At 72.2% G+C, this 55,721-nt stretch carries 59 protein-coding genes (2 of these 59 running past the window's edge); 24 read left to right on the plus strand and 35 right to left on the minus strand.

Features of this window, described 5'->3' with window-relative positions:
• The 5 genes from ABEA42_RS08545 to ABEA42_RS08565 all read left to right on the plus strand — a co-directional run.
• Nucleotides 1-322: the 3' portion of a MaoC family dehydratase gene (locus tag ABEA42_RS08545; protein WP_345502498.1), read on the plus strand. 197 nt of this gene lie to the left of the window's left edge; only the last 322 of its 519 coding nucleotides appear in the window; its start codon lies beyond the left edge, outside the window; it ends in the stop codon at nt 320-322.
• A gap of 78 nt (nt 323-400) precedes the next feature.
• Nucleotides 401-1,930, plus strand: coding sequence for a glycerol kinase GlpK (glpK, locus tag ABEA42_RS08550; protein WP_345502499.1), 1,530 nt, complete (start codon nt 401-403; stop codon nt 1,928-1,930).
• Nucleotides 1,927-3,642, plus strand: a complete 1,716-nt coding sequence (locus ABEA42_RS08555) for a glycerol-3-phosphate dehydrogenase/oxidase (RefSeq protein ID WP_345502500.1) — start codon at nt 1,927-1,929, stop codon at nt 3,640-3,642. Before glpK ends, ABEA42_RS08555 begins: the two co-directional genes overlap by 4 nt.
• Before the next feature lie 52 nt (nt 3,643-3,694).
• Entirely contained in the window at nt 3,695-4,696 is a 1,002-nt protein-coding gene (locus tag ABEA42_RS08560) for a DNA topoisomerase IB (protein WP_345502501.1), read from the plus strand.
• A gap of 107 nt (nt 4,697-4,803) precedes the next feature.
• On the plus strand, nt 4,804-6,297 hold the full coding sequence (locus ABEA42_RS08565; protein ID WP_345502502.1) for an aminopeptidase P family protein: 1,494 nt from the start codon (nt 4,804-4,806) through the stop codon (nt 6,295-6,297).
• 126 nt (nt 6,298-6,423) lie between these two features.
• Here the strand turns inward: ABEA42_RS08565 and ABEA42_RS08570 are convergent, their stop codons facing one another.
• Both ABEA42_RS08570 and ABEA42_RS08575 read right to left on the minus strand, forming a co-directional pair.
• Nucleotides 6,424-7,029 (minus strand): YflT domain-containing protein, encoded by a 606-nt coding sequence (locus ABEA42_RS08570; protein ID WP_345502503.1) that lies wholly within the window; start codon nt 7,027-7,029, stop codon nt 6,424-6,426.
• Between the two features lie 73 nt (nt 7,030-7,102).
• Nucleotides 7,103-8,314: an acyl-CoA dehydrogenase family protein gene (locus ABEA42_RS08575; RefSeq protein ID WP_345502505.1), complete on the minus strand. Its 1,212-nt coding sequence runs from the start codon at nt 8,312-8,314 to the stop codon at nt 7,103-7,105.
• Nucleotides 8,315-8,577: 263 nt separating this feature from the next.
• On the opposite strand from ABEA42_RS08575, the gene ABEA42_RS08580 reads away from it, so the two are divergent.
• Both ABEA42_RS08580 and ABEA42_RS08585 read left to right on the plus strand, forming a co-directional pair.
• Nucleotides 8,578-9,417, plus strand: a complete 840-nt coding sequence (locus tag ABEA42_RS08580) for a serine protein kinase RIO (RefSeq protein ID WP_345502506.1) — start codon at nt 8,578-8,580, stop codon at nt 9,415-9,417.
• A 19-nt stretch (nt 9,418-9,436) separates the two neighbouring features.
• The gene (locus ABEA42_RS08585; protein ID WP_345502507.1) at nt 9,437-10,225 is read left to right on the plus strand and encodes an alpha/beta hydrolase; all 789 of its coding nucleotides are present in this window, start codon (nt 9,437-9,439) and stop codon (nt 10,223-10,225) included.
• 44 nt (nt 10,226-10,269) lie between these two features.
• Here the strand turns inward: ABEA42_RS08585 and ABEA42_RS08590 are convergent, their stop codons facing one another.
• The 3 genes from ABEA42_RS08590 to ABEA42_RS08600 all read right to left on the minus strand — a co-directional run bounded on the left by ABEA42_RS08590 (nt 10,270) and on the right by ABEA42_RS08600 (nt 13,452).
• Nucleotides 10,270-11,202 carry a L,D-transpeptidase family protein gene (locus ABEA42_RS08590; RefSeq protein ID WP_345502508.1) on the minus strand — a complete coding sequence of 311 codons (933 nt, stop codon included), beginning with the start codon at nt 11,200-11,202 and terminating at the stop codon, nt 10,270-10,272.
• 259 nt (nt 11,203-11,461) lie between these two features.
• The gene (locus ABEA42_RS08595; protein ID WP_345502627.1) at nt 11,462-12,361 is read right to left on the minus strand and encodes an HpcH/HpaI aldolase/citrate lyase family protein; all 900 of its coding nucleotides are present in this window, start codon (nt 12,359-12,361) and stop codon (nt 11,462-11,464) included.
• A complete protein-coding gene (locus tag ABEA42_RS08600) occupies nt 12,361-13,452 on the minus strand; it encodes an HpcH/HpaI aldolase/citrate lyase family protein (RefSeq protein WP_345502509.1) in 1,092 nt (363 codons plus the stop codon). The genes ABEA42_RS08595 and ABEA42_RS08600 overlap by 1 nt, the downstream gene beginning before the upstream one ends.
• Before the next feature lie 51 nt (nt 13,453-13,503).
• Here ABEA42_RS08600 and ABEA42_RS08605 point away from each other — a divergent pair, with 51 nt between their 5' ends.
• The 4 genes from ABEA42_RS08605 to ABEA42_RS08620 are packed head-to-tail and all read left to right on the plus strand — an operon-like array spanning nt 13,504 to nt 17,134.
• Nucleotides 13,504-14,115: a hypothetical protein gene (locus ABEA42_RS08605; protein ID WP_345502511.1), complete on the plus strand. Its 612-nt coding sequence runs from the start codon at nt 13,504-13,506 to the stop codon at nt 14,113-14,115.
• A gap of 21 nt (nt 14,116-14,136) precedes the next feature.
• Complete coding sequence (locus tag ABEA42_RS08610; RefSeq protein WP_345502513.1) at nt 14,137-15,414, plus strand: magnesium transporter MgtE N-terminal domain-containing protein; 1,278 nt, start codon at nt 14,137-14,139, stop codon at nt 15,412-15,414.
• Nucleotides 15,407-15,979: a DUF1003 domain-containing protein gene (locus ABEA42_RS08615; RefSeq protein ID WP_345502515.1), complete on the plus strand. Its 573-nt coding sequence runs from the start codon at nt 15,407-15,409 to the stop codon at nt 15,977-15,979. The genes ABEA42_RS08610 and ABEA42_RS08615 overlap by 8 nt, the downstream gene beginning before the upstream one ends.
• Before the next feature lie 9 nt (nt 15,980-15,988).
• Nucleotides 15,989-17,134 carry an Mrp/NBP35 family ATP-binding protein gene (locus ABEA42_RS08620; protein WP_345502516.1) on the plus strand — a complete coding sequence of 382 codons (1,146 nt, stop codon included), beginning with the start codon at nt 15,989-15,991 and terminating at the stop codon, nt 17,132-17,134.
• A 27-nt stretch (nt 17,135-17,161) separates the two neighbouring features.
• Here ABEA42_RS08620 and ABEA42_RS08625 read toward each other — a convergent pair whose 3' ends face one another.
• From ABEA42_RS08625 to sigE, 4 genes are read right to left on the minus strand one after another with little or no spacing between them, the layout of a single operon-like run.
• Nucleotides 17,162-17,506: a Sec-independent protein translocase family protein gene (locus ABEA42_RS08625; protein ID WP_345502517.1), complete on the minus strand. Its 345-nt coding sequence runs from the start codon at nt 17,504-17,506 to the stop codon at nt 17,162-17,164.
• Nucleotides 17,507-17,517: 11 nt separating this feature from the next.
• Nucleotides 17,518-19,269, minus strand: coding sequence for a trypsin-like peptidase domain-containing protein (locus tag ABEA42_RS08630; RefSeq protein WP_345502518.1), 1,752 nt, complete (start codon nt 19,267-19,269; stop codon nt 17,518-17,520).
• Complete coding sequence (locus ABEA42_RS08635; protein ID WP_345502520.1) at nt 19,266-19,898, minus strand: anti-sigma factor; 633 nt, start codon at nt 19,896-19,898, stop codon at nt 19,266-19,268. Before ABEA42_RS08635 ends, ABEA42_RS08630 begins: the two co-directional genes overlap by 4 nt.
• Complete coding sequence (sigE, locus tag ABEA42_RS08640; protein WP_425572020.1) at nt 19,895-20,566, minus strand: RNA polymerase sigma factor SigE; 672 nt, start codon at nt 20,564-20,566, stop codon at nt 19,895-19,897. The genes ABEA42_RS08635 and sigE overlap by 4 nt, the downstream gene beginning before the upstream one ends.
• Nucleotides 20,567-20,715: 149 nt before the next feature.
• On the opposite strand from sigE, the gene ABEA42_RS08645 reads away from it, so the two are divergent.
• Nucleotides 20,716-21,348 carry an O-methyltransferase gene (locus ABEA42_RS08645; protein WP_056883380.1) on the plus strand — a complete coding sequence of 211 codons (633 nt, stop codon included), beginning with the start codon at nt 20,716-20,718 and terminating at the stop codon, nt 21,346-21,348.
• A gap of 32 nt (nt 21,349-21,380) precedes the next feature.
• On the opposite strand, the gene ABEA42_RS08650 is transcribed toward ABEA42_RS08645, so the two are convergent.
• From ABEA42_RS08650 to ABEA42_RS08660, 3 genes are all read right to left on the minus strand, one after another.
• On the minus strand, nt 21,381-21,737 hold the full coding sequence (locus ABEA42_RS08650; protein ID WP_345502523.1) for a hypothetical protein: 357 nt from the start codon (nt 21,735-21,737) through the stop codon (nt 21,381-21,383).
• On the minus strand, nt 21,734-23,254 hold the full coding sequence (locus tag ABEA42_RS08655; protein WP_345502525.1) for a leucyl aminopeptidase family protein: 1,521 nt from the start codon (nt 23,252-23,254) through the stop codon (nt 21,734-21,736). Before ABEA42_RS08655 ends, ABEA42_RS08650 begins: the two co-directional genes overlap by 4 nt.
• Before the next feature lie 114 nt (nt 23,255-23,368).
• The gene (locus tag ABEA42_RS08660) at nt 23,369-23,542 is read right to left on the minus strand and encodes a DUF3117 domain-containing protein (protein ID WP_082590346.1); all 174 of its coding nucleotides are present in this window, start codon (nt 23,540-23,542) and stop codon (nt 23,369-23,371) included.
• A gap of 165 nt (nt 23,543-23,707) precedes the next feature.
• On the opposite strand from ABEA42_RS08660, the gene ABEA42_RS08665 reads away from it, so the two are divergent.
• Entirely contained in the window at nt 23,708-24,541 is an 834-nt protein-coding gene (locus ABEA42_RS08665) for an enoyl-CoA hydratase/isomerase family protein (protein WP_345502526.1), read from the plus strand.
• A 10-nt stretch (nt 24,542-24,551) separates the two neighbouring features.
• Here ABEA42_RS08665 and ABEA42_RS08670 read toward each other — a convergent pair whose 3' ends face one another.
• The 8 genes from ABEA42_RS08670 to dapE form a co-directional block, all read right to left on the minus strand.
• Nucleotides 24,552-25,847 (minus strand): hypothetical protein, encoded by a 1,296-nt coding sequence (locus ABEA42_RS08670; RefSeq protein WP_345502528.1) that lies wholly within the window; start codon nt 25,845-25,847, stop codon nt 24,552-24,554.
• Nucleotides 25,844-27,037 carry a hypothetical protein gene (locus ABEA42_RS08675; RefSeq protein ID WP_345502529.1) on the minus strand — a complete coding sequence of 398 codons (1,194 nt, stop codon included), beginning with the start codon at nt 27,035-27,037 and terminating at the stop codon, nt 25,844-25,846. Before ABEA42_RS08675 ends, ABEA42_RS08670 begins: the two co-directional genes overlap by 4 nt.
• On the minus strand, nt 27,034-27,681 hold the full coding sequence (locus ABEA42_RS08680; RefSeq protein ID WP_345502530.1) for a DNA-3-methyladenine glycosylase I: 648 nt from the start codon (nt 27,679-27,681) through the stop codon (nt 27,034-27,036). Before ABEA42_RS08680 ends, ABEA42_RS08675 begins: the two co-directional genes overlap by 4 nt.
• Nucleotides 27,678-28,142 (minus strand): SRPBCC family protein, encoded by a 465-nt coding sequence (locus tag ABEA42_RS08685; RefSeq protein WP_345502532.1) that lies wholly within the window; start codon nt 28,140-28,142, stop codon nt 27,678-27,680. The genes ABEA42_RS08680 and ABEA42_RS08685 overlap by 4 nt, the downstream gene beginning before the upstream one ends.
• A gap of 4 nt (nt 28,143-28,146) precedes the next feature.
• Nucleotides 28,147-28,419, minus strand: coding sequence for a DivIVA domain-containing protein (locus ABEA42_RS08690; RefSeq protein ID WP_345502533.1), 273 nt, complete (start codon nt 28,417-28,419; stop codon nt 28,147-28,149).
• Between the two features lie 38 nt (nt 28,420-28,457).
• Nucleotides 28,458-28,712: a hypothetical protein gene (locus ABEA42_RS08695; protein ID WP_345502534.1), complete on the minus strand. Its 255-nt coding sequence runs from the start codon at nt 28,710-28,712 to the stop codon at nt 28,458-28,460.
• A 49-nt stretch (nt 28,713-28,761) separates the two neighbouring features.
• Complete coding sequence (locus ABEA42_RS08700; protein WP_345502630.1) at nt 28,762-29,475, minus strand: LOG family protein; 714 nt, start codon at nt 29,473-29,475, stop codon at nt 28,762-28,764.
• Nucleotides 29,476-29,587: 112 nt separating this feature from the next.
• The gene (gene dapE, locus ABEA42_RS08705) at nt 29,588-30,676 is read right to left on the minus strand and encodes a succinyl-diaminopimelate desuccinylase (RefSeq protein WP_345502535.1); all 1,089 of its coding nucleotides are present in this window, start codon (nt 30,674-30,676) and stop codon (nt 29,588-29,590) included.
• A 56-nt stretch (nt 30,677-30,732) separates the two neighbouring features.
• On the opposite strand from dapE, the gene dapD reads away from it, so the two are divergent.
• Nucleotides 30,733-31,665: a 2,3,4,5-tetrahydropyridine-2,6-dicarboxylate N-succinyltransferase gene (gene dapD, locus ABEA42_RS08710; RefSeq protein WP_345502537.1), complete on the plus strand. Its 933-nt coding sequence runs from the start codon at nt 30,733-30,735 to the stop codon at nt 31,663-31,665.
• A 2-nt stretch (nt 31,666-31,667) separates the two neighbouring features.
• On the plus strand, nt 31,668-32,555 hold the full coding sequence (locus ABEA42_RS08715; RefSeq protein ID WP_345502538.1) for a hypothetical protein: 888 nt from the start codon (nt 31,668-31,670) through the stop codon (nt 32,553-32,555).
• Between the two features lie 121 nt (nt 32,556-32,676).
• On the opposite strand, the gene ABEA42_RS08720 is transcribed toward ABEA42_RS08715, so the two are convergent.
• The 3 genes from ABEA42_RS08720 to fdxA form a co-directional block, all read right to left on the minus strand.
• Nucleotides 32,677-33,975 carry a citrate synthase gene (locus tag ABEA42_RS08720; RefSeq protein WP_345502539.1) on the minus strand — a complete coding sequence of 433 codons (1,299 nt, stop codon included), beginning with the start codon at nt 33,973-33,975 and terminating at the stop codon, nt 32,677-32,679.
• Nucleotides 33,976-34,077: 102 nt separating this feature from the next.
• Nucleotides 34,078-35,196, minus strand: coding sequence for a succinyldiaminopimelate transaminase (gene dapC / locus ABEA42_RS08725; RefSeq protein ID WP_345502540.1), 1,119 nt, complete (start codon nt 35,194-35,196; stop codon nt 34,078-34,080).
• Nucleotides 35,193-35,519: a ferredoxin gene (fdxA, locus tag ABEA42_RS08730; protein ID WP_345502542.1), complete on the minus strand. Its 327-nt coding sequence runs from the start codon at nt 35,517-35,519 to the stop codon at nt 35,193-35,195. Before fdxA ends, dapC begins: the two co-directional genes overlap by 4 nt.
• Nucleotides 35,520-35,540: 21 nt before the next feature.
• Here fdxA and ABEA42_RS08735 point away from each other — a divergent pair, with 21 nt between their 5' ends.
• Both ABEA42_RS08735 and ABEA42_RS08740 read left to right on the plus strand, forming a co-directional pair.
• The gene (locus ABEA42_RS08735; protein ID WP_345502543.1) at nt 35,541-36,593 is read left to right on the plus strand and encodes a GNAT family N-acetyltransferase; all 1,053 of its coding nucleotides are present in this window, start codon (nt 35,541-35,543) and stop codon (nt 36,591-36,593) included.
• A gap of 41 nt (nt 36,594-36,634) precedes the next feature.
• A complete protein-coding gene (locus tag ABEA42_RS08740) occupies nt 36,635-37,048 on the plus strand; it encodes a VOC family protein (protein ID WP_345502544.1) in 414 nt (137 codons plus the stop codon).
• 3 nt (nt 37,049-37,051) lie between these two features.
• Here ABEA42_RS08740 and ABEA42_RS08745 read toward each other — a convergent pair whose 3' ends face one another.
• The 6 genes from ABEA42_RS08745 to ABEA42_RS08770 form a co-directional block, all read right to left on the minus strand.
• Nucleotides 37,052-38,728, minus strand: coding sequence for a VanW family protein (locus tag ABEA42_RS08745; RefSeq protein WP_345502545.1), 1,677 nt, complete (start codon nt 38,726-38,728; stop codon nt 37,052-37,054).
• 5 nt (nt 38,729-38,733) lie between these two features.
• Complete coding sequence (locus tag ABEA42_RS08750) at nt 38,734-39,228, minus strand: flavin reductase family protein (RefSeq protein WP_345502547.1); 495 nt, start codon at nt 39,226-39,228, stop codon at nt 38,734-38,736.
• A complete protein-coding gene (gene mshB / locus ABEA42_RS08755; RefSeq protein WP_345502548.1) occupies nt 39,225-40,142 on the minus strand; it encodes an N-acetyl-1-D-myo-inositol-2-amino-2-deoxy-alpha-D-glucopyranoside deacetylase in 918 nt (305 codons plus the stop codon). The genes ABEA42_RS08750 and mshB overlap by 4 nt, the downstream gene beginning before the upstream one ends.
• A gap of 4 nt (nt 40,143-40,146) precedes the next feature.
• Complete coding sequence (locus ABEA42_RS08760) at nt 40,147-41,877, minus strand: ABC transporter substrate-binding protein (RefSeq protein WP_345502550.1); 1,731 nt, start codon at nt 41,875-41,877, stop codon at nt 40,147-40,149.
• 10 nt (nt 41,878-41,887) lie between these two features.
• A complete protein-coding gene (gene typA, locus ABEA42_RS08765; protein ID WP_345502551.1) occupies nt 41,888-43,771 on the minus strand; it encodes a translational GTPase TypA in 1,884 nt (627 codons plus the stop codon).
• Between the two features lie 86 nt (nt 43,772-43,857).
• Complete coding sequence (locus tag ABEA42_RS08770) at nt 43,858-44,295, minus strand: (deoxy)nucleoside triphosphate pyrophosphohydrolase (protein ID WP_345502553.1); 438 nt, start codon at nt 44,293-44,295, stop codon at nt 43,858-43,860.
• Between the two features lie 178 nt (nt 44,296-44,473).
• Here ABEA42_RS08770 and ABEA42_RS08775 point away from each other — a divergent pair, with 178 nt between their 5' ends.
• From ABEA42_RS08775 to ABEA42_RS08805, 7 genes are all read left to right on the plus strand, one after another.
• A complete protein-coding gene (locus tag ABEA42_RS08775; RefSeq protein ID WP_345502554.1) occupies nt 44,474-46,150 on the plus strand; it encodes an ABC transporter substrate-binding protein in 1,677 nt (558 codons plus the stop codon).
• 98 nt (nt 46,151-46,248) lie between these two features.
• On the plus strand, nt 46,249-47,259 hold the full coding sequence (locus ABEA42_RS08780; protein WP_345502555.1) for an ABC transporter permease: 1,011 nt from the start codon (nt 46,249-46,251) through the stop codon (nt 47,257-47,259).
• 5 nt (nt 47,260-47,264) lie between these two features.
• Nucleotides 47,265-48,266 carry an ABC transporter permease gene (locus tag ABEA42_RS08785; RefSeq protein WP_425572023.1) on the plus strand — a complete coding sequence of 334 codons (1,002 nt, stop codon included), beginning with the start codon at nt 47,265-47,267 and terminating at the stop codon, nt 48,264-48,266.
• 88 nt (nt 48,267-48,354) lie between these two features.
• Complete coding sequence (locus ABEA42_RS08790) at nt 48,355-49,389, plus strand: ABC transporter ATP-binding protein (RefSeq protein WP_345502559.1); 1,035 nt, start codon at nt 48,355-48,357, stop codon at nt 49,387-49,389.
• Complete coding sequence (locus ABEA42_RS08795; RefSeq protein WP_345502560.1) at nt 49,386-50,543, plus strand: ABC transporter ATP-binding protein; 1,158 nt, start codon at nt 49,386-49,388, stop codon at nt 50,541-50,543. The genes ABEA42_RS08790 and ABEA42_RS08795 overlap by 4 nt, the downstream gene beginning before the upstream one ends.
• A 197-nt stretch (nt 50,544-50,740) precedes the next feature.
• Nucleotides 50,741-51,049: a 4a-hydroxytetrahydrobiopterin dehydratase gene (locus tag ABEA42_RS08800; RefSeq protein ID WP_345502562.1), complete on the plus strand. Its 309-nt coding sequence runs from the start codon at nt 50,741-50,743 to the stop codon at nt 51,047-51,049.
• Nucleotides 51,042-51,770: a VIT1/CCC1 transporter family protein gene (locus ABEA42_RS08805; RefSeq protein ID WP_345502563.1), complete on the plus strand. Its 729-nt coding sequence runs from the start codon at nt 51,042-51,044 to the stop codon at nt 51,768-51,770. Before ABEA42_RS08800 ends, ABEA42_RS08805 begins: the two co-directional genes overlap by 8 nt.
• Before the next feature lie 36 nt (nt 51,771-51,806).
• Here the strand turns inward: ABEA42_RS08805 and ABEA42_RS08810 are convergent, their stop codons facing one another.
• The 6 genes from ABEA42_RS08810 to ABEA42_RS08835 form a co-directional block, all read right to left on the minus strand.
• On the minus strand, nt 51,807-52,607 hold the full coding sequence (locus tag ABEA42_RS08810) for an ABC transporter permease subunit (RefSeq protein WP_345502564.1): 801 nt from the start codon (nt 52,605-52,607) through the stop codon (nt 51,807-51,809).
• Nucleotides 52,597-53,541 (minus strand): ABC transporter ATP-binding protein, encoded by a 945-nt coding sequence (locus ABEA42_RS08815; protein WP_345502565.1) that lies wholly within the window; start codon nt 53,539-53,541, stop codon nt 52,597-52,599. The genes ABEA42_RS08810 and ABEA42_RS08815 overlap by 11 nt, the downstream gene beginning before the upstream one ends.
• Nucleotides 53,542-53,545: 4 nt before the next feature.
• Nucleotides 53,546-53,782 (minus strand): PLDc N-terminal domain-containing protein, encoded by a 237-nt coding sequence (locus ABEA42_RS08820; RefSeq protein ID WP_345502566.1) that lies wholly within the window; start codon nt 53,780-53,782, stop codon nt 53,546-53,548.
• Between the two features lie 179 nt (nt 53,783-53,961).
• On the minus strand, nt 53,962-54,216 hold the full coding sequence (locus ABEA42_RS08825; RefSeq protein ID WP_345502567.1) for a hypothetical protein: 255 nt from the start codon (nt 54,214-54,216) through the stop codon (nt 53,962-53,964).
• A gap of 63 nt (nt 54,217-54,279) precedes the next feature.
• Complete coding sequence (locus ABEA42_RS08830; RefSeq protein WP_345502568.1) at nt 54,280-55,350, minus strand: GmrSD restriction endonuclease domain-containing protein; 1,071 nt, start codon at nt 55,348-55,350, stop codon at nt 54,280-54,282.
• 105 nt (nt 55,351-55,455) lie between these two features.
• Nucleotides 55,456-55,721: the 3' end of a VOC family protein gene (locus ABEA42_RS08835; protein WP_345502569.1), read on the minus strand. The gene runs 523 nt beyond the window's last position; only the last 266 of its 789 coding nucleotides appear in the window; its start codon lies beyond the right edge, outside the window; the stop codon is at nt 55,456-55,458.

The following is a 55,721-nucleotide window of genomic DNA, read 5'->3' on the forward strand; positions in this document are numbered from 1 at the left end:
CTCGCTGCTGCTCGGCATGTCCGTCCCCGACGTCTCGGGCAAGGCCATCGCCAACCTCGAGGTCGAGTCGCTGCGCCACGTCGCCCCGACGTTCCACGGCGACACGATCTACGGCCAGACCGAGGTGCTCGACAAGTGGGAGTCCACCTCCAAGGACGACCGCGGGGTGGTCCACGTCGAGACCAAGGGCTACAACCAGGACGGCACGCTGGTTTGCGTGTTCCGCCGCAAGGTGATGGTCCCCAAGGAGAGCTACCTCACGGCCCGTGGTGGGGAGCAGCCCGGCCGCCCCGAGCTGGTCGAGCCCGCCCCCAAGGACTGACCCGACCGGGTACGACGTCGCAGCCTGCCCGCAGGGACGCCCCGGTGGGGGTCTTGTCGGCGCCACTAGGGTCGGGGCATGGCCGATTTCGTCGGAGCGGTTGACCAGGGCACGACGAGCACGCGCTTCATGGTGTTCGACCATGACGGCGCCGAGGTCGGCCGACGACAGCTCGAGCACGAGCAGATCCTGCCCCGGGCGGGCTGGGTCGAGCACAGCCCGCTGGAGATCTGGGAACGCACCCAGACCGTGATCGCCTCCACGCTGGCGCGCCTCGACCTGCAGCCCACCGACCTGGCCGCCCTGGGCATCACCAACCAGCGCGAGACCACGGTGGTGTGGAACCGCAGGACCGGCCGCCCGCTGCACAACGCCATCGTCTGGCAGGACACCCGCACCGACCGGATCGCGCGGGCACTGGAGCAGTCCGGGCGTGGCGAGGTCATCCGCGAGCGCGCCGGCATCCCGCCGGCGGCCTACTTCGCCGCCGGCAAGGTCCAGTGGATCCTCGAGAACGTCGACGGTGCCCGCGCCGCCGCCGAGAAGGGCGACGCGGTCTTCGGCACGATCGACACCTGGCTGCTGTGGAACCTGACCGGCGGCACGGACGGCGGTGTGCACGTCACCGACGTCACCAACGCCAGCCGCACCATGCTCATGGACCTGCGCACCCTGGACTGGGACGACGAGCTGCTGTCCTTCTTCGACATCCCGCGCTCGATGCTCCCCGAGATCCGCCCGAGCTCCGACCCGGCGCTGTACGGCACGACCCGCCCGGGTGGTCCGCTCGGCGGCGAGGTGGCGCTGGCGGGCGACCTCGGCGACCAGCACGCCGCCACGGTCGGGCAGGTCTGCTTCAGCCCAGGCGAGGCCAAGAACACCTACGGCACGGGCAACTTCATGCTCCTCAACACCGGCGAGGAGATCGTCCGCAGCAAGTCGGGCCTGCTCACGACGGTCGCCTACCAGCTCGGCGACGCGAAGCCCGTCTACGCGCTCGAGGGCTCGATCGCCGTCACGGGTTCGGCGGTGCAGTGGCTGCGCGACCAGCTCGGCATCATCTCCGGCGCCGGCGACGTGGAGCCCCTGGCCCGCTCCGTCGACGACACGGGCGGCATGTACTTCGTGCCCGCGTTCTCGGGCCTGTTCGCCCCCTACTGGCGCCCGGACGCACGCGGCGCGATCGTCGGCATGAGCCGGTTCAACACCGGCGCGCACCTGGCCAGGGCCACGCTGGAGGCCATCTGCTACCAGAGCCGCGACGTCGCCGACGCCATGACCGCCGACTCGGGGGTCGAGCTCGAGGTGCTCAAGGTCGACGGCGGCGTCACCTCCAACAGCCTCTGCATGCAGCTCCAGGCCGACATCCTCGGGGTTCCCGTCTCACGCCCGGTGGTCGCCGAGACCACCGCGCTCGGCGCGGCCTACGCTGCTGGTCTGGCCACCGGCTTCTGGAAGGACACGCAGGAGCTGCGCGCCAACTGGCAGGAGTCGGAGCGCTGGTCACCACAGTGGAGCGACCAGCAGCGCGCCGACGGGTACGCCGGGTGGCGCAAGGCCGTGGAACGCACCCTGGACTGGGTGGACGTCGACGAGGAGCAGGCATGACGACCGCATCCGCCACCGGGCTGTCGCCGCAGGCGAGGCAGCAGGCCATCGAGGCACTGAAGTCCGGCGAGGAGCTCGAGCTCCTGGTCATCGGCGGCGGCGTCGTCGGAAGCGGCACGGCCCTGGACGCCGTGACCCGTGGCCTGTCGACCGGCCTGATCGAGCAGCGGGACTTCGCCAGCGGCACGTCCTCGCGCTCGAGCAAGCTCATCCACGGCGGCCTGCGCTACCTCGAGATGCTCGACTTCGCCCTGGTCAAGGAGGCGCTGCACGAGCGCGGCCTGCTGCTGACGCGCCTGGCTCCCCACCTCGTGCGCCCCGTGCCGTTCCTGTACCCGCTGAGCCACCACGTGTGGGAGCGCGCCTACGTCGGCTCGGGCATCGCGCTCTACGACACCATGGCGATGACCTCGACGGGCGGCGCCGGCCTCCCCCACCACCGCCACCTGACGCGGCGCCAGGCGCTGCGGCTCATGCCCAGCCTGCGCAGCGACGCGCTCACCGGGGCGGTCCAGTACTACGACGCCCAGGTCGACGACGCCCGGCACACCATGGAGCTGGCGCGCACCGCCGCCCACTACGGCGCCCACGTCGCCAACCGCGTCGCCGCCATCGGCTTCCTGCGCCAGGGCGAGCGCGTCACCGGGATCCGCGCCGTAGACAAGCTCACCGACGAGGAGTTCGAGGTCAACGCCCGCCAGATCGTCAACGCCACCGGGGTGTGGACCGACGACACGCAGGCCATGGTCGGCGAGCGCGGGCAGTTCCACGTCCGGGCGTCCAAGGGCATCCACCTCGTCGTCCCCCGCGACCGCATCCACTCCTCGACCGGCCTCATCCTGCGCACGGAGAAGTCGGTCCTGTTCGTCATCCCGTGGGGCCGCCACTGGATCATCGGCACCACCGACACCGACTGGGCGCTCGACAAGGCGCACCCGGCCGCCACCCGCACCGACATCGACTACGTCCTCGACCACGTCAACCGCGTCCTGCAGACCCCGCTGACGCACGAGGACGTCGAGGGGGTCTACGCCGGACTGCGGCCCCTGCTCGCCGGCGAGTCCGAGTCGACGAGCAAGCTCTCGCGCGAGCACGTCGTCGCCCACAGCGCCCCGGGCCTGGTCGTCGTGGCCGGCGGCAAGTACACGACGTACCGGGTCATGGCCAAGGACGCCGTCGACGAGGCGGTGCAGGCGATCGCGCGACGGGTGCCCGAGTCCACGACCGACACCGTGCCGCTCGTCGGCGCCGTCGGCTACGCCGCGGTCTGGAACCAGCGGCACACCCTCGCCAAGGACGCCGGGCTGCACGTCGCCCGGGTGGAGCACCTGCTGCGCCGCTACGGCGTGCTGGCCCAGGAGGTCCTCGACCTCGTGGCCGAGCGGCCCGAGCTCGGCGAGCCCCTCGAGGGCGCCGAGGACCACCTGCGGGCGGAGGTCGTGTACGCCGCCTCGCACGAGGGCGCGCTGCACCTCACCGACGTCCTCACGCGGCGGACCCGGATCTCCATCGAGGCCTGGGACCGCGGGGTCTCCGCCGCGCCGCACGCGGCCGCGCTGGTGGCCCCCGTCCTCGGCTGGGACGAGCAGCGGACCGCGGACGAGATCGCGATCTACCTCGGGCGCGTCGAGGCCGAGCGGGTCAGCCAGACGATGCCCGACGACGCCTCGGCCGACGAGGCCCGCCGCAGCGGCCCGGACAGCACCATCTGAGGCAGCCGCCGCTCGAGGGGCCTGACCTGCGGTTTTCCCTTAGGGTCCCGTCATGGCCCGCTTGCGCACCGTCTCCCCTGCCACCCGCGGCTGGACCCGCCGTCGTGCGGGCAAGGGCTTCGTCTACCTCGACGCCGACGGCGTCCGCCTGCCCGCCGAGGACGTCGAGCGCATCCGGTCCCTCGCCATCCCCCCGGCCTGGGAGAACGTCTGGATCTGTCCCGCCCCCAACGGCCACATCCAGGCCGTGGGCAGCGACGTCGCCGGGCGGCGCCAGTACCTCTACCACCCCGACTGGCGGCTGAAGCGCGACGCGGCGAAGTTCGACCGGGTGCTCGGTGCCGCCACCCGGCTGCCCGCCGCGCGCAAGCAGGTCCTGAAGGACCTCGCGCTGGAGGGGATGCCGCGCGGCCGGGCCGCTGCCGTCGCTGTCCGCCTGCTCGACCTCGGCTACTTCCGCATCGGCAGCGACGCCTACACCGAGGACAACGGGTCGTTCGGCCTGACCACGCTGGAGCGCCAGCACGTCACCCGCAAGGGTGACGTGATCGTCTTCTGCTTCATCGGCAAGTCAGGCATCGAGCACTGCATCGAGATCGACGACACCGCAGCGATGGAGGCGCTCGACCGCCTGCGCAAGCGACGGTCGGCCAGCAAGCGGCTGCTCGCCTACCAGGAGGAGCGGAGGTGGTCCGACCTCGACGCCACCGCCGTGAACGCCTACCTGCGCGAGCTGCTCGGCGGCGAGATGACGGCCAAGGACTTCCGCACCTGGCACGCGACGGTGCTCGCGGCCGTCGCGCTGCGCTCGAGCGGGGAGCCCGGCGACACGAAGGCGTCCCGGCGACGGGCCATCAAGGCGGCCGTCGACGAGGTGGCCAGCTACCTCGGCAACACCCCCACCATCGCCAAGAACTCCTACATCGACCCCCGCGTCCTCGACCGCTACGAGTCGGGCACCACCATCGACGTCGACCCGGGCAGGTTCCGCAGCCCCGAGCGCCGCCAGGCGGCGATCGAGAAGGCCGTGCTCGCCCTGCTGTCCCCCAGCTGACCCGGGCTGCCCCCGCCGCCGGCCGACCGCCGGCCGACCCGCTGCCACCCGACCGCCGGCCGACCCGGTGCCTGCCGAGCGCCGGCTGGCCGTGGCACGATGCGGGGGTGAGCAGCGAAGAGCAGAAGAAGCCGGAGAACCGCGCCCGCCCGACGACCGACGAGTTCAGGGCGTTCGTCGCCGAGGACTGGGCGCCCCGCCCGCCGGGCCCGAGCGGGCTCAGCGAGGCCGCACGGTACGCCGCCGAGCGCCGCGCCGCGGTGAGCAAGGCCTTCGAGGGAGACCGCCTGGTCGTGCCCGCCGGTGGGCTCAAGGTGCGCAGCAACGACACCGACTACGTCTTCCGCCCGCACACCGCCTTCGTGCACCTCACCGGGCTGGGCGGCGACCGCGAGCCCGACGCCGTCCTCGTCCTGGAGCCGCGGGACGACGGCACCCACGAGGCCGTCCTCTACTTCCGCCCGCTCGCCGGCCGCGACAGCGACGAGTTCTTCGCCGATGCCCGCTACGGCGAGTTCTGGGTCGGCGCCCGTCCCACCCTCGAGGACGTCGAGACCGAGCTCGGGGTGACGGCCCGCCACATCGACGAGTTCGCCGACGCGGTGGCCAAGGACTCCGGCGAGGTGACGGTGCGCCTGGTCCGCGACGCCGACCGCGACCTGACGCGGCAGCTCGACGAGGCGCGCACCTCGGAGAACACCGACCACGACGCCCTCGCCGAGACCGACGACGAGCTCGCCCACTTCCTGTCCCACCTGCGGATGACCAAGGACGAGTGGGAGGTGCAGGAGATGCGCAAGGCGGTCGAGGCGACCCACCACGGGTTCGAGGCGGTCATCGCGGACCTGCCCGAGGCAGTGGCCAAGGGACGCGGCGAGCGCTGGGTCGAGGGCGTCTTCGGCCTCACCGCCCGCCACGAGGGCAACGGGGTCGGCTACGACTCCATCTGCGCCGCGGGAGACCACGCCACCACGCTGCACTGGATCAAGAACACCGGCGAGATCCGTGAGGGCGACCTGGTGCTGCTCGACGCCGGTGTCGAGGTCGACTCCCTCTTCACCGCGGACGTCACCCGCACGCTGCCTGCCAGCGGCACGTTCACCGACGCCCAGCGCGAGGTCTACGACGCCGTGTACGCCGCGCAGGAGGCCGGCCTCGCAGCGGTGAAGCCGGGCAACAAGTTCTCCGACGTGCACGCCGCCGCGATCCGCGTGATCGCCGAGCACCTGCACGCCTGGGGGCTGCTGCCCGAGGGCGTCGACGTCGAGGGCACGCTCGACAAGGAGCACGGGCAGTACCACCGCCGCTGGATGGTGCACGGCACGAGCCACCACCTCGGCCTCGACGTCCACGACTGCGCGCTGGCCACCCGTGAGGAGTACATGGACGCCGAGCTGCAGCCCGGCATGGTCCTGACGGTCGAGCCGGGGCTGTACTTCAAGTCCGACGACCTCAAGGCGCCCGAGCGCTTCCGGGGCATCGGCGTGCGCATCGAGGACGACGTGCTCGTGACCGCCGACGGCCACGAGAACCTGTCGGCCGGCATGCCCCGCACGTCCGCCGACGTCGAGGCGTGGATCCGCGAGGTCCAGTCCCGCTGAGGTCGGGTGCGCACCCCTCCCCTCGAGTGAGTCTTTGAGCGGTTGACCCGGTCCTGACCGGGTCAACCGCTCAAGGACTCCGGGGTGGCACGGCCCGGTGGCAGGGCCGGGCCGCAGAGGTGCCCGTCAGGCGGTGGGCGGCTGCGGGCCCGACTGCCCGTGCTGGGCCTGCTCGCGCTCGGCCTGGGCGCGGCGGGCGGCGTCGACCTGCGCCTGTGCCTGCGCCTGGGCAGCGGCCATCGGGTCCATCTGCGCGAGCAGCTCACGCGCCTGGGCGGCGAACTTGTGCTCGACGAGGACCTCGTACTGCGTGGCGACCACCTGCGTGACGGAGGTGAAGTCGCGGGGGCCGCGGGTCAGCTGGTAGCCGAGCATGCTCCACACCAGGCCGAAGAGCGCACCGAACGCGACGGTCGCCAGGATGCTCGTGATGCCTGCGCCGCTGGAGGTGTCGAAGAGGGAGAAGATCAGGCCGACGAAGAGCCCGAGCCAGGCACCGGAGACCAGACCGCCCACGGCAGCGCGGCCACGGGTGAGCCGCCCGGTGACGCGCTCGAGCTGCTTGAGGTCGGTGCCGACGATGAGGACGTTCTGGACCGGGAACTCGTGGTCGGACAGGTAGTCGACCGCGAACTGCGCCTTGTCGTAGGTGTCGTAGCGCCCCAGCGACATCGGGTACTCGAGCGCGAGGACGGCGCGGGAGCGGCTCAGGGCGTTCGGCTGGGTGCTCATGCCACCAGTGTGTCCTAACGGGCTGGGAACGCGCTGCACCCCTCCGCGAGAACGGGGCCGGGCCCCGGGAGCCTCACTTCTTGAGGGCGAAGTCCTCGAGCAGCCGGCGGCCGATGATCATCTTCTGGATCTCGGCGGTGCCCTCGCCGATGAGCAGCATGGGCGCCTCGCGGTAGAGGCGCTCGATCTCGTACTCCTTGGAGTAGCCGTACCCGCCGTGGATGCGGAACGACTGCTCGACCACGTCGGCGCAGTTCTCCGCGGCGAGGTACTTGGCCATGCCGGCCTCGAGGTCGTTGCGCTGCCCGGCGTCCTTGAGGCGGGCCGCCTTGACCATCATCTGGTGGCTCGCCTCGACCTTGGTCGCCATGTCGGCGAGGCGGAAGAGGATGCCCTGGTGCTCGGCGATCTTCTTGCCGAACGTCTCACGCTGCTGGGCGTAGCTGATGCCGAGCTCGAAGGCCCGCATCGAGACGCCGCACGCGCGCGCGGCGACGTTGACGCGGCCCACCTCGACGCCGTCCATCATCTGGTAGAAGCCCTTGCCCGGCTCGCCACCGAGGATCTGGGCCGACGTCGTGCGGTGGCCGTCGAGGACGAGCTCGGTCGTGTCGACGCCCTTGTAGCCCATCTTCTCGATCTTCCCGGGGATGGTGACGCCCTGGGCGGTCTCGCCGAACCCGGGCTCCTTCTCCACGAGGAACGTCGTCATGTTCTTGTACACCGAGCCGGCACCGGTGTCCGTCTTCACCAGCACCGCAACGAGGTTCGCGCTGCCGCCGTTGGTCAGCCACATCTTCTGGCCGGTCAGCGTCCACTCGGTGTCCGCGCCCTCGCCCGCACCCCTGACCGCCTTGGTCTTGATGGCCGCGACGTCCGACCCGAGCCCCGGCTCGCTCATCGAGAACGCACCGCGGACCTCGCCCGTGGCCATCCTCGGCAGGTAGCGCTGCTTCTGCTCCTCGGTGCCGTGCTGGAGCAGCATGTAGGCGACGATGAAGTGGGTGTTGATGATGCCGCTGACCGACATCCAGCCGCGTGCGATCTCCTCGACCACCAGGGCGTAGGTCAGCAGCGACTCCCCCAGGCCGCCGTACTCCTCGGGGATCATCAGCCCGAAGATCCCCATCTCCTTCATGCCCTCGACGATCTTCTCCGGGTACTCGTCGGCGTGCTCGAGCTCCTGGGCCACCGGGATGATCTGCTCGTCGACGAACTCGCGCACGAGCTTGACCAGCTCGATCTGCTCGTCGGTGAGGCCGTCGGTCGTCTGGAGTCGGGACATGCTGGCGAGTATGCCGAGTGGCCTGTGCGGTGGGTACCGGCCGGGCGTGTGAGCCTGCCCACCCGCCGGCCGGAAGACCGGTGGCGCTGCGGCGCGGAGAAAACTCGGTGGCGGGGCTCACGTCCCGGCTGCCACCATGGCCGTGCACGCCGACGGCACCGGCCGCGGCACGACTCCCGATGAAGGGGATTGGAGGGGCGAGATGTCCATGACGGTCCTGGGCTGCCCTCGCGCCCACACCCCTTCCACGATGGAGTCTTCCGTTGCACGCTTCACAGGAGAACACCGAGTTCTCGTTCGACAGCCTTCCTGACGCGCCGCCCGAGGGCGAGCGCTGGTCGAGCTGGGACGGTGCCACGCACGGTCCGAAACCCCGACCCGACTGGGTCATCACCGCCCTGCGCGCGGTCGAGTCCGACCTCGGCGTGCTCAAGACCGGCAAGGAGGCGGACGTCCACGTCGTGCGCCGCTGGGTGCCCGACGGCACCACCGAGCCGGCACTCGACAGCTACCTCGCGGCCAAGCGCTACCGCACCGGTGAGCACCGCCTCTTCCACCGCGACGCGGGGTACCAGGAGGGACGACGGGTCCGCCGCAGCCGCGAGATGCGCGCCATGGCTCGCCGCACCGAGTTCGGGCGCGAGCTGTTGTCCGGGCAGTGGGCCGCGGCCGAGTTCGCAGCCCTCGGCACGCTGTGGGAGCTCGGGCTGCCGGTCCCCTACCCCGTGCAGCTGAGCGACCGCGAGATGCTCATGGAGCTCGTCGGGTCCGAGGGGGTCGCCGCCCCGCGGCTCGCCCAGGCCCGGCCACCGGCAGACCTGCTGGCCGACCTCTTCGAGCAGCTCCGCTCCGCCATGGTCACCCTGGCCCGGCAGGGCTGGACGCACGGCGACCTGTCGCCCTACAACGTCCTGCTCGACGGCGAGCGGCTGGTCATCATCGACTGGCCGCAGATCGTGGACGTCATCGGCAACCCCCGTGGCTTCGAGTTCCTCGAGCGCGACGTGGCGAACATGTGTCGCTGGTTCACCACGCGCGGGCTGCACGTCGATGAGGGCGAGCTGCTCGGCGACCTCGTCGCAGAGGCCACCTCACGCTGGTAGCGGCGGCTAGGCTCCCCGCATGGGGACGGTCAGCCGGCGGGGGGTCCTGCTCGGGGCCATGGGTGCCGCCACGAGCGGCGCCCTCGCCCTGGCGTCGTGCGGCGCTCCGGGCCCGACCCGGCGCTCCGGCACGCTGACCAGCCGCCACTGGCCGGGCCGTGACGTGCACTGGCAGCTCGCCGTGCCGTCCGGCGGGCACGACGACCAGCACCCGCTGGTCGTCGTGCTGCACGGCAAGGGCGGCGACGCGAGCCACGCCTTCCGCATCGTCCACCTCGACGACCACGTCCAGGCCACCGGCCTGGCCGTCGCCTCGGTCGACGGCGGCGACTACTACTGGCACGCTCGCCGGTCCGGCGTGGACACCGGCGCCATGGTCGTCGACGACCTCCTGCCGATGCTGCGCCGGCTCACCGGCTACACGGGAAAGATCGCGTTCCTCGGGTGGTCCATGGGTGGGTACGGGTCGCTTCTCCTCGCCTCACAGCTCGGCCCGGACCAGGTGGGCGCCGTCGTCGCCGAGAGCGCCGCGCTGTGGACCGATGCCGGTCTCAGCGCCTCCGGCGCCTTCGACGACCGTGAGGACTTCGTGGCGCACGACGTCTTCGAGCGCACCGACGTGCTCTCGCGCATCCCTGTGCGCCTCGACTGCGGGCGGTCGGACCCCTTCGTCCCCGGCAACCGGGCCTTCGCCAAGGCCCTGCCCTCGGCGCAGCTCACCTTCGACGAGGGCGGCCACACCGGGACCTACTGGCGGGACCACGGCAAGGCCCAGCTCGAGTGGGTCGCACGGACCCTGCGCCAGTAGACCTCGCCCGGGCCCTGCGCCAGCAGGCCTCGGCGGGTCCTGCGTCAGTAGACGACGACGCGGCTGCCGATGGGCATGGTGTCGGTGGCCCAGATCATGTCCATGGCCGCGTTGGTGACGCGCGCGCAGCCGTGGGACGCGGGGTACCCGGGCACGGACGCCGCCCCGTGGACCGCGATGCCACCGTTGAAGTAGCGCGGTCGCCACAGGTCGCCGAGCGGTCCCTTGTCGAGGTGGTCGACCGAGCGGAAGACGGTGTAGCTCCCGGCCGGGGTCGTGGCGGTGTACTGGATGCCCTTGCTCTCGTAGGGCTGGCCGCTACCGGTGCTCGTGTTGAGGATCATCGTGACCGCACCGCCCCGGACCACCAGGAGCAGCTGCCGGGCCTTGTCCACCTCGATGCCCGTGCCGCCGATGCGCGACACCGGTCGCACGCCGGCCTTGAGCGCCGCGCGGGTCGAGGGCCCGAAGACGCCGTCGCGCCCGAGCCCCGCCGCCTTCTGCAGGGCCATGACCGCCTGGGACGTCAGGCCGCCGTACTGGCCGTCGGGGGTGCCGTTCCAGTAGCCGAGGTCGGTGAGCCGCTGCTGCACCGAGCGGACGTAGGGACCGGAGTCCCCGACGTGCAGGGTGTCGCCCTCGACCGGGGTCGGCTTGGGCTTCGGGGTCGTGGGCGTCGACGGGCTCGGCTTGGGCGTCGGCTTGGAGGTGCTGGGCGCCGGTGTGGACGACGTGCTGGTCGACGAGGGGGGCGCCGTGGGCGTGGTGCCGGTGGTGGTGCTCGGCGCGGGGACCGTCGCCGACGGCGCCTCGCTGGTGGGGGCGGAGGGCGCCGTGCTCGACGGCGCACTCACCGCCGCGGTGCTGGACCCGTTGCTCCCGCCGAGGGACAGCCCCCCGCACCCCGACAGCGCGGTGGCCACCGCGAGCGCCCCCGCCACGAGGACGGTGGTCGAGCGAAGCCGCTTCTGGTGCATGGTGTCCCTCTCGTCAGCGCACGCGGGAACCCCCGCCCGTACGGAACCTCACTCATGGTGACGCACCAGCACGCAAACTGGTTGTCGCGAAACCCGCGTCGTTGCCGACCCGAGACCAAGTCGAGCGCGGCCCAGCCCCCCTCGGACCGCAGCCCAACACCCCCTGGACATGGTGCGGCCGCCCTCCCCCCGAGGGCGACCGCAACCACCCAGACGCGGCGGGGACGGGAAAGGTTGCCTCGAGTTCGGAGTTGATTCCTCAACTGTCGGAGGCGACCCGAGCGATCGCCTCGTGGACGGCCAGGACGCGCTGGGCGATGTCGACGTGCAGTGCCTCGACCATCCTTCCGTCGTGCACCACGACCCCCGCCCCGGCACCGGCTTCCCAGGCGTCGAGCAGGCCACGGGCGGCCTCGACGGCCTCGGCGCTCGGCGCGAAGACCTCGTTGCAGGCCTCGACCTGGCCCGGGTGCACGAGCGTCTTGCCGTCGAAGCCGAGCTGGCGACCCTGGCGGCACTCGTCCGCGAACCCTTCGGCGTCACGCACGTCGTTGTAGACGCCGTCGAGGATGGTCTTGCCCGTGGCCCGGGCTGCGAGCAGGCAGAGCCCCAGGCCGGTGAGCAGCGGCTGCCGGCCGGGGACGTGCTCGACGCGCAGCTCCTTGGCCAGGTCGTTGGTGCCCATGACCAGGACGGTCAGGCGGTCGGAGGCGCCCGCGATCTCCTCGCAGTGCAGCATCGCCCTTGGGGTCTCGACCATGGCCCAGAGCGCGGTGTGCGCGGGCGCCCCGGCCGCCTCCATCGCGGCGACGAGGCGGCGGACCTCGTCGGCGGACTCGACCTTCGGCACCACGACTGCGTCAGGGCCTGCTGCACAGGCGGCCCGGAGGTCGTCGTCGTGCCACTGCGTGCCGCTGCCGTTGATCCTGATGGTCACCTCACGTCGGCCGTAGTCGCCGGATCGCGCTGCAGCACAAGCATTTTCACGCGCCTGCTGCTTCGCGTCGGGGGCCACGGCGTCCTCGAGGTCCAGGATCAACCCGTCGACCGGGAGCGACTTGGCCTTCTCGAGCGCGCGTTGGTTGGAGGCCGGCATGTAGAGGACGGAACGCCGCGGACGGTATGCCGCCTGCTCACCCGAGCCGTGGAGGTCGACCATCACGCGCCTCCACCTGCGGGGTGGGCCGGCTCGGCGGCATACGCCTGGGCGAGCGCGGGGTCCAGCGCCGCCAGCCGCTCGGCGAGCTCGAGCATGACCAGGCACTGCTTGAGGGAGGCGTCGTCCTCCATCTTGCCGTCGAGCATCACGGCGCCGGTGCCGTCACCCATGGCCTCGACGACCCGACGGGCGTGCGCGACGTCCTCCGCGGAGGGGCTGAACACCCGCTTGGCGATCTCGACCTGGACGGGGTGCAGCGACCACGTGCCGACGCACCCGAGCAGGAAGGCGTTGCGGAACTGGTCCTCGCAGGCGACGACGTCGGCGATGTCCCCGAACGGGCCGTAGTACGGGAAGATCCCGTGCATCGCACAGGAGTCGACCATGCGGGCGATCGTGTAGTGCCACAGGTCCTGCTGGTAGGTCGCCCGCGAGGCATGCACGGCGTCCTCGACGCCGGCCGGCGGGTCCTGCCGCACGAGGTATCCAGGGTGGCCGCCACCCACACGCGTGGTCTTCATCCGCCGGTCGGCCGCGAGGTCTGCCGGGCCCAGGGAGATGCCCTGCATGCGCGGGCTGGCACCGGCGATCTCCTCGACGTTGGCGACGCCCCGGGCCGTCTCGAGGATGGCGTGCACGAGGATCGGGCGGGTCAGGCCCGCGCGCGCCTCGAGCTGGGCCAGCAGGCGGTCGACGTAGTGGATGTCCTCGGGGCCCTGCACCTTGGGCACCATGACGACGTCGAGCTTGTCGCCGATCTCGGTGACGAGCGTCGTGAGGTCGTCGAGCACCCAGGGGCTGTCGAGGCTGTTGACGCGGGTCCACAGCTGGGTCGAGTCGCCGAAGTCGGTGGCCTTCGCGATCGACACGAGCCCCTCGCGCGCCGCCACCTTGCGGTCGGCCTTGACGGCGTCCTCGAGGTTGCCGAGCAGGACGTCGACCGTGCCCACCATGCCCGGCACCTTGGCCGCCATCTTCTCGTTGCCCGGGTCGAAGAAGTGGATCACCCGGGAGGGCCGCGCCGGCACCTGCGTGAGGGGGGCGGGGGCGCCCACGGCCAGCGGTCTGAAGAAGTCCTTGGGGCTGCGCACGCGGCGACGCTAGCAGCGACGCAGGCGGGGCGGTTATGACACAGTTCACGTGTGACCGACACCGCCAGCGAGGGGCCCGGCACCACGCCAGCCGAGGTCGCCGCCGCGCCGGTCGGTGCCGTCGACAGCCCGGTCGGGGCCGTCGCCCCCGTCAACGTCACGGCGCTCTTCGCGGAGGCGGCCTCGAAGTCCGGGCTGATGTGGGTGCAGCCTCCCGGCGACCGCGCCTGGCCGTTCTGGCACGCCTGGGCCGACGACACGGTCTACGTCGTCTCCGGTCCCGGCGAGCAGTCCCTGCCCTGGCTCCCCCAGGAGGTCGAGCTCGTCCTGCGCAGCAAGGACACCGGCGGCCGGCTCCTCACCGTGCGGGCCAGTGTCCGCGAGGTGGGGCCGCAGGACGAGCAGTGGGCCGCGGCCACCGACGCGCTGAGGGCGGGACGGCTCAACGCCACCGACGACCTCGTCAGCCGCTGGTCGCGCGAGTGCACGGTGCGCGCCATCACCCCCTTCGGGGCGCCGCTCGAGGCCCCCGGTTCGTACGGCACCGGGTCGGGAGCCGCACCCGTACCCGCCTCGGACGCGACGACCACCAGCTGGCGCCCCTGGCACTGGCGCGGGAGGCCCCGCCGCCGTCGCGGCAGCCACCTCCCGGACGGCGGCTGACCAGCCGGATAGCCTTGCGGGGTGAGCACTCCGTCGCGTGTCTTCGTCGGCCGCCTGACCAGCCTGAGCGTGTTCGACCCGCTCGGTGACCAGGTCGGTCGCGTGCGCGACGTCGTGGTGACGTTCGGCGCCTCGCGACGGCGCCCCCGCGTGATCGGCCTCGTGGTCGAGGTGCCCGGGCGGCGGCGCGTCTTCGTCCCGATGACGCGGGTCACCTCCGTCGACGGCGGGCAGGTCATCACCACCGGCCTGGTCAACATGCGCCGCTTCGAGCAGCGCACCAACGAGGTCCTGGTCATGGCCGAGATCCTCGAGCGCCCGGTCACCGTCGCCGACCCCGAGGGTCCGTACGCCGCGACCGTCGAGGACGTCGCCATCGAGCAGGAGCGCAGTCGCGACTGGTCGATCTCCAAGGTGTTCGTCCGCCAGGGCGGTCACGGCCGTGGTTCCCTCGGACCGTTCCGCCGGCGCCGCGGGGCCACGGTGCTCGTCCCCGTGGAGGACGTCAGCGGCATCCACCAGTCCTCCGGCGGGCAGTCGGCGGCGATGCTGCTCGAGACCTACGACGACCTCAAGTCCGCCGACCTCGCCGACGTCATCCACGACCTGTCGCCCAAGCGCCGGGCCGAGGTCGCGGAGGCGATGGACGACGACAAGCTGGCCGACGTCCTGGAGGAGCTGCCCGAGGACGACCAGGTCGAGATCCTCGACTCCCTGCCCGTCGAGCGCGCCGCCGACGTCCTCGAGGCCATGGAGCCCGACGACGCCACCGACCTCCTGCACAACCTCACGGCCGAGAAGCAGGAGGAGCTGCTCCAGCTCATGGAGCCCGACGAGGCGGCTGACCTGCGCCGCCTGCTCACCTACGACGAGGAGTCGGCGGGCGGCATGATGACCACCGAGCCGGTCATCCTCGGCCCCGAGGCCTCCATCGCGGAGGCCCTGGCCGTCGTCCGCCGGGTCGAGCTCTCCCCCGCGCTGGCTGCGACGATCTACGTCTGCCGCGCACCGCACGAGACGCCGACCGGCACCTACCTCGGCATGGTCCACATCCAGCGGCTCCTGCGCGAGCCCCCGCACGGCGCCATCGGCGGCATCCTCGACAAGGAGATCGAGCCGCTGACCGCCGACGCGCCCCTCGGGCAGGTGACCCGCATGCTCGCCACCTACAACCTCGTCGGCGTCCCGGTCGTCGACGGCGACGGCCGGCTCGTGGGCGCGGTCACCGTCGACGACGTGCTCGACCACATCCTCCCCGACGACTGGCGCGAGGAGCGGCACGAGGTGACCCGTGGCTGACCAGCGTCCCGGCCGCGGTGGCGCACGGCTCGACCAGCCGCGCGAGACCCGACGCGCCCTGATCCCCCGCCCGACGGTCAACCAGGAGACCTTCGGGGTGTGGAGCGAGCGCTTCGCCCGCTTCATGGGCACCCCGCGCTTCCTCATCTACATGACGGCGTTCGTGGTCCTGTGGATCGGCTGGAACGCCTTCGGCCCGCCGGACCTGCGCTGGGACCCGTACGCGTTCATCTTCCTCACCCTCATGCTCAGCCTGCAGGCGTCGTACGCCGCGCCCCTGATCCTGCTCGCCCAGAACCGCCAGGCCGACCGCGACCGCGTCGCCCTGGAGCAGGACCGCGCCCGCGACGAGCGCAACCTCGCCGACACCGAGTTCCTCACCCGGGAGGTCGCCGCGCTGCGACTGGCCATGCGCGACACCGCCACCCGCGACTTCGTCCGGTCCGAGCTGCGCAGCCTGCTCGAGGAGATGGAGGACCGCGGCCTCGAGGTGCGGCAGCGCAGTGACGAGGACGACAGCCCTGCGAGCGGCACCGGTTCTTCGAGGGACCGGCCGGCGACCTAGCATGGGGGCATGTCCCACCCCGCAGCCCCAGTGACCGACGAGGCCCTCCACCAAGCCCTGGCGACGGTCATCGACCCGGAGATCCGCAAGCCGGTCACCGAGCTCGGCATGGTCGAGAGCTGCACGGTCGACGAGGCCGGCCTGGTGGCCGTGACGATCCTGCTCACCGTGTCCGGCTGCCCGATGAAGGAGACCCTGACCAAGGACACCACCAGGGCACTGGCCGCGGTGCCCGGCGTCAACGGCGTCAAGGTCACCCTCGGCGTCATGAGCGACGAGCAGCGCACCGCCCTGCGCACCCAGCTGCGCGGCGGCACCGCCGAGCGCGAGATCCCCTTCGCCAAGCCCGGGAGCCTCACCCGCGTGTACGCCGTGGCGTCCGGCAAGGGCGGCGTCGGCAAGTCCTCGGTCACCGTCAACCTCGCGGCGTCGCTCGCCGCGTCGGGGCTGCGGGTCGGCGTGGTGGACGCCGACGTCTACGGCTTCTCGGTCCCGCGCATGCTCGGGGTCGAGCACCGCCCCACCCAGGTCGACGACATGATCCTGCCGCCGGTGAGCCACGACGTGAAGGTCATCTCGATCGGGATGTTCGTGCCCGGCAACCAGCCCGTCGTGTGGCGCGGTCCGATGCTCCACCGGGCGCTCCAGCAGTTCCTCGGCGACGTCTTCTGGGGCGACCTCGACGTGCTGCTGCTCGACCTGCCGCCGGGCACCGGCGACATCGCGATCTCCGTCGCCCAGCTGATCCCCAACGCGGAGATCCTCGTGGTCACCACCCCCCAGCAGGCTGCCGCCGAGGTCGCCGAGCGGGCCGGGTCGATCGCCCTGCAGACGCACCAGCGCATCGTCGGCGTCATCGAGAACATGTCCTGGCTGGAGCTCCCGGACGGCTCGCGCCAGGAGATCTTCGGCTCCGGCGGCGGCCAGCGCGTGGCCGAGTCGCTCACCCGTGCGGTCGGCGCCGACGTCCCGCTGCTCGGCCAGATCCCGCTCGACACCAACCTGCGCGAGGGCGCCGACGAGGGCCTGCCCGTCGTGCTCCGCAACCCCGACTCCGCTGCGGGCGTCGCGCTGCGCGGTATCGCGCGAGGGCTCGCCACCCGCTCGCGCGGGCTCGCCGGGCGGTCGCTCGGCCTCTCGCCCGTCGGCCGCTGAGGCAGGCCGCCCCGGGGCCGTCCCCGGCTAGGTCGCGTCCTCGTCGTACGGCGTCGCCAGCGTCGGGTCGTGCGACACCACGGCCGGGGTGGGCACCCCGACGTCCTCGGCGTCCGGGGGCGGGTCGAACAGCGCCTCGCGCACGATCCGGCGCGGGTCGTACTGCCGCGGGTCGTACTGCTTCCAGTTGATGTCGTCGAACTCGGGGCCCATCTGCTCGCGCAGCTGCCCCTTGGCGCCCTCGGCCATGTCGCGCGCCTGCCGGACGAACCGGCCGAGCTTCGCGGCGTACTCGGGCAGGCGCTCGGGACCGAGGATGACCACGGCGAGCACGATCAGGGCGACGAACTCCCACCCGTTGACGTCAAGCACTGTGCTCCGTCCTAGCTGCCCGAGGTGCCGGTCAGGGTGACCGTCACGCTGATCGTCTCACTCCCGCGTCGCACCTTCATCGACACCTTGTCACCGACGCTCTTCGCGCGGATCGCGACGACGAGGTCGTCGGGGTCGTTGACCGGCTTGCCGTCGAACTCCACGATCACGTCGCCGGGCTTGATGCCCGCCTTGCCGGCGGGGCCGTCCGGGGTGACCGGGTTGCCGCTGCCGCCGGACGCGGAGTCGAGGATCTTGACGCCCTCGCCGGTGTACTGGCGGTCGAGGACCACGCCGATCACCGGGTGCTGGGCCTTGCCGGTCTTGATGAGCTGCTGGGCGGTCTTGACGACCTGGTCGCTGGGGATCGAGAACCCCACGCCGATGTTGCCGGACTGGGTGTCGGTGGACCCGGGGATGCGGGCGATCGCCGAGTTGATGCCGATGACGTGGCCCTGCATGTCCAGCAGCGGGCCTCCGCTGTTGCCCGGGTTGATCGCGGCGTCGGTCTGGATCGCGTTGATGAACGACTGCTGGTCACCGTCCCCGCCGGGGCTCACGGGACGGTCGAGGGCGCTGACGATGCCGGAGGTGACGCTGGACTCCAGGCCCAGTGGTGCACCGACGGCGATGACCTGGTCACCGACCACGACGTTCTTGGACGACCCCATGACAAGGGGCTGCAGGTCGGTGCGCGAGGTCTTGAGGACGGCGAGGTCGTAGGAGCCGTCGCGGCCGGCGATGGTCGCGTTGATCTCGGTGCCGTTGGAGAGCTCGACCTTGATCGTCCCGCCGTCGGCCGCACTGGCGACCACGTGGTTGTTGGTGATGATGTGGCCGTCGTGGTCGAGGACGAAGCCCGACCCGGTGCCGGCGCCGTCGGCTCCCTTGACCTTGATGGTCACCACGCTGGGCAGGGCCTTGGCCGCGATGTTCGCGATGGAGCCCTCGGGCCGCGCGGTCGCCCCCGCCCCGGCGGACGGGATCGACGTGGGCGTCCGGTCGAGGCTGCCGAAGCCGAGCCGGTCGGTGGCACCGAGCCAGCCGCCGAACATGCCACCGAGCGTGGCTGCGACGAGGGCCGCCACGGCGGCGACCGCCACGAGGGCGCCCCAGCCGGGTCCCTTCTGCTGGGGTGCGGTCGGGGGCACCGGGTGCTCACCGGTCCACTGGGCGTGGCCGCCGCCGTACCCGCCGTCCGCCTGGCCGGAGGTGATGGGGTCCCACCCTGCCTGCGGTGCCGCGGCAGCGCCCGCTGCAGCGCCGGCGTACGGGGCTCCGGCGTAGGGAGCGCCGGTGTACGGAGCACCCGCGGGCTGGCCGTGCCCCGCCTGCGCCTGCTGGGCGTGCCCGGCTGTCGGCGGCTGGCCTCCCGGCCATCCGGTCGGCTCGTGGGCCCACGCGTCCGGAGCGTCGGGGTGGGGCGTGCCGGGCGCGGGGGTCCCCGGGTACGCAGCGCCGTGGTCCGGGGTGCCCGCCGCGACACCACCCGAGAGCTCCTGGGTGTGCGACAGGTCGACAGGCTGGGTGTGGTCGGCGGGCTGCTCCGGCACGACCTGCTGGGTGTGCTCGACAGACGGCTCGGGGGCAGCGTGCCCGCCGGTCGGCGGGGCCCAGGGGTCCCAGGGCTGGGACGCGCCCTGGTCCTCGTGCCACTGCACGTCCTGGCGGGGGGCGGACGGCTGCTGCGACCCGGACCCCTCGGGGGCACCGCCCTGCTCGGGGCCTGGGAGGTCGGTGGCCGGCTGCCGCTCGTCGCTCATGGGGTCGATTGTGCCGAACCGAACCGCGCGGTGCCCACGCCGGGGGCGGACTGCGTGCTGCGGCCGGGTGTCGAGCGCGTCCCCAACCCGGGGACGGTGAAGACGGCCGTGGCGAACGCCGGGCCCACGGGCCTGACGGGCGCGACGGTGCCCGGTGTCACGGGCGGGGTCGGCGACGCGACGCTGCCGCCGGTGACCACCAGTCCCCACGCCGCAGCCGCGGTCGCCCCCGCGGCGAGCCCGGCGAAGACCGTGGCGCGTCGGGCGGAGCGGTGCAGGGCAGGGGTCCCGCGGTCCACGACGCGGACGGGTGCCACGGGCACGGGTGGGACGACGTGGCGCTCAGAGGTGCGGAAGGGTGCCTCCGCGGGCGCCCCGGACGCCGTCGGGAGCCCGGCGCCCATGGCGAGCAGCATGCCCCGCAGGTCGCCCGGGACGGACGGGCCGGACGGGGCACGCAGGGCGGCGAGGACCCGTCGCTCGTCCTCGACAGCCGCGCGGCAGCAGGCGCACGCGACGACGTGGCGGTCCCAGCGCAGCAGCGCGGCCGCCTCCAGCGTGCGGTCGGCGTAGGCGGTCAGGTCGGCGCCGAGGCAGCGGCCGCCACCGGACAGCCCGAGCCGACTCACCGGGACCCCGGCACCGCTCGGCCGATGACCGGCAGCCGGCGCCGGGGGGCCGGGGCCGGGGTGCGGTCGATGTCGAGCTCGGGACGCGCGAGCGAGGGGTCGCGGTGGGCGAGCGCCTCGCGCAGCTGAGCGCGGCCGCGGTGGATGCGCGAGCGCACCGTACCGAGCTTGACGCCCAGGGTGGCGGCGATCTCCTCGTAGGACAGACCCTCGATGTCGCACAGCACCACGGCCGCGCGGAAGTCCGGGGACAGGGCGTCGAGCGCCCGCTGGACGTCGTCGTCGAAGTGCGTCGCGTCGTACGCCGCCTCGGGCCCGGCCTCGCGCGTGGGCAGGCGCGCCGCGCTCTCGTCGGAGAGGGCGTCGAAGCGGATGCGCTGCTTGCGGCGCATCTTGTCGAGGAAGACGTTGGTCGTGATGCGGTGCAGCCAGCCCTCAAAGGTGCCGGGCTGGTAGCTGTGCAGCGAGCGGAAGACACGGATGAACACGTCGTGGGTGAGGTCCTCGGCGTCGTGCGGGTTGCCCGTCAGCCGGTAGGCGAGGCGGTAGACGCGTGCCGAGTGCTGCTCGACGATCTCCTCCCACGTCGGGGGCACCCACGCGGGGGCCTCCTGGGCGTCGCCGTGGACGTCCTCTCGGGCCGGGCCGATCGTGTCGGTCGCGGTCACGTCCCTCACCTCCGTCGGGCGCCTGCCGGCGCTCACCACATGCATCCGGTCCAGACGACCGAACGTGGTGAATGGTTCCCCACCAACCTGTACGTTTCCTGTACGCCGGCGGCGCAGTGGGACGGGCCCGCGGCAGTAGGGTTTCCCGCATGAGTGCACAGAAGCCGGCCAGCTGGGCGTACGCCGAGGAGTTCGTCGCCGAGAACGAGGTGATCGAGGGCGCCCGCCGACGCGGCGAGGAGCTCGGCGCGACCCCCGTCGGCAACGGCGCCGGTGTGCTGCTGCGGCTGCTCGCGGCCGCCGCCAAGGCCCGCTCGGTCGTCGAGATCGGCACCGGCGCGGGGACGTCCGGCCTCTGGATGCTCCAGGGGATGCCGGAGGACGGCATCCTCACCACCATCGACGTCGAGGCCGAGCACCAGGGCGTGGCGAAGAAGGCCTACGCCGAGGCCGGCATCGCCCACCAGCGCACCCGGGTCATCACCGGCCGTGCGCTCGACGTGCTCCCCCGCATGACCGACGGCGCCTACGACATGGTCGTCGTCGACGGCGACAAGGCCGAGTACCCGCAGTACGTCGAGCACGCCATCAGGCTCCTGCGCTCCGGCGGCGTCCTCGTCCTCGACAACATGCTGTGGCACGACAAGGTCGCCGACCCCGCGTCGCGGGACCCGCAGACCACGGTGCTGCGCGACCTGGGCAAGAAGCTGCGTGACGACGAGCGCCTCGTGCCGGCTCTGCTGCCCGTCGGTGACGGCGTGCTCGCCGCCGTCAAGCGCTGACCGTCAGGCGTTGACCCCCAAGCGCTGACCCCTCAGGCGGTGCCCGGACCGGGACCCCGCCGGAACCGCTCCGGCCCCTCGGCGATCGCGACGACCTCGAACGGCTCCATGAGGATCGGGGCCGACCCGATGATCGAGCTCCCCGCCGACTCGGCCGCCGACCGCGCGAACTCCTCGAGGAAGTCGTCGCGGTAGACCTGCTGGTCGAAGACGTAGGTGCCCTCGAACCACTGGCCCTCGACCATGCGCCAGGTCTTGAAGGCGAGCCCGTCGAGGAACATGAACTTCGCCATCGACGTGCCCACGACGTAGTCACGCAGCGACGTCGCCACGTCCGAGGGTGCGTCCTCCAGCGACCAGCGCACCGACAACCCGTATCCCGCGTTCATGCCATCTCCTCCAGCCAGGTGAGGAGCAGTCGGGCACCGAAGCCCGTCCCGCCCTTGGTCAGGAGCCCGCGGTCGACGTCGGAGCGCCCCACCCCGGCGATGTCGAGGTGCGCCCAGCGACGCTCGCCCACGAACTCGCGCAGGAACAATGCTGCCGTGATCGAGCCGGCGCCGACGGGAGTGCCCGCGATGTGGTTGACGTCGGCGACGGGGCTGTCCAGCGAGGGCCGGTAGTCCTCGACCAGCGGGAACGGCCAGAGCAGCTCGCCCGTGGCCCGTCCGGCGGCCACGAGGGCCTCCCCCAGGGCGTCGTCGGTGGCGTACACCGGCGCCATGGTGCGGCCGAGCGCCACGCGCGCGGCGCCGGTGAGGGTGGCGATGTCGAGGAGCACGTCGGGGTCGAGGTGGGCGTCGGCGTACGCCAGCGCGTCGGCCATCACCATCCGGCCCTCGGCGTCGGTGTTGCCGATCTCGACGGTGCGCCCGCCGTACATCGTGACCACGTCCGAGGGGCGGTAGGAGGCGCCGCCGACGGCGTTCTCGGCGAGCGCGAGGAGCCCGGTCACCCGGACCGGCACCTCGAGGTCACGGCAGGCCGCGAGGACCGCGAGCACGACGGCGGAGCCGGACATGTCGGTCTTCATCGCCAGCATGCCCTCGGCCGGCTTGATGTCGAGGCCACCGGTGTCGAAGGTGATGCCCTTGCCGACGAGCACCACCTGGGGCGTCGCGGACGTCGCGCCCCGGGGGCTGTAGGAGAGCTGGACGAGGCGTGGCGGCGTGACCGAGCCCGCGCCGACGGCGAGCAGGCCCCCGAAGCCCTCGGCACGCAGGTCGCGGTCGGACCAGACCCTGACGTCGAGGCCGGTCCGGCGGCCGATGGTGCGCGCCTGGGCGGCCATCCACCCGGGGTTCTTGGTGTTGGACGGGACCACCGCGAGGTTGCGCGCCAGCATCGTCGCCCGGGCCCGGGCCACCGCCCGGCGGACTGCCGGCTCGTCGACGCTGCCGACCAGGGTCACCGCGGTCGCGGGGGCCTTGGAGGGGGTGGCGCCCTCGGACAGCCAGCGCGGCGAGGTGTAGCCACCGAGGGCGATGCCCTCCGCGAGCGCGGCTGCGGCGTCGGGCGCGAGGGCGCCTGCGGCCATGACCAGGTCGGCCCGTCCGCGACCCGCGCGGCCGAGCGCTGCCCCCGCCGTGCGCAGATCGGCCGGCGTCCCCGCGCCGACGCCGACCAGCAGCACGGTGCGCGCGGCACGCTCACCGGGGACCAGCGGGAGGCGCGTCGTGGCCCCGGCCTCGGACGAGGGCTCGTGGGCGGCGGCCACGTCCCCGGCGTCCAGCCCCACCAGGGCGAGCGCGGCGGCGGCCTCCTGGTGGCCGGCCAGGCCCTCGGCCGGCACGGGGACCGCGAGCAGCAGGTCGGTCGGGTCGAGGTCGGCCAGCACGTCGCCGAGGGAGGTGGCGAGCACGGACCACCTGCTGGTGGCGGGGTCGGTCAGCTGCGGGGTGGGCACGGTGGCGACCCTACCGACCCCTGCCGGCACGGGGTACGGACCGGGTCGCCGGGACATGCGAGGACCCCCTCCGGCAGCAGCCGGAGGGGGTCCTCGAAAGGGTGGGGGGCAGCCCTACTTGAGGCCCTCGCAGTTGTCGATGGCGTCGCCCAGCGCACGGACCTCGTCCGGCGTCATCTCGACCACGAGACGACCGCCACCCTCGAGGGGCATGCGCAGCACGATGCCGCGACCTTCCTTGGTCACCTCGAGCGGGCCGTCGCCAGTCCTCGGCTTCATCGCCGCCATGGGTCTGTCCCTTCCGTTTGGCGTGGTCGGCTGCTGGGCACGCGGGTCCACGCCAGTGCTTGAGTTCCGCCCCTTGCGTGCCAGATTTGCTCCATTATCCCGTGAAGGGGCCCGCAGGCGAAATCCACCCCGGGCCGCTGACCTGCGGCAGGGCATGATGGCGCCATGACGCAGACCCCCTCCCCGTCGCAGCCCACCGAACCGTCGACCGTCCAGGCCCCCGTGGTGGTCGAGCGCACGGGCGCGGTCGCCACGGTCCGCCTCAACCGCCCGGAGGCGATGAACTCCCTCGACACCCCCACCAAGCAGGCCCTCCTGGACGCCCTGCGTGACGTCGCCCACGACGACGGCGTGCGCTGCGTGGTCCTCACCGGCACCGGGCGTGCCTTCTGCGTCGGGCAGGACCTGCGCGAGCACATCCGCCTCCAGCAGGCCGGTGACGAGTCGCTGTGGCGGACCGTGCCCGAGCACTACAACCCGATCGTCGAGCTCCTCACCACGATGGACAAGCCCGTCGTCGCGGCGGTCAACGGGGTCGCGGCGGGAGCCGGCGCGGCGTTCGCGATGGCGGCGGACTTCAGGGTCATGGTCGACACGGCCGGGTTCAACCTCGCCTTCGCCGGGATCGCGCTGTCATGCGACTCGGGCTCCTCGTGGACCCTGCAGAGGCTCGTCGGGCCCGCCCGCGCCAAGGAGCTGCTGCTGCTCCCCCGCACCGTCCCCGCCGAGGAGTGCCTGGCGCTCGGCCTGGTGACCCGGGTCGTGCCGGCAAAGGACCTCGACGCGGCGGTCGCCGAGCTCACGCAGACGCTGGCCGCGGGACCGACCCTCGCCTACGGCTCCATCCGCCGTGCCGTCGCGTTCAGCGCCGGGCACGACCTCACCGCCTCGCTCGCGCAGGAGGCGGAGTACATGGCCCGGACCGGTGCCAGCGCGGACCACCGGGCGGCGGTCGCGGCGTTCCTCGCCAAGGAGAAGCCGACCTTCACCGGGAGCTGACGCTGGCCCGTCAGGGCGGGGTGGCGGCCCAGGGGACGTAGGTGAGCAGGGTGCAGGTGAACCACAGCTGGCCCGCGACGAGCACCACGGCGACCAGCCCGACCCGGCGACGCCAGTGCGGCACCACCGACGCGCCCGTCGACGTGCGCATCGCCACCGAGGCGACGAGCGCGGCGATCGGGAAGTCCAGCAGCAGGAACCGCCACATGCTCGTGATCGGGCGCACCACGGCCAGCAGGTAGAGGGGGTAGGCCAGAGCCCACACCCGCAGCTCGATCGCGAGCCACCGTCCGTGGCGCCCGAGGATGAGGGCGATGTAGGTCGCGACGAGCCCCACGAGGATGACGACGCCGACGACTCCGTGGGCGTCCCACGCCCAGGCGAGCCACAGCACGAACGGCCCCGACTCGGGCTTCTGCCCCCAGGCTGCCTGGACGTCGAAGAACGCCATGGGCAGGCCGCTCGCGATGCCCACCGCGACCGGCCACGCGACGGACGAGGCCGCCGTGGCCACCAGCATCGCCGCGGCCGAGGCACGCTGCCCCCCGAGCGGCCGGGTGCCCGCCGCACGGTCCTCGCGCCAGCGCAGCACCAGGTGCGCGATCGCCGCGCAGGCGATGGCCGGCGCCGCGGCCCGGGTGAACCCGAGCGCGATGGTCACGACCGCCACGAGGGCGTAGCTGCGTCGCATGAGCAGCAGCAGCGAGAGCGCGATCAGGGCGCCGGCCAGCGCCTCGGTGTAGGGCATGACGAGGATGGCCGTGGCCGGGTAGAGGCACCACAGCAGCCCGGCCACGAGGGCCAGGCGCTCACGGGCGGGCTGAGGCGCCGCGTGGAGGGCGAAGTTGAAGCACTTCCAGACCAGCACGGTGCAGGCGGCGCCGAGCACGAGGTTGAGCCCGACCGCGGCCACGCCGAACGGCAGGCCGGTGAGCATGATGACGCGCACGAGCATCGGGAAGGCCGGGTAGAAGGCCCAGGCGCTGTAGGTGAGCAGGCCCGTCTCGGGGTCGGCCGGCAGGGGCACGGGGTAGCCGCCGACGGCGATGCGCCGGTACCAGACGCTGTCCCAGCTCTCCAGGATGTCGCCGACCGTGGGGTGCAGGTGACCGACCCCGGCCGGCGTCTGGAACCACGTCGCCGCGACCCACATGGCGACGAACACGAGGACCCGGGTCACGGCGTACCAGAGGACGAGGGCGAGGACGGGTCGGCGCAGGGCCCACCCGGCGGCAGCGCTGCGTCCTCGGGACGTGAGCAGCGACGGCAGGCTGCGCCCGCGCTTCAGGACGGCAGGGGCGGTCACGGCGGGTAGTCCGACGGGGGGTGGTAGACGAGGAGCTTCCAGATCCAGGCCGCCTGCCCCACGACGCCGAGCGCCACCAGCACACCGACCCGCACCCACAGCCAGCGGGCCGTCCGGGTGAGCCATCCCCCGCCCAGGACGACCGCGACGAGCGGGAACAGCGGCAGGGCGTAGCGGAAGATGCTCGTGAAGGGGTCGAGGACGACCGCGAGGTAGGCGGGGTAGGCCAGGCACCACGTGCGCAGCTCCGGCCCGAGGCGGGTGGCCCACGGGCCGCAGGTGAGCACGACGATGGTCGTCGCGAGGGCGGCGAGCCCGACGGGTCCGAAGACCGCCGCCCCGTCGAAGTCCCGGAACGCCCACTGCGACATCCCGAGCCAGGGCTTCAGCGGCTCGATCCTGCCGCCCACCCGCCAGGACGCCATGGTGTCGGTGTACGCGGTGCGCGACCCCGTGACGTACCAGGCGACCAGCGGCCACAGCACGGCGGCGACGCACGACGACGCCAGGGCCGTGGCGATGGCGAGGTACTCCCCCCGGCTCACGGGCTCGCGCTCGCGCGAGCGCCACCGCAGCCACGCCGCGACCGCGACCACCGCCACGACGGGCACGGCGATGGGCCGGGTCAGCCCGAGCACCAGGGCCAGCCCGGCGGCGACCCCCCAGCTGCGGCGCACCACCGCCCACAGCAGGCCGCAGAGCACGAGCATGGCCATCGACTCGGTGTAGGCGAGCTGCAGCGAGACCGAGGCGGGGAACGCCGCCCACACGGCGACGGAGCCGAGGGCTACGGCCGGGCCGACCCGGTCGGCGAGCAGCCGCGCCATGATCACGGCGGCGCCCAGCCCGCAGAGCAGGGCCAGCGTCGAGGCCACGGCCGGGAAGCCGAGGCCGGTGACGCCCATGAGCACCCGCGACAGCAGGGGGAACAGCGGGTAGAACGCCCAGGCGTTCTGCGCCACGTGCCCGCTGCCGGGGTCGATGGGCAGGTGCGTGGGGTAGCCGTGCAGGGCGACCTCGCGGTACCAGCTGCCGTCCCACAGCACGGTCATGTCGATGAACTCGACACTCGGACCGGTCCAGTCCGGCATGACGACCTGGTCGCGGCTGGCGAGCAGGAGCAGCAGCGCCGACACCGCCCGCAGGCCCAGGTAGGTGACGGCCACCCTCGCGGTGAGGGTGCGCATCATGGCCGCTCGCCCACCGACCCGGTCACGCCCCGGCTGCTGCCCGGCCCGCCTGCGGCCGCCGGCTGGACGCCGTGCGTCGCGCGGTGGCACCCGGCCAGGTGGTCGTCGACGAGGCCGCACGCCTGCATGGCGGCATACATGGTGGTCGGTCCCACGAAGACGAAGCCGGCCTTCTTGAGGCCCTTGGCGAGCGCGATGCTCTCCGGGGACGTGGCGCGCAGGTCCTCGACCGAGCGTGGCTGCCTGTGCTCGACCGGGGCGTGCGACCAGATGAAGGCGTCGAGGCCACCGCGCTCGCGCAGGGCGAGGACCGCCCCGGCGTTGCGGATGGCAGCGTCGACCTTGAGGCGGTTGCGCACGATGCCCGCGTCGGCCATCAACCGCTCGCGGTCCTCGTCACCGAAGCGGGCCACCACCTCGGCGTCGAAGCCGGCGAACGCGGCGCGGAAGGCCTCGCGCTTGCGCAGGATGGTGAGCCACGACAGCCCCGACTGGAACGCCTCCAGGGTGAGCCGCTCGTACAGCGCCTGCTCGCCGTGGACGGGCACGCCCCACTCGGTGTCGTGGTAGACGGCGTAGTCGGGCGTCGTGCCGGCCCAGGCGCACCGGGTGATCCCGTCGGCCCCGGTGACGAGGCCCGTCACGACCGGGTCCGGCCGCAGGCCGCCCGCGCGAGCATGGCGTCCACCGCGCGGCCGTAGAGCCAGGCGCTGGCGCGGTCGAGCAGGGGCTCGAAGAGGCGCTTGAACGGCAGCGGCCGCACCACGACGTCCTCCACCCAGTCGAGCCGCGAGCCACCGTCGGGCCGCGGCGAGACCGTGACCTCCGCCCAGCCCCCGAGCAGGCGGCCCGTCTTCACGACGCGGAACACCCCGGCGCCCGACCGAGCGGGCGGGTCCCAGCGGGTGACGAGCATCGAGTCCGAGAACGCCAGCCGCCCGAGCCCCGTGAGCCCCGCGAAGCCCCAGCCGACGCGGGGAGGGCCGTCGTCGGTGACCATCCGTGTCATCGGCATCCACGCGCCGTACCCGTCGAAGGCGGCGACGACGTCCCACACCTGCGCGGGGGTCGCGGAGGTCTCGCGGGTCAGGTGGAGGGTGGCCATGGTCTCAGCGCAGCGTGTCGCTGCCGCTCTCCAGCTCGGCGATGCGTTCCTGCAGCCGGTCGAGGACCGCGTCGACCTGGTCCATGCGGTAGCCGCGCAGCGCCGTGTCGAAGCGCAGCGAGGAGATCTCGTCCGCGGCGAAGCCGTCGGACAGGTGCGGTTCGCTCTGCGTCGTGGTGGCCTCGGCGAGGGGGTCGTAGTGCAGCCGGCCGGTCACGAGCGCGGCAAAGCCCCCCACCAGCAGGACGGCGACGGCGATGAACAGGACCCAGATCACGCAGGTGATCGTTGCACGAGTTCCTCGGGACGTCCTATTCAGCCCGCGGTGTCGAGCCCGAGAACCTGGTCCCCCGAGGAGTCGGCGTGGGCCACGGCGCTGCGGGCCAGCATCTCGACCACGGCAGGCACGTCCTCGGGCAGCAGGCGCACGGTGGCGCGGCACACCCCGTCCTGCCAGATCGACAGCACCACCCGCCCTGACTCGGGGTGGCCCGAGACCCGCAGCGTGCGGCCGGCGACGTCGCGTCCTACGACGACGTCACCGTGCCTCGGCAGGGGCGAGATGGTCACGTCTCCATCATCGGCCACGACCGGGCCCGTCGTCCATGGCCCACTCGGCTCACTCCGGAGGGCGGGCGGTGACCTCCTCGTCGGCGCGGACGACGATGCGGACCGCCTCGTCGACGTCGTCGGTCAGGTGGAGCAGGTCGATGTCCCTGGCGCTCACGGTCCCGGCCTCGAGGACCGCCCCGCGCAGCCAGTCGAACAGCCCACCCCAGTAGTCGGTGCCCATGAGCACGATCGGGAACGACGTCACCTTGCGCGTCTGCACGAGGGTGACGGCCTCGAACAGCTCGTCCAGGGTCCCGAACCCGCCCGGCAGCACGATGAACCCGCGGGCGTACTTGACGAACATCGTCTTGCGGGCGAAGAAGTAGCGGAAGTTGACCCCGAGGTTGACGTGCTCGTTGAGGCCCTGCTCGAAGGGCAGCTCGATACCGAGCCCGACCGACGCGCCACCGGCCTCGATCGCCCCGCGGTTCGCCGCCTCCATGGCGCCCGGGCCGCCACCGGTGATCACGGCGTACCCGGCGTCGACCAGGGCGCGCCCCACCTCGGTGCCGAGCTCGTAGAACGGCGTGCCGGGCTCGGTACGCGCCGACCCGAACACGCTCACCGCGGGCCCGAGCTCGGCAAGGGCGCCGAAGCCCTCGACGAACTCGCTCTGGATGCGCATCACGCGCCACGGGTCGGTGTGCAGCCACTCCGTCGAGCCGCGGCTGTCCAGCAGCCGCTGGTCGGTCGTGCTGGCCGGGACCCGCGAGCCCCGCAGGGTGACCGGCCCGGTGTGGTAGTCGAAGTCGTGCGACCTGGCGGCCGGCTCAGCCTGCTCGGTCGCGCCTGCGGTACGGGTCTGCTCGGGCTCGTCGCTCACGCGCGCCAACCTACGCGAGCCACCGCAGCAGGGCCGCCTCCGCGGACTCCAGCTGCGACACCGGGCACCGCTCGTCGTCGTGGTGGGCGAGGTTGGGGTCGCCCGGGCCGAAGTTCACGGCGGCGATGTCCATCGCGGAGAAGCGGGCCACGTCGGTCCACCCCTCCTTGGCGATGACCGGCAGGCCCAGCGCCTCCACGAAGGCCTTGGCGGCGGGCAGCTCCAGGCCCGGGCGGGCGCCGGGGGCGTTGTCCTTGATGGTGACGACGAACCCGCTGAAGAGGTGGTTGACCACGGCCGCCGCGTCGTCCTGCGACTTGTCGGGTGCGTAGCGGTAGTTGACCGTGACGACGCACCGGTCGGGGATGACGTTGCCCGCGATCCCCCCGGCGATGCCCACGGCGTTCATGGCCTCGTGGTACTCCAGCCCGTCGACCAGCACCGTCTCCGGCTGGTACTCCGCGAGCCGCGCCAGGACCTCTGCCGCGTCGTGGATGGCGTTGTGGCCGTTCCACGGTCGGGCACTGTGCGCGGCGATGCCCTTGGTGACGACCTCGGCGCGCAGCGTCCCCTTGCAGCCTCCCTCGACCTGGCTGGCCGTGGGCTCGAGGAGGACGGCGAAGTCGGCGTCCTCGATGAGCTCGGGCCGCTGCTGCTGGATGTGGAGCAGGCCGTTGAACTCGCTGTCGATCTCCTCCCCCTCGTAGAAGACGAAGGTCAGGTCACGGCTCGGCTCGGCGACGAGTGCCGCCTTCAGCTGGACGGCGACACCGCCCTTCATGTCGACCGTGCCGCGGCCCCACAGGTCGTCGCCCTCGCGCCGTGTCGGCAGGTTGGACGGGTCGACCGTCAGCGGCACCGTGTCGATGTGCCCGGCGAGGACGACGCGCTCGTCACGGCCGAGCTCGGTGCGCGCGACGAGCGAGTTGCCGACGCGGGTGACCGTGAGGTGCTCGAGGGGCGCGAGTGCGGCCTCGATGGCGTCGCAGACGCGCTGCTCGTCGCGGCTGACGGACTCGATGTCGCACAGGGCCGCGGTCAGGGTGACGACGTCGGCGGACAGGTCCAGGGGGGCGGGGTCGTCGAGGTGGTTCGCCATGCCGGGAGCCTATCCAGCGTCCGGATCCCAGCCCCGGCTCCCCTAGGCTGGTCGCCATGAGCAGTGGGCGCAGCGCGTGGGGTTTCGGACTGGCGACGACGACCGACGACGGGGCCGTGCTCGACACGTGGTTCCCGCAGCCGGCCCTCGGCCCCCGGCCCGACGGCGCCACCGCCCCGGCCGAGCTCGAGGCCCTGGTGGGTCACGACGAGGTGCGCCGGGTCCGTCGTGAGCTCGTGGACGTCGAGGTCGACCTCGACGCCGCCCCGGCTGGCGCCAGCGACGCCTACCTGCGCCTGCACCTGTTGTCGCACTGCCTGGTCGAGCCCAACACGGTCAACCTCGAGGGTGTCTTCGGGGTCCTCGCCAACGTCGTCTGGACCACCCAGGGTCCCTGTGCCGTCGAGGGCTTCGAGCTGACCCGGGCACGGATGCGTGCGCGAGGGCCGGTCAACGTGTTCGGTATCGACAAGTTCCCGCGGATGGTCGACTACGTCGTGCCCGCGGGCGTGCGCATCGCCGACGCCGACCGCGTCCGGCTCGGCGCCCACCTCGCCCCCGGCACCACGGTCATGCACGAGGGCTTCGTCAACTACAACGCCGGCACCCTCGGCAGCTCGATGGTCGAGGGCCGCATCTCCCAAGGTGTCGTCGTCGGCGACGGGTCCGACATCGGCGGCGGCGCGTCCACCATGGGCACCCTGTCCGGTGGCGGCACCGAGCGCGTGCGCGTCGGCGAGCGCTGCCTCCTCGGCGCCGAGTCGGGCCTCGGCATCGCCCTCGGGGACGACTGCGTCGTCGAGGCGGGGCTCTACCTCACCGCCGGCACCAAGGTCACCCTCGCCGACGGCCGGGTGGTCAAGGCCCGTGAGCTCTCCGGCCAGGACAACCTGCTCTTCATCCGCAACTCGGTGACCGGCACGGTCGAGGCCAGGGCCCGCGACGGCCACGGCATCGTCCTCAACTCGGCGCTCCACGCCAACGACTAGCCGTGGCACGCACCAGGCGGGGGGTGGTCCTCGCCGAGCAGTCGACCCCGTCGAGGCGCAGACGCCTGGTCACCCGCCTCGTGCTGCTGCTCTTCGCGGCAGGGATCGTGTTCGCCGGCTGGGTCGGCGTGCGGGGCGTCATGCACAACCTCGGCGGCCCCCGCTGCCAGGCCACCGCGCTGGGCACGAGCGTGGACTTCGACCCCAGCCAGACGGGGTACGCGGCCACCATGGTGGCCATCGCCGAGAAGCGCGGGCTGCCGGCGCGGGCGGGCACCATCGCCATCGCCACGGCGATCCAGGAGTCCAAGCTGCGCAACCTCACCTACGGCGACCGTGACTCGGTCGGGCTCTTCCAGCAGCGGCCGAGCCAGGGCTGGGGCACGGAGAAGCAGATCCTCGACCCGGTCTACGCGACCAACAGGTTCTACGACGCGCTGGTCAAGATCGACGGCTACGAGCAGATGCGGATCACCGAGATCGCGCAGAAGGTGCAGCGCTCGGCCTACCCCGAGGCCTACGCCGACCACGAGCAGGAGGGCCGCATCCTGGCCTCCGCGCTCAGCGGCCACTCCCCCGGCGGACTCGGCTGCCGCCTGGACCAGGCCGCTCAGGGGACGCCGACCGCGCTGCGCGACGCAATGGGCAAGGAGCTCGGCGCCAAGGCCACGGTCAGCGGCCGCACCCTGACCGTGCGCGCCGGCAGCGAGCGTGGTGCATGGACGGCCGGTGCGTACGCCGTCGCGAAGGCCTCGCAGTACGGCGTCACCAGGGTGCGCGTGGGCAGCAGGGAGTGGACTCGTACGCGGGACCCCGAGGGCTGGACCTGGACCAGGGCCAAGGGCGGGTCGGCCACCACCGTGACCGTCACCTTCGCCCCCGCCGGCTGACCCACTCGCTCCACCCTGTCTGCCGCAGCATCGGCGCGCGCACACCTGACGTGGCCGGGTACGGCGCGAGGCCCGGTTCCGTCGGGAACCGGGCCTCGCGGGGTACGCGGGTGGGCGCGGGTCAGCGGGCGCTGAAGTCCACGTAGTCGCGCTCGGTGGCACCGGTGTAGATCTGGCGCGGGCGGCCGATCTTGGTCTGCGGGTCCTCGATCATCTCGCGCCACTGGGCGATCCAGCCGGGCAGGCGGCCGAGGGCGAACAGGACCGTGAACATCTTCGTCGGGAAGCCCATGGCCTTGTAGATGAGGCCGGTGTAGAAGTCGACGTTCGGGTAGAGCTTGCGCTCCACGAAGTAGTCGTCCTCGAGGGCGCGCTGCTCGAGCTGGAGGGCGATGTCGAGCAGCGGGTCCTTGACGCCGTCCTTGTTGATGATGGTGTCGGCGGTCTTCTTGATGATCGCGGCGCGGGGGTCGTAGTTCTTGTAGACCCGGTGGCCGAAGCCCATCAGCTTGACCCCGTCCTCCTTGTTCTTGACCTTCTTGACGAAGGTGTCGACGTCGCCGCCATTCTTGGCGATGCCGTCGAGCATCTCCAGCACCGCCGAGTTGGCGCCGCCGTGCAGCGGGCCGGAGAGCGCGTGGATGCCGGCGGAGACGGAGTTGAACAGGTTGGCCTGGGCCGAGCCGACCAGGCGCACCGTCGACGTCGAGCAGTTCTGCTCGTGGTCGGCGTGGAGGATCAGCAGCAGGTCGAGGGCCTTGACCATGTCGGGGTCGAGGTCGTAGGGCTCGGCGGGGAAGCCGAAGGTCATGCGCAGGAAGTTCTCCGCCAGCGACAGCGAGTTGTCGGGGTAGAGGAACGGCTGGCCGACCGACTTCTTGTAGGCGTAGGCCGCGATCGTGGGGAGCTTGGCCAGCAGGCGGACGGTCGAGATCTCGACCTGCTCCTTGTCGAACGGGTCGAGGCTGTCCTGGTAGAAGGTGCCGAGCGCCGAGACGGCGGACGACAGCACCGGCATCGGGTGGGCGTCACGCGGGAAGCCGCCGAAGAACGCCTTGAGGTCCTCGTGCAGCAGCGTGTGGCGACGGATCTTCTGGTCGAAGTCGTCGAGCTCGGCCTGCGTCGGCAGCTCGCCGTAGATGAGGAGGTAGGAGACCTCGAGGAAGCTCGACTTCTCGGCGAGCTGCTCGATCGGGTAGCCGCGGTAGCGCAGGATGCCCTGGTCGCCGTCGATGTAGGTGACCGCGCTGTTGCACGACGCCGTGTTGACGAAGCCGATGTCGAGGGTGGTGTTGCCGGTCTCCTTCATCAGCTTGCTGATGTCGTAGCCGTTGTTGCCCTCGGCCGCCTTCACCAGCGGGAGGGCGATCTCCTTGTCGCCCGCCTTCAGCGTGGCGCCAGTGGATCCGTCGTTGCTCATGCGTAACCATCCTCGAGTGTCCTGGGCGGGCACCTTCCCACGGCGTGCCTCGCGCACGCTCGACGCTACCCCAGAACCCCGCAGGGCCGGAAAACGGCCCTGTCAGGCGCGCAACCGCTCCGCCGCGGCGGCGATGCGCTCGTCGGTGGCGGTGAGAGCGATGCGCACGTGCTCACGACCGGCCTTCCCGTAGAAGGTCCCCGGGGCGGCCAGGATCCCGCGCCGCGACAGGGCGTCGACGGTGGCCCACGCGTCCTCACCCCGCGTCGCCCAGAGGTACAGGCCCGCGTCGGAGTGGTCGACCCGCAGGCCGAACGCCTCGACTGCGGTACGCAGCTGGGCCCGCCGCGCGGCATACCTCGCCTTCTGCTCCGCGACGTGGGCGTCGTCGCCGAGCGCCACGGTGAGCGCCTGCTGCACCGGCCAGGGCACGATCATGCCCGCGTGCTTGCGGACCTCGAGCAGCCGGCGCACGAGCGACACGTCACCCGCCACGAACGCCGCCCGGTAGCCGGCCAGGTTGGACTGCTTGCTCAGGGAGTAGACGGCGAGCAGGCCCTCGGTGCTGCCGCCGGTGACGCGCGGGTCGAGGATGCTGGGCGTGGTCGGCTCGGTGGCTCCCTCGCGCCAGTCGAGCTCGGCGTAGCACTCGTCACTCGCCACGACGACGCCGTGGGCACGCGCCCAGGCCACGACCTTTGCGAGGTGCTCGATGCCGAGCACCTGGCCGGTGGGGTTGCTGGGACTGTTGAGCCACAACAGCTTCGGCGTCGTGGCGGTCGTGAGCGGGCCGAGCGCGGCGAGCCCGTCCACGACCTGCGGGGTGGCACCGGCCAGGCGGGCGCCCACGTCGTAGGTCGGGTAGGCGATCCCGGGGAAGCCGACGACGTCGCCCTGGCCCAGGCCCAGGAGCGTCGGCAGCCACGCGACGAGCTCCTTGGACCCGATGGTCGGCATGACGCCGTCCGGGTCGAGATCGGGCACGCCGCGCCGGCGCGCGAACCATCCGGCCACCGCCTCCCGCAGCGGCGCCGTGCCGTACGTCAGCGGGTAGCCGGGGGCGTCCGCGGCACCGCGCAGGGCCTCCTGGACCACGGCCGGCGTGGGGTCGACCGGCGTGCCGACCGACAGGTCGACGATCCCCCCGGAGACAGAACTCGCCCGCTCCTTGTACGGAGCGAGCGAGTCCCAGGGAAAGTCAGGAAGCGACCGGACCGTCACTCGTCGTGCTCCTGCGGGGGCAGGTCGGCGATGATCGGGTGGTCCTTGGCGATGAGGCCGAGCTTGGCCGCGCCGCCGGGGCTGCCGAGGTCGTCGAAGAACTCGACGTTGGCCTTGTAGTAGTCGGCCCACTGCTCCGGGACGTCGTCCTCGTAGTAGATCGCCTCGACGGGGCAGACCGGCTCGCACGCACCGCAGTCGACGCACTCGTCGGGGTGGATGTAGAGGGACCGCTCACCTTCGTAGATGCAGTCGACCGGGCATTCCTCGATGCAGGCCTTGTCCTTGAGGTCAACGCAAGGCTGGGCGATCACGTACGTCATGCCGCACATACTATGCGGCTCATGTCGGCCGACGTCAGCAACCTCCCCCCGGGGTCCCGTGTCGTGGTCAGGTGGCGGCTGGAGCACCCGGACCCCACCTCGGGCGCGACCCTGACGGACAGCGTCGGCACCCTCACGGGCACGGACGCGACCCACCTGGAGGTGCTGACCTCGAGGGGGCCGGTGCGCATCGAGCGCGCACGGGTGGTCGCGGCCAAGGAGGTGCCCCCGAAGCCCTCTCGCCGCGGCGCCGCCCACCTTGCCACCTCCGTCGAGGACCTCCAGCGAGCGGCCGTCCCCTCGTGGGGGGCGCTCGAGCGCGAGGACCTGGGCGACTGGGTGCTGCGGGCGTCGCGCGGGTTCACCCAGCGCGGCAACTCCACGGTGCCGGTTGGCAGCCCCGGGCTGCCCCTCACCACCGCGGTGGAGCGGGTCGAGCAGTGGTACGCCGCGCGGCAGCTCCCTGCGAAGTTCGCCCTCGCCGGGCCAGTGGGCTTCGCGGCGGCGGACGACCCCCTCGGGGCACTGCTGCTCGGCCGGGGCTACACGGTCGGCAGCCTGACCCTCGTCCTGACGGCGTCGACCGCGACCGTCGCCGCAGCCGACCCCGGCGGGCCGGCGGTCGCCATCGAGCCGGTGCCCGGCGAGGCGTGGCTACAGGCCTACCAGGGGACTCGGGACAGCGACCCGGAGACCGCGCGTGGCGTCCTCACTGGCAGCCCGCGACAGCTGTTCGGGTCGGTGGCACCCGGTGGCGGGTTGTCGCAGCAGCTCGGGGTGCGAGCGCCCGACGCGGCGGGGACGGCTCCGATCGCGTTGGCACGACTGGGTTTCGGGGCAGGGTGGGCCGGTCTCGGGGCCGTGTGGACCGACCCCGCCTTCCGTGGCCGCGGCCTGGCAGCGCACCTGACGGCACGGCTGGCGGACGCCGCCCTGCGTGAGGGCGTCAGCCTGGTCCACCTCCAGGTGGAGCACGACAACGCGACCGCGATCCGGCTCTACGAGCGGCTGGGCTTCGCCCGGCACTCCTCCTACGCCTACCTCACCGCCCCGGCCGAGAGCGGGTCCCGGTAAAGGACTGGCGTCCGGGCCAGGCTCCCCACGACAGTGGCCCCATGACGTCACGGATCTCCCACACCACGGTCGACTCCCGCAACGCCCACGCCCAGTCGATCTGGTGGGGCCAGGTGCTCGGGTTCGCCGAGGACCCTCGCGACCCCAACCTCCCCGGCCACGAGGAGTGCATGGTGTTCTCGCCCGGCGGTCGCCAGCGGGTGCTGTTCATCGAGGTGCCCGAGGGCAAGACGGTGAAGAACCGGGTGCACTTCGACCTCTGGCCGACTGACCGCACCATGGACGAGGAGGTCCAGCGGCTGCTGGAGGCCGGGGCGACGATGGTCCACGACCTGCGCGACCACCGTGGGCCCGGCACCGGCTGGGCCACCCTCGCCGACCCGGAGGGCAACGAGTTCTGTGTCCTGCGCAGCGAGTCCGAGCGCCCGGACCCCTACGCGCACCTCGTCAGGTAGCCGTCACGGGTTGGTGCAGACGACGTCGTCCTCGGGGATGTAGTGCGTCGAGAACTGCGAGGTCTTGATGACCTTGCCCGCCTTCTTGAAGATCCGCGAGACAGTCACGTCGAACCCCGGGGTGGGTGTCTGGGGCACGCAGCCCTTCTTGTCGTCGACGATGCGCTTGGGCTCGATCACGTTGCGGCGCGGGCCCTTCACGGCCTGGATGTCCCAGACCTTGGTGCCGTGGAAGGTCACCGTGACGGTCTTGTCGGTGGCGACGGCCTGGATGAGGATCCCGTAGCCGGTGTCGTTGGTCCACTTCTGGTCGACGTCGGGCCAGGAGATGGTCGCCTCCCGACCCTCGGGGTAGCGGGAGATGTAGAAGCTGTGCGGCAGGTACTGGTCGATCCGCACACCCGAGAAGAACGCCGCGTTGAACGTCGTCGTCGACAGCTGCGAGATGCCGCCGCCGTAGTCCTTGGTCAGGCGGCCGTTGACGATCACGGGGGCCTCGTTGTAGCCCTTCGCGGCGGTGCGCTGGCCGAGCACCTTGTTGAGGCTGAACTGCTCGCCGGGGCCGACGTAGGTGCCGTTGAGGGTGCGGGCCGCGATCTGGATGTTCTCGGTGCGCGGCGGGTTGAAGGGCAGGTTGGTGGTGAAGGTCGAGATGACCTCCTTGGGCATGATCTTCACGGCCTGCGCGGTGGTCAGCTTCGGCAGGACGACGGTCGTGGCCACCGTGGCGGTGCGCGAGGCCGAGGTCAGCGCCGGCACGAACGTCGCCGCGATCGACTTGTCGTCGAGGGCCACCCCGGTCGCCGCGGGCGCCACCGTCGGCTTGGTCCCCCGGAACATGATCTTCGCGTCCCGCGCCTTGGTCTCGACCCCGGCGGCGCCGGCAGCGGCGTGCACCGCGGCGACGAGCTTGGTGGTGTCGACCGCCGGGGCGAGCCGCCCGTCCGCGTCCGGCTTCATGCTGAGGGCCGGTGCGTAGGCAGCCGGCTTGACCGTGAACCGCTTCGCACCGACGGCGACCGTGACCGGTGCCGACATCGCCGGGGTCGCGAACTCCTTGACCGCGCGGTCGACCTCGTCGGCCGTCAGCGCCGGCTCGACCGTGTCGACCTTCGCCGCCACGGCTCCCCTGGCGGGCCAGCGGGCGGCGATCTCGTCCGCGGTGCCGGGCACGGACAGCTTGGCCCCCACCACGGGACGCGTGACCGAGACCTTGCCGGACGGGAACGTGATGCCGCCCTGCACGACCTGGGTCTCGAGCCGGGACCGGACCCCGGTGACTGCGGCCTCGAGCCGCTGCCGGTCCACCGAGGTCTTCAGCTGCTCCTCGTGGCCACCGGTGAGGCGGTCCCAGAGGTCGGCGGGCTTGAGGCTGAAACCGCTCAGGCCGTCGACGGTGGCCGGGAAGTCGAGCTCGAGCCCGGCCGCGGCAGGGTCGAGGTCCACGGACCGGTCACCGGCCGTGAGCGTGACCTTGGCCTTCTCCTTGGACGCGAGCGCACGCTCCAGCGTGCGCTCGGCGGAGGCCGGCGCCATACCGCCGATCGGCACCCCCGAGACCGAGGTGTTGGCGGGGACGTGGCGCCCGAGGAACCACGCGAGACCGAGGTACCCCGCGAGCAGCACCGCCACCGCGACACCGAGCCTCAGCCCGGCGGAGCCGCCTTCCTTCACGCCCACTCCCATCACCTCAGGACCTCGTAGCGGCTGCGGTAGTAGACCAGCGCGGCCGTCGGGTGCTCGTTGCTCGTCAGGGACACTACTTCGCCGACGACGATGCTGTGGTCACCTGCGGGGTGCACGTCGGTGGTTCGGCACTCGATCGTGGCCAGGGCACCGTCGAGGAGGGCGACCCCCGTCGCCTCCCCGCGGTGGTGCGCCACCCGGTCGAGCTGGCCGTGCAGCGGCCTGCCCTGCGTGGAGAGCCACTGGGCCACGGCACGCTGCTCGGCACCGAGGATGCTGACGCCCCACACCCCGGCCTCGGTCACGGCGTCGTGGAACCGCGCGTCGACCTCCACGCACACGAGCACGAGCAGCGGGTCCATCGACACGGAGGTGATCGCGTTGGCGGTCATGGCGTGGTCGTGCCCGCCGGCCGACGTGGTCAGGACGGTCACGCCCGTGGCGAACCGCCCCATGGCCAGGCGGAACTGGTCGGGGTCGACCTCGTCGCTCACGGGGTTGCCTCCAGGAGGTCGGTGCGTCGCGCCGCCGGGTCCGCGCCGGATGGCGCGGCCGCGGGGCGGCCGGTCAGGGGGTCGAGCAGGGCGAAGCCCTCGCGGCCGGACAGCCGGGCCGCGATGTCGTTGGACAGTGCGAAGGTGCGGCCGTCGGCGGCGACGGTGACCTGTGTGACGTGGTGCTGCAGGGCGCCGGCCTGTGCCCCGACCAGGTCCGGCTCGACGACCTCGTGCGTGACGACCCGGTCGTCCACCACCGACGGCGGGTAGTCCCCGTCGGGGTCGGGAAGGGTCCAGCCCTCGGTGGGTGGGTGCGCGCGCAGCCACTCGCGGTCCTCGCGGGCCCACGAGGCCGGCGTCAGCACGGCGTACAGGAGCGGCCGCTCCCGGGCGGGCAGGGAGGCGAGGGCCGCGCACGTGACCCGGTGGGTCTGCACGTGGTCGGGGTGCAGGTAGCCGCCGTGCTCGTCGTAGGTGACGACGGCCGCCGGGCGGACGCGCCGGACCACGTCCGCGACCATGGCGGCGGCCTCGTCGAGGTCGGCACCCACGAACGTGTCGGGACGTGGCGGCAGGTCGACACCGGCCATCCCGGAGTCGCGGTAGACGGACAGGCGGCCGGCGTCCGCGTCCTCGCCGAGCACCTCGTGGGTCACCCCCAGGGCGTCCATCGCTGCTCGCAGCTCCTCGCGGCGGTACGGGCCGAGGGCGTCGTCGTGCTGGGAGTCCAGGTGCTGCAGCTCCGCCGGGATGACCTCCCCCTCCTCCCCGAGGGTGCAGGTCAGGACGTGGACCCGGTGCCCGTCGCGGACGTGGCGGGCCATCGTCACGCCCGTCGTGAGCGTCTCGTCGTCGGGGTGGGCATGGACGAGCAGCAGCGCTGCCTGGGGTTCGGGAGCCGGGGTGGTCACCGGACTATCCCACACCCACGGTCGCCAGGTCGACGAAGCCGCCCAGCGCCTCGTTCGCGGAGAGCCCCGTCACGGAGGTGCCGGCGATGAACATCGAACGGCGCTGGGCCAGGGCCACGAACGCCCCCTGCGAGGCGAGGCTCGCGTCCAGCCTGGCCCAGGCCGTGGCCTGCGCCCCGGGGTCGGCGATGGTGGAGATGCGGCTGATCTCGCGGTCGACCTTCGCGTCGGCGAAGCCACCGAGGTCGCGGCCGGTGCCGTTGGCGGTGAGGTTGAGGCGGCTGTCGAACAGGGGCGGGATGACGGTGGAGGCCGAGGGCCAGGCGGGGGCCCAGTTGGCCCAGAACACGTCGGTCTTCCTCGTCTGGCCCGGACGCGCCATGGTCTCGAAGTAGTCCTTCTCGACGGGCTGCAGCTGCACGGAGAACCCGGCGTCCTCCCACCCGTTGCGCAGGGCGGCCATCGCCTTGTCGGCCGTCGGCGTCGAGCGGTAGGCCACCCGGATCCGCACCGGCAGCGTGAGGCCGGAGGCCGCCAGCTCGGTGCGGGCCCGGGCCGTGTCGCCCGTCGCGCCGGCGCCGACGACGTCCGCGCCGGTGTGGCCGGGCAGCGCGGGGCCGATGAGGCTGTAGGCGGGCTCGGCTGCGCTGGGACCGCCGAGGGCGGTGACGTAGCCCTCGCGGTTGGTCGCCAGGGCCAGGGCCTTGCGCACCTCGGGTTTGCGCATGACCCCGGACGCGGCCGAGGGCGCGAGGTAGTCGACGAACTGGCCCGTGGGGTTGATGGCCCGCTTGCGCAGGCCCTCGTCGGAGAGCACGTGCTGCTGCATCGCGGGCGGCGCCGAGTCGAGCGTGACGGCCCTCTTGCGCGCACCCTCGTCGTTGATGACCTGCTGGACGGCCGTCTGCGACTCGGTGCCCTCGACGTACTCGACGGCGTCAGGGCCTGCCTTGCGGATCGGGTCGCTGGCCCGGTCCCAGTGCGGGTTGCGCACGAACGTGCCCCCGGCGTTCGGGTCCCACCCGCCCTCGAGCTGGTACGGGCCACTGGAGAACACCGCGTACGGGTCCTTCGCGCCGCGGTCGTTGGCCTTCTTGACCGGCGCGAACACGGGCAGCGCGACCACCTGGTTGAAGTCCACCATCGGTGTGCTCAACCGGAACGTCACGGTCGAGCCCTTGCAGGTCACCGCCTTGTCGTACGACGCCTGCCCGGCGCCCTGCCAGGGTCCGGTGTAGGTGGACGTACCGTCGGCCTTGCGCGGGATGTCGAGGTAGGCCAGGGGGTAGTTCAGGCCCTCCGTCGCGAACGGCGTGCCGAAGGACCGCGACACGCCGTAGCGGACGTCGGCACACGTGACCGGCGTGCCGTCCTGCCAGGTGACGCCGTCGCGCAGCGTGAAGGACCAGACCTTGAGGGTCTTGTCGTGCGTGCCCGCGTCGGTGGCGAGGTCGCCGACGACCTCACGGCGCGCTGCGGCGTCGGGGCCCGCGGGGTGGGCGGTGAGGGTGCGGATGATGGTGCGCCCCGCGAAGGCGATGTCCTGGGGCGCGGACAGGCGCTGCGGGTCCCACGTCGCGACCGGGCCGAGGGAGAGCACGGACAGCCGTCCGGGCGTCCCCCCGTCGGAGGCCTTCTCGGTGCCGCCGGTGCAACCGGCCGCGGCCAGCACGGCCACCAGCGCGGCGGTCAGCCGCGCTGGTGGCCTGCGACGGTGGTCGGTCCGCACCGGCACCGGGCCGCGCTCAGGCGTTGCGCGCCCGGGCAGCGGCGCGGGCGCGCAGGGTCTGGTCGAGCTCGACCTTGCGGATGCGCACGGCCTCCGGGGTCACCTCGACGCACTCGTCCTCACGGCAGAACTCCAGCGACTGCTCGAGGCTCAGCTTGCGCGGGGGCACGATCTTCTCGAAGTTGTCCGAGGAGGAGGCGCGCACGTTGGTGAGCTTCTTCTCCTTGGTGATGTTGACGTCCATGTCGTCGGCGCGGGAGTTCTCGCCGATGATCATGCCCTCGTAGACCTCGGTGGTCGGCTCGACGAACAGCGTGCCGCGCTCCTGCAGGTTGACCATGGCGTAGGCCGTGACCACGCCCGTCCGGTCGGACACGAGCGAGCCGCTGGTGCGGGTGACGATCGGGCCGAACCAGGGCTCGTAGTCCTCGAACACGTGGTGGGCGATGCCGGTGCCGCGGGTCTCGGTGAGGAACTCGGTGCGGAAGCCGATGAGGCCACGCGACGGCACGAGGAACTCCATGCGGATCCAGCCGGTGCCGTGGTTGGTCATCTGCTCCATGCGGCCCTTGCGGGCGGCCATGATCTGCGTGATCGGGCCGAGGAACTCCTCCGGGGTGTCGATGGTGAGGCGCTCGACGGGCTCGTGGGTCTTGCCGTCGACCTCGCGGGTGACCACCTGCGGCTTGCCGACGGTGAGCTCGTAGCCCTCGCGGCGCATCTGCTCGACGAGGATGGCCAGCGCGAGCTCGCCGCGGCCCTGGACCTCCCAGGCGTCGGGGCGCTCGGTGTTGAGGACGCGCAGCGACACGTTGCCGATGAGCTCCTTGTCGAGGCGGTCCTTGACCATGCGGGCGGTGACCTTGGAGCCACGGACGCGGCCGACCATGGGGCTGGTGTTGGTGCCGATGGTCATGGAGATGGCCGGCTCGTCGACCGTGATGACGGGCAGCGGGATGGGGTTCTCCGCGTCGGCCAGGGTCTCACCGATCATGATCTCGGGGATGCCCGCGATGGCGATGATGTCGCCGGGGCCGGCCGACTCCGCGGGCTTGCGCTCGAGGGCCTCGGTCATGAGGAGCTCGGTGATCTTGACGCGCTCGACCGTGCCGTCGACCTTGCACCAGGCGACGTGCTGGCCCTTCTTGATCGTGCCGTTGTGGACGCGCAGCAGCGCGAGGCGGCCGAGGAAGTTGGAGGCGTCGAGGTTGGTGACGTGGGCCTGCAGCGGGGCCTCGTCGTCGTAGGTCGGTGCCGGGATCGTCGACAGGATCGTCTCGAAGAGGGCCTCGAGGTTGTCGGCGTCCGGCAGGCCACCGTTCTCGGGACGGGTCATCGAAGCCCGGCCGTTCTTGGCGGAGGCGTACACGATCGGGAACTCGATCTGGTGCTCGTCGGCGTCGAGGTCCATGAAGAGCTCGTAGACCTCGTCGACGACCTCGGCGATGCGCGAGTCGGGGCGGTCGACCTTGTTGATGCACAGGACGACCGGCATCTTCGCGGCGAGCGCCTTGCGCAGCACGAAGCGGGTCTGGGGCAGCGGGCCCTCGGACGCATCGACGAGGAGCACGACGCCGTCGACCATGGACAGGCCGCGCTCGACCTCACCGCCGAAGTCGGCGTGGCCGGGGGTGTCGATGATGTTGATGGTGGCGCCGTCGGCGAGGCCGGCCTCGGCAGCCGCCTTGCCTGCGTAGTGGATCGCGGTGTTCTTCGCGAGGATGGTGATGCCCTTCTCCCGCTCGAGGTCACCGGAGTCCATGGCGCGCTCGTCGACGTGCTGGTGCTCGCCGAACGCACCGGCCTCCCAGAGCATCTTGTCGACCAGCGTGGTCTTTCCGTGGTCGACGTGGGCAACGATGGCGACATTGCGGATGTCACCGCGGGTCTTCATGGGCATGAGCACCATTGTCTCAGGATTTCGTCGTGCTCCGGACCACGCGGTCCGAGCGGCGTGACCACGCCCACAGGAACGACCCCGGGGGCTCAGCGCAGGCGGGCGGCGACGGCGTCCACGATCGGGAGGTCGGCGGGCAGCCACGGCACGGAGTAGAGGTCGGCGGCGGTGAGCCAGCGCAGCATGTCGTGGTCCTCCAGCGGCTCCGGCACCCCCTCGACGACGACCGCCCACCACACCGTCATGGCGTAGGCGTCCCCCAGCGCCCAGCGGCCGTCCCCCAGGGGACCGGTGAGCTGGTCGCCGAGCACCACCGACACGCCGAGCTCCTCGCGCAGCTCGCGGTGCAGCGCCTCCTGCGGCGACTCGCCCGGGTCGACCTTCCCACCCGGGAACTCCCAGCCCCCGGCGAGGGTCGAGGGCTCCGTACGCCGTGCTCCCAGCAGGCGCGTCGGCGCCCGCAGGTCGTCGACGACCGCGGCGCCCACGACCGCCCTTACGGGGGCCATCTGGGCTCTTCCGGACATGGGTCTCACTTTTGTTAATTTCCGCGGCAGGGGGGGTTTCCCCACTGCACTTCTCGCTAGGGTCTGCGACCAACCGTAGAAGGTTTGCGCTTCGGCGCGCCCCTGCGGGCGGCTTCACCAGCACCACCCTTGGCGCCCGACCGGGTCGACCAACGTTCGCACACCAAGCGAGGTATTCATGAAGCTCACGCGGAAGGCGGCCCCGGTCGCCTTGGCGACGACGCTGGCCCTCACCCTTGCCGCTTGCGCGCAGTCCAACCGGGACAGCGGCAGCGGCTCGTCGGGCAGCGGCGGCAACAACAAGGACACCATCACCTTCGGCGCAGCCGGAGCCCCGGAGCTCTTCGACCCCTTCTACGCCACCGACGGCGAGACCTTCCGGGTCACCCGCCAGATGATGGAGGGCCTGGTCGGCATCAAGCCGGGGACCGCCGACATCGAGCCCGAGCTCGCCACGAAGTGGGAGTCGTCGTCCGACGGCAAGGAGTGGACCTTCTCGCTCCGCGAGGGCGTCAAGTTCTGGGACGGCGAGCCCTTCAACGCCGCAGCGGTCTGCTACAACTTCGAGCGCATGTTCGACCAGAACGAGGTCGCCGCGGGTGGCCCCGCCGGCTACTGGGCCGACGTCATGGGCTCGTTCAAGTCCGACGCCAAGAACGCCCTCTACCAGGGCTGCACGGCCAAGGACGACATGACCGCGGTCATCAAGATCAGCCGTCCCACCTCGAAGTTCCCGACCGCCCTGTCGCTCGACTCGTTCTCCATGCAGTCGCCCAAGGCGCTCAAGGCCGGCGACGCCAACAACGTCACCAAGCAGGGTGACGGCTTCGGCTACCCCGCCTACTCCAAGAACCCGGTCGGCACGGGCCCCTACAAGCTCGACAAGTTCGACGAGGCCAACAAGACGGTCACGCTCGTGGCCAACGACTCCTACTGGGGCGAGAAGCCGAAGACGAAGAAGATCGTCTTCAAGATCATCCCCGACGAGTCGACCCGTCGCCAGGAGCTCGAGGCCGGCAGCATCGACGGCTACGACCTTCCCAACCCGGCTGACTGGAAGGGCCTGAAGGACTCGGGCAACCAGCTGCTGATCCGCCCGGCGTTCAACATCCTCTACGTCGGCCTCAACCCGGCGAAGAACCCGAAGCTCAAGGACCTCAAGGTCCGCCAGGCGCTCTACTACGCCATGAACCGCGACCAGCTCGTCAAGACCCAGCTGCCCGAGGGTGCCCAGGTCGCGACGCAGTTCCTGCCGGAGACGGTCTCGGGCTACAACAAGAGCCTGCAGGCCTACCCGTACGACCCGGAGAAGGCCAAGACCCTGCTCAAGGAGGCCGGCGCCGAGGGCATGACCCTCAACTTCGCCTACCCCTCCGACGTGTCGCGTCCCTACATGCCGAACCCGCAGAAGATCTACGAGGCCCTGCGTGCGGACCTCGAGAAGGTCGGCATCAAGGTCAACGTCAGCACCAAGCCGTGGAACGGTGGATACCTCGACACCGTCGACAACGGCGGCTACGACGCGTGGCTGCTCGGCTGGACCGGTGACTACAACTCGGCCGACAACTTCATCGGCACCTTCTTCTCCAACCTCAAGGCCAACGACTTCCACACCAGCGCGACGTCCTACGGCGCGCAGCTGTCGAAGGACCTCGAGGCCGCCGACTCGATCGTCGACGAGGGCCAGCGGACGGCTGCCTACGAGAAGCTCAACCAGCAGATCCAGGAGGACTACCTGCCCGGTCTGGCGATCAGCCACTCCCCGCCGGCCCTCGTCGTGAGCGACAAGGTGAAGGGGCTCGTCCCGAGCCCGCTCACCGCGGAGACCTTCTCGACGGTGACCGTCAGCAAGTGAGCCGGGGCGTGACCTCGGACAGCACTTCCTAAGACTGTGGCCGTCCCAGCACAATCGCTGGGACGGCCACAGTCGCGACTGAAGGAGATCGACCCCCCGTGCTCAGATTCATCCTCAGACGGCTGCTCCAGATGGTGGGGGTGGTCATCGTGCTCTCGATGCTCGTCTTCCTCTGGCTGCGGTCCCTCCCCGGCGGCACGGTGTCCGCCATGCTCGGCGAGCGGGCCACCCCCGCCCGTCGGGCCGCGCTGGAGAAGGCCCTCGGCCTCGACCAGCCGATCTACGTGCAGTACTGGGAGTTCGTGAAGCGGGCTGCCCAGGGGAAGTTCGGTGCCAGCACGGGGGTGCAGGCCGGCACCGACGCCTTCGACATCTTCCTCCAGCGGTTCCCGGCGACGATCGAGCTCGCGCTCTTCTCGATCGTGCTGGCGATCATCGTCGGTATCCCGCTGGGCTACCTCGCCGCCCGCCGGCGTGCGTCGTGGTTCGACAACCTCTCGGTGGTCGGGTCCCTCATCGGCGTCGCCGTGCCGGTGTTCTTCCTGGCGTTCCTGCTGAAGTACTTCTTCGCGATCCAGCTGCACTGGCTGCCGGTCTCGGGCCGCCAGGACTCAGGCATCGACGCGACGCGGGTCACCGGGTTCTTCGTCCTCGACGGCATCCTCACGCGCGAGTGGGACTCCGCCTGGGACGCCATCAAGCACCTCATCCTCCCGGGCCTGGCCCTGGCGACGATCCCGTTCGCCGTGATCTTCCGCATCACCCGCGCCGCCGTCCTCGACGTCATGGACGAGGACTACGTCCGCACCGCCGAGTCCAAGGGCCTCACCCGCCGCGTCATCCGCGGCAGGCACGTCCTGCGCAACGCGCTCCTGCCGGTCGTCACGACGATCGGCCTGCAGACCGGCGGCCTGCTCGTCGGCGCCGTGCTCACCGAGCGCGTGTTCAGCTGGGGCGGCCTCGGTGAGGCGACGGCGCTGTCGTTCGAGCGCCGCGACTACGCCGTGCTGCAGGTCCTCCTGCTGATGTTCGCGATCACCTTCGTCGTCATCAACCTGCTGGTCGACATCGCGTACGCCGTGATCGACCCCCGAATCCGGACGAGGTGACCAAGGTGCCCAACCCCCTCAACCCCAAGGCCCGAAAGCAGCGCATCGACGACCTCGCCGCCTCCTCGGCGAGCAGCAGCGGCGTGGCCCTCGCGGAGCGCTCCGTCAGCGACGCCGGGCACGTGGAGGAGTCGGCCGGTGTGTCGCTCATCGCCAGCGCCTGGCGACGGCTGCGCGGCAACCCGGTGTTCCTCCTCGGGGCGACGATCAGCGTGCTGTTCATCCTGCTCGCGATCTTCTCCCCCCTGCTGGCGCCGCACGACCCCACGGCGCGGCTGCTCATCGACCAGGTGCGCCCGCAGAGCAACCCCATCCCCGGCGCGCAGCCGGGCTACCCGCTCGGGGCGGACTCCGTCGGCCGCGACATCCTCTCCCGCCTCATCGTCGGCAGCCGGCAGACCCTGGTCGTCGGTGTGCTGGCGACCCTGTTCGGGTTCGCCGGTGGCCTGACCCTCGGCACCCTCTCGGGAGCCTTCGGTGGCTGGGTCGACTCGCTGGTCATGCGCCTCGTCGACGTGATGCTGTCCATCCCGTCGCTGCTGCTCGCGGTCTCGATCGCGGCGCTGGCGTCCAAGCCCAGCCAGTGGACCGTCATCATCGCCATCGCCGTGGTGCAGGTGCCGATCTTCGCCCGCCTGCTGCGCGGTTCGCTGCTGGCCCAGCGGTCCAGCGACCACGTGCTGGCGGCCAGGGCACTGGGCGTGAAGCGGTCCGCGATCGTGTTCCGGCACATGCTGCCCAACGCGCTCGGGCCCGTCATCGTGCAGGCCACGCTCGTCCTCGCCGGCGCCATCATCGACGCCGCCGCGCTGTCCTTCCTCGGTGTCGGCAACCCCGACGACCGCCAGCCGGAGTGGGGCCAGATGCTGGGCGCCGCCCAGGAGTACATCTACGACCACCCGGCCCTCGCCATCTGGCCCGCGCTGTGCATCATCACCGTGGCCCTGGGCTTCACCCTCATGGGTGAGTCGCTGCGCGAGGCCCTCGACCCCAAGAGCCGGAGGTAACCCGACTCATGACCCGTTCCCACTGGCCGTGCTCCCCGCCCTTGCGGGCCCCGCTCCTCCGTCGCTCGTGTCCTCAGGGAGTCGTCGCATGACCGAGACCATCGAGAACGTCCGTACCAGCCGGGGCGACGACGGCCAGCCGCTGCTGTCCGTCCGCGACCTGCGCGTCACCTTCCAGCGCTCCGGCGACGAGCCGTTCGTGGCCGTCGACGGCGTCAGCTTCGACGTCCGCCCCGGCCAGACCGTCGGCCTCGTCGGCGAGTCCGGCTGCGGCAAGTCGGTGACGTCCCTGGCGATCATGGGGCTGCTGCCCACCCGCGGCGTCCGCGTCGAGGGCGAGGTGCTCTTCAACGGCACCGACCTGCTCAAGGAGTCGCCGGACCAGATGCGCGACCGGCGCGGCCGGGACCTGGGCATGATCTTCCAGGACCCCCTGTCGTCGCTGAACCCCGTCGTCCCCATCGGCCTGCAGGTCACCGAGGTGCTGGAGCGGCACCGCGGCCTGTCCCGCAAGGCCGCGGTCCCGATCGCCCGCGAGATGCTCGACAAGGTCGGCATCCCCGACCCGGTCCGCCGGCTCAAGGACTACCCGCACCAGCTGTCCGGCGGCATGCGCCAGCGCGCGCTCATCGCCATGGCCCTCGCGTGCGAGCCGCGGCTGCTCATCGCCGACGAGCCGACCACCGCGCTCGACGTGACGATCCAGGCGCAGATCCTGGCGCTGCTCAAGGACCTCGTCGAGGACACCGGCACGGCGCTGATCATGATCACCCACGACCTCGGAGTGGTGGCGGGCATGGTCGACCGGGTCAACGTCCTCTACGGCGGCAAGATCGTCGAGCGCGGCGACCGCCACCCGCTGTTCGCCGAACCCCGCCACCCCTACACCACGGGCCTGCTCGGCTCCATCCCCCGGCTCGACGGGTCCCGCGGCGAGCGGCTCACCCCCATCCCGGGCTCGGTGGCCGACAACCTGCCGTGGACCCACGCGTGCGCCTTCGCCCCGCGGTGCCCCAACGCCGTGGACGAGTGCGTGCAGCACCGGCCCGAGCTGGTCGAGGAGGGCTCGCGGGCCCTGCGCTGCTTCAACCCCGTCACCCACTCCCCGGAGGTGTCCCGATGACGGCGACTGCCGAGAACACCCAGGCCACCTCGTCCGACGAGCACCCCGTCCTCGTCGACGTCAAGGGCGTCAAGGTCCACTTCCCCATCAAGAAGGGCGTCATCTTCGACAAGACGGTGGGCCACGTCTACGCCGTGGACGGTGTGGACCTGCAGATCCGCCAGGGTGAGACCTACGGGCTGGTCGGCGAGTCCGGCTGCGGCAAGTCCACGCTCGGCCGGGCGATCCTCAACCTCGAGCCGCCCACCGAGGGCAGCGTCGAGTTCGAGGGCGTCGACATCGCCTCCCTCAAGGGCGAGGAGCTGCGCCGCAAGCGCAAGGACATCCAGATGGTCTTCCAGGACCCGATGGGCAGCCTCGACCCCCGCCAGTCGGTGGAGTCGCTGCTGCTCGAGGGCATGAAGGCGCACGGGCTCGCCAAGGACCAGAAGCAGGCCTCGGCCCGCCTGCGTGAGCTGCTCAAGGCCGTCGGCCTCCCCGCGGCCGCCCTGAAGAAGTACCCGCACGAGTTCTCGGGTGGCCAGCGGCAGCGCATCGGCATCGCCCGGGCGCTGTCGGTGGACCCCAAGCTCATCGTCGCCGACGAGCCGGTGTCGGCCCTCGACGTGTCGGTGCAGGCGCAGGTCATCAACCTCCTCGAGCAGCTGCAGGACGAGTTCGACCTCACCTACCTCGTGGTCGCGCACGACCTGGCCGTGGTGCGCCACATCAGTGACCGGATCGGCGTCATGTACCTCGGGGCGCTCGTGGAGGAGGCCGCGGCGGACGACATCTACACCAAGCCGCTGCACCCCTACACGCGCGCGCTGATGTCGGCGGTGCCGGTGCCCGACCCGGTCATCGAGGACCGCCGCGAGCGCATCCTGCTCCAGGGCGACCTGCCCTCCCCCGCCAACCCGCCGAAGGGGTGCCGCTTCCACACGCGCTGCCCCTGGCGGCAGGAGACCAAGTGCGACACCGAGCGCCCGCAGCTGCGCACGCTCGACATCGCCGGGGTGCCCGCCTCCCACCGCGTCGCCTGCCACTGGGCGGAGCAGATCGAGTCCGGCGAGCTGGAGATGCACACCGTCACGGCGCAGATCACCTCGCAGTCCGACCTCAGCGAGGGTGGCGACGACTTCCTCGGGCCCGCGTCGGTGCAGGAAGCCCTCTGACGACGCCCTGACACGGGGTCCGTCCCCGCCAACCCTCGGTATGCCGCGTGCGCGCCCTGCGCACGCGGCATACCCGTGTCCGGGGGCGGGAGAGCGACCTCGGGGCGGAGCCGTGAGGTCGCCGTCGGGTCCACCACGAGGGCAGGTGAGGCTGGCCTTCGGTGACAGCGCCCCCGGTTCCTTGCGAGAGTGTGCCCATGTCCCGACTGCTCACCGACGAGGAGCTCGACCGCCAGCTGCAGGACCTGCCCGGGTGGGCGGTCGACGGCACGCAGCTCCTGGCCGGTTTCGAGGCTCCCGACTTCCCCACCGCCATCCGCCTCGTCGACGAGGTGGCCGCCGAGGCCGAGGACATGAACCACCACCCCGACATCGACATCCGGTGGCGCACGGTGCACTTCGCGCTCTCGACGCACGACAAGGGTGGGCTCACCCAGCTCGACATCGAGCTCGCCCACCGCATCTCCACGGCCGCGGGCCGGTTCGGGGTGCGGTCGCGTGGCTGAGCTCGAGTCCCCCGAGGTCGTGCCGCACGAGGGCGAGGAGCACGACGCCGCCATCGGCTCGCGCCTGAACTGGCTGCGCGCGGCGGTCCTCGGCGCCAACGACGGCATCGTCTCCACCGCCGGCATCGTCATCGGCGTCGCCGCGGCCACCAGTGAGCGCAGCGCCATCGTCACCGCCGGTGTCGCGGGCCTCGCCGCGGGTGCCATGAGCATGGCCGCCGGGGAGTACGTGTCAGTGAGCACCCAGCGCGACACCGAGAAGGCCCTGCTGGCCAAGGAGCGGCGCGAGCTGCAGGAGATGCCCGAGCAGGAGCTCGACGAGCTCACCGAGATCTATGCGAGCAAGGGGCTGACGCCGGAGCTCGCCCGGGAGGTGGCCGTCCAGCTCACCGAGCACGACGCACTGGGGGCGCACGCGGAGGCAGAGCTGGGCATCGACCCCAACGACCTGACCAACCCCTGGCACGCCGCCTGGGCGTCGATGTCGGCGTTCACCGTCGGCGCCCTGCTGCCCCTGGTCGCGATCCTCCTCCCGCCGCCGGGCGGCCGGGTCGCCATCACCGCCGTGGCGGTCGTCGTCGCCCTGGCCGTGACCGGCTGGGTCAGCGCCCGGCTCGGCGGCGCCCCGAGGCAGCGGGCGGTGCTGCGCAACGTCGCCGGTGGCGTGCTGGCCATGGCCGTGACCTACGGCATCGGCGCCCTGGTCGGCACCCAGCTGTAGCCCCTCGCGTCAGCCGCGGACGCCACTCATCAGCCGTCAGCCGCGGACGTCGCGCCGGGCGAAGCCCCACACCGCGACGGCGACCAGGACCGCGACCGTCGCCACCGCGACGAGCACGGCCGGCCACGAGACGCCCGTGCGCAGCGGGTCGTGGGCGGCGTACTGGTAGAACGGCGAGAGCCGCTGGAACGGGCGCAGCCAGTCCACGAGCCCGCCGAGGCCGTTGACGAGGTAGGCCAGCACGGCGACGGCGGCGGCGACGCCCCGGCTGCGTCCCGGGCTGCCCGTGGCTGCACCGACCGCCAGGGCCAGCGCGCCGAAGACCAGCCCCAGCAGGCCGAGGTGGAGCATGGCCGCCGCGGTCCGGCCCGCCGGCAGGTCCAGGTCGAAGAGCCTGCCCACGAGCAGGAGCGCCGCACCGGTCGACACCGCGAGCAGGATCGTCCCGAAGGCCATGGCGGCAGCCTTCTCCAGGACGACACGGGTGCGGCTGACCGGGGCACCGAGCAGCAGGTCGAGGGTGTGGCGGTCCTCCTCACCGGCTACCGCCGCGCTCCCCTGGACCACGGCGTACAGGATGAGCAGCGTCGGTCCCATGAAGCTCATGAGCTCGATCTGGACGTAGCCGACGGGCGTCGACATGTCGGCACCCGAGGTCGCGAACAGCGACCGGAACGCCTTGGGCATCTGGTCGAGGAAGTCGCTCATCGAGGGCTGGTCGCGGATGCTCGGCCAGATCGCGGCGTACATGAGCACGAGGAGCACGATGGCGACCACCCAGCCCGCCAGGCTGCGCCGCTGGTCGTGGAGGGTCTTGAGGGCGACGTTACGCAGCATCGTCCTCACCCCGGCCGTAGTAGGCGAGGAAGGTCTCCTCGAGCTCTGCCTCGGTGCAGGTCAGGTCGCGCAGCGGGAACTGCCCCAGCGCCTTGACGATCCGGTCGAGGGAGGCCTCGGGGGCGGCGCAGGTGAGCGAGTGGTCGCCGACGGACAGGTCACGCACACCGTCGATCCCGGCGAAGGCCGACGCCGGGACCTCGACGTCGAAGGTGGCGCGCACGTGGTGCAGCGAGCGCCCGCGCAGCGCGTCGAGCCGGTCCACGGCGACGAGGCGGCCCCGCCGCAGCAGGCCCACGCGGTCGGCCACCCGTTGGACCTCCCCGAGCACGTGCGAGCTGAGCAGCACCGAGCCGCCCCGGTCCACGTGCTCGCGCATCAGGACGTGGAGCTCCTGCTGCGCCAGGGGGTCCAGGCCACTCGTCGGCTCGTCGAGGATGAGCACCTGCGTCGGCGCCATCAGGGCCAGCACGAGCGCGAGCTTCTGCCTGTTGCCCTTGGAGAGGTCCCTCGAAGGGGTGCGGAGGTCGAGGTCGAGCCGCTCCGCGAGGACGAGCGCGCTGGGGTAGGGCTCGGCGCCCCGCAGGTGGCTGAGGTAGTCGATGTGCTGGCTGCCGGTGAGGGTCGGGTAGAGCGCGGGCTCGCCGGGCAGGAACCCCACGTGCCGGCGCACGGCCGGAGACTCGCGCCACGCGTCGTACCCACACACCTGCGCGCTCCCCCGCGTCGGCCGCAGCAACCCCATGAGCAGCCGCAGCGTCGTTGTCTTCCCGGCGCCGTTGGGCCCGAGGTAGCCGAAGACCTCACCCGGAGCCAGGGCCAGGTCGAGGTCGCGCAGGGCGACGGCGTGGCCGTAGGTCTTGCCGAGGCCGCGCGTCTGGAGGACGACACCGGTCCCGGTGGCGTCGGCGGCCCCGCGCAGCCCGGGCGTCACCGTCTCACTCCAGCGGGGGCCGGGGTGCGCTGCGGCGCCCGACGGCCAGGTAGGCGAGCGGCCCGACGGGGTTGACCAGCGCGGCGCCCGCCCAGGCCCACCGCGGGCCGCGCACCTCTGCAGCGGTCCGGCGTCGCAGGTCGCGCATGACCCACGCCTGCAGGGCGAGCTGCACGGCGCCCCCGACGACGACGCCCACGCGCTGCGGGGTGCTGAGCTCGGCCCACTTGCGTTGCCTCATCCGTCTCCTCGATCCCCCGGTGCGCCGGGAGCGGCGCCACACCTGCACGTCCCGGCGGTCCCCGGGTCGAGCCCAGTGCAGCAGAGGTCCGGACCCGTCACTAGGGACGAAGGGCCGTGCTCCCGTGGTGCCGGGACGGGGCACGGCTGCGCCGGTGGCAGGTACGGCGCGGGGGCGCCTCAGACGTGCAGCTTGCCGACCGAGACCGGGGTCGTCAGCGCGTCCGTGGCCGCGACCGTCGAGGCCAGGCTGGGCGCGTGGGGCGCGCCGATGGCGCTGCCCGCGCCCGTGACGGCGATCGAGAGCGCCGCCACGAGGGCGGCTGCCGCCGCGAGACCCCGGGCGCGGGGCAGGACGAGGTGGTGACGACCGGGGGTGGTGGCGGAACGGGCGGTGACGGGAACGGGGACGGTGGCGGTGGCGGTGGTGGTCATGGGACCACCGTGGTCCGCGTCGCTACCGGACCGGTGTGGCCCGGCTGTGCGGTCGCTGTGTGGTCAGCGCTCGCAGACGAGCCCGTCGTGGTCGCGGTCCTGGTACCAGTCGTACTCGGGGTCGACGCCGCGGCGGTAGGGGCCGTAGCCAGCTGCGTTCGCCTCTCGGCACGTGCCGTACCGCGGGTCCGTGCCGGATGACGCGGGTGGTGCCACGACGGTCGCCGGCGTGGTCCGGGCGGGTGCCGGCGTGGACGCCACCGCCTCGACCCGGCCACCGCCGAGCCTGATGACGCCCGCCGAGGGGAGCCCCTGCCCGGGACAGGTGCCGAGTACCCGCAGGATCGCCGCGCGCTCGGCGCTGGTGACCCAGACCCCGTACTTGGCCTTCACCGCGACCTGGCGCGCGACGTACGAGCACCGGAAGGCCTTGCGGGGTGGCAGCCAGGTGGCGGCGTCACCGTCGCTCTTGCGCTGGTTGGTGGGGCCGTCCACGGCGAGGAGGTTGAGCGGGTCGTTGGCGAAGGCGGTGCGCTGCTGGGACGTCCACCTCTGGGCACCCTTCTGCCAGGCGTCCGAGAGGGCCACGACGTGGTCGACCTGCACGGCCGAGGAGGTGCTCTGGCCACGGACGAAGCCGATCGTGGTCCCGGTGTAGGGGTCGTGCAGGGTGCCGCGCAGGACCAGGCAGCCGCGGGTCCCGGCCTTGAGGACCAGCGAGCGCAGGTCGCGACGCAGGATGTCGTTGCGGGTGTCGCACCCGTTGCGGTCGACGTCAGCCCAGGCCTGGCCGAACTCGGCACGGTCGTAGCCCGTGCGCGGTGCGCGCCCCTTCACCGAGAGCGTGGCCAACGTCGTGACCGCCGCGCCGGGGCGCACGGTGGGCGCCGGCCCCCCGACGGAGGCGGCGGAGGTCGACGGCCTGGCAGCGGCAGGGCCCGACACCCGCCGTGGCGACTTCGTGGGCGCCGGGCGCGCACCCCGTGCCGGGGTCGTCGCCGAGGTCGCCGGAGTGCTCGCGGTGGACGAGCTCGGGGCGGGGTCGGCACTGGCCGGGACGCAGCCGGAGACGGCCAGGGTGATGACGAGCGGTCCGAGGACGGCGGGCCAGGCGAAGTCGGGACGGTGGATCATGAGTCAGGGCAAGCACTTCCGGGTCGGGTGGGTCCACCGTAGGCGGCGGGTTGCCGTCGGTGGCCACGACCCCCGCGAACCCTGACCGAACGGCCGACGCCGGGGTCAGCCGCGGACGCAGAGCTCGTTGCCGTCGGGGTCGAGCAGGGGCGTCCACCCGTCCGCACGACACGCTGCCGCGGCCGGGTCCTCCCCTGCCCTGGCCGCGTCGTCCCCTGCCCCGCTCGCGTCTTCCCCTGCCCGGCTCGCGTCGTCCTCGTCGGGCCGGGTGGCACCGAGGGCGACCAGTCGCGCGACCTCCTCGTCTGCGGCACCCCCGTCGGAGGGCACCAGGTGCAGGTGGAGGCGGTTCCTCGACGTCTTGGGGCGCA

Origin of the sequence: Pedococcus ginsenosidimutans, assembly GCF_039544395.1 — a bacterium.
Taxonomy (GTDB): domain Bacteria; phylum Actinomycetota; class Actinomycetes; order Actinomycetales; family Dermatophilaceae; genus Pedococcus; species Pedococcus ginsenosidimutans.

Coding starts and splice junctions, on each gene's coding strand:
- glpK (WP_345502499.1), top strand. CDS start 401: ATGGCCGATTTCGTCGGAGCGGTTGACCAGGGCACGACGAGCACGCGC.
- ABEA42_RS08555 (WP_345502500.1), top strand. CDS start 1,927: ATGACGACCGCATCCGCCACCGGGCTGTCGCCGCAGGCGAGGCAGCAG.
- ABEA42_RS08560 (WP_345502501.1), top strand. CDS start 3,695: ATGGCCCGCTTGCGCACCGTCTCCCCTGCCACCCGCGGCTGGACCCGC.
- ABEA42_RS08570 (WP_345502503.1), bottom strand. CDS start 7,029: ATGAGCACCCAGCCGAACGCCCTGAGCCGCTCCCGCGCCGTCCTCGCG.
- ABEA42_RS08575 (WP_345502505.1), bottom strand. CDS start 8,314: ATGTCCCGACTCCAGACGACCGACGGCCTCACCGACGAGCAGATCGAG.
- ABEA42_RS08585 (WP_345502507.1), top strand. CDS start 9,437: ATGGGGACGGTCAGCCGGCGGGGGGTCCTGCTCGGGGCCATGGGTGCC.
- ABEA42_RS08590 (WP_345502508.1), bottom strand. CDS start 11,202: ATGCACCAGAAGCGGCTTCGCTCGACCACCGTCCTCGTGGCGGGGGCG.
- ABEA42_RS08595 (WP_345502627.1), bottom strand. CDS start 12,361: ATGGTCGACCTCCACGGCTCGGGTGAGCAGGCGGCATACCGTCCGCGG.
- ABEA42_RS08620 (WP_345502516.1), top strand. CDS start 15,989: ATGTCCCACCCCGCAGCCCCAGTGACCGACGAGGCCCTCCACCAAGCC.
- ABEA42_RS08630 (WP_345502518.1), bottom strand. CDS start 19,269: ATGAGCGACGAGCGGCAGCCGGCCACCGACCTCCCAGGCCCCGAGCAG.
- ABEA42_RS08645 (WP_056883380.1), top strand. CDS start 20,716: ATGAGTGCACAGAAGCCGGCCAGCTGGGCGTACGCCGAGGAGTTCGTC.
- ABEA42_RS08650 (WP_345502523.1), bottom strand. CDS start 21,737: ATGAACGCGGGATACGGGTTGTCGGTGCGCTGGTCGCTGGAGGACGCA.
- ABEA42_RS08660 (WP_082590346.1), bottom strand. CDS start 23,542: ATGGCGGCGATGAAGCCGAGGACTGGCGACGGCCCGCTCGAGGTGACC.
- ABEA42_RS08665 (WP_345502526.1), top strand. CDS start 23,708: ATGACGCAGACCCCCTCCCCGTCGCAGCCCACCGAACCGTCGACCGTC.
- ABEA42_RS08675 (WP_345502529.1), bottom strand. CDS start 27,037: ATGATGCGCACCCTCACCGCGAGGGTGGCCGTCACCTACCTGGGCCTG.
- ABEA42_RS08685 (WP_345502532.1), bottom strand. CDS start 28,142: ATGGCCACCCTCCACCTGACCCGCGAGACCTCCGCGACCCCCGCGCAG.
- dapE (WP_345502535.1), bottom strand. CDS start 30,676: ATGGCGAACCACCTCGACGACCCCGCCCCCCTGGACCTGTCCGCCGAC.
- dapD (WP_345502537.1), top strand. CDS start 30,733: ATGAGCAGTGGGCGCAGCGCGTGGGGTTTCGGACTGGCGACGACGACC.
- ABEA42_RS08720 (WP_345502539.1), bottom strand. CDS start 33,975: ATGAGCAACGACGGATCCACTGGCGCCACGCTGAAGGCGGGCGACAAG.
- fdxA (WP_345502542.1), bottom strand. CDS start 35,519: ATGACGTACGTGATCGCCCAGCCTTGCGTTGACCTCAAGGACAAGGCC.
- ABEA42_RS08735 (WP_345502543.1), top strand. CDS start 35,541: ATGTCGGCCGACGTCAGCAACCTCCCCCCGGGGTCCCGTGTCGTGGTC.
- ABEA42_RS08740 (WP_345502544.1), top strand. CDS start 36,635: ATGACGTCACGGATCTCCCACACCACGGTCGACTCCCGCAACGCCCAC.
- typA (WP_345502551.1), bottom strand. CDS start 43,771: ATGCCCATGAAGACCCGCGGTGACATCCGCAATGTCGCCATCGTTGCC.
- ABEA42_RS08770 (WP_345502553.1), bottom strand. CDS start 44,295: ATGTCCGGAAGAGCCCAGATGGCCCCCGTAAGGGCGGTCGTGGGCGCC.
- ABEA42_RS08775 (WP_345502554.1), top strand. CDS start 44,474: ATGAAGCTCACGCGGAAGGCGGCCCCGGTCGCCTTGGCGACGACGCTG.
- ABEA42_RS08790 (WP_345502559.1), top strand. CDS start 48,355: ATGACCGAGACCATCGAGAACGTCCGTACCAGCCGGGGCGACGACGGC.
- ABEA42_RS08795 (WP_345502560.1), top strand. CDS start 49,386: ATGACGGCGACTGCCGAGAACACCCAGGCCACCTCGTCCGACGAGCAC.
- ABEA42_RS08800 (WP_345502562.1), top strand. CDS start 50,741: ATGTCCCGACTGCTCACCGACGAGGAGCTCGACCGCCAGCTGCAGGAC.
- ABEA42_RS08810 (WP_345502564.1), bottom strand. CDS start 52,607: ATGCTGCGTAACGTCGCCCTCAAGACCCTCCACGACCAGCGGCGCAGC.
- ABEA42_RS08820 (WP_345502566.1), bottom strand. CDS start 53,782: ATGAGGCAACGCAAGTGGGCCGAGCTCAGCACCCCGCAGCGCGTGGGC.
- ABEA42_RS08825 (WP_345502567.1), bottom strand. CDS start 54,216: ATGACCACCACCGCCACCGCCACCGTCCCCGTTCCCGTCACCGCCCGT.
- ABEA42_RS08830 (WP_345502568.1), bottom strand. CDS start 55,350: ATGATCCACCGTCCCGACTTCGCCTGGCCCGCCGTCCTCGGACCGCTC.